45 protein-coding genes and 1 riboswitch (2 of these 46 running past the window's edge) are annotated in these 57,671 nt (G+C 66.4%); of the genes, 22 read left to right on the forward strand and 23 right to left on the reverse strand.

The window, feature by feature from the left end; translation table 11 throughout:
- A protein-coding gene (locus tag KF724_00655) for a hypothetical protein (protein ID MBX3354190.1) crosses the window boundary here: on the reverse strand, positions 1 to 80 show its 5' portion. 328 nt of this gene lie to the left of the window's left edge; 80 of the gene's 408 nt are visible here — the first part of the coding sequence; it begins with the start codon at positions 78 to 80; its stop codon lies off the left edge, out of view.
- Between the two features lie 50 nt (positions 81 to 130).
- Here KF724_00655 and KF724_00660 point away from each other — a divergent pair, with 50 nt between their 5' ends.
- Together KF724_00660 and KF724_00665 are read left to right on the forward strand one after the other, a co-directional pair.
- The gene (locus KF724_00660; protein ID MBX3354191.1) at positions 131 to 646 is read left to right on the forward strand and encodes a hypothetical protein; all 516 of its coding nucleotides are present in this window, start codon (positions 131 to 133) and stop codon (positions 644 to 646) included.
- Positions 643 to 891: a hypothetical protein gene (locus KF724_00665; GenBank protein ID MBX3354192.1), complete on the forward strand. Its 249-nt coding sequence runs from the start codon at positions 643 to 645 to the stop codon at positions 889 to 891. Before KF724_00660 ends, KF724_00665 begins: the two co-directional genes overlap by 4 nt.
- Here KF724_00665 and KF724_00670 read toward each other — a convergent pair.
- Entirely contained in the window at positions 838 to 1,443 is a 606-nt protein-coding gene (locus KF724_00670) for a hypothetical protein (GenBank protein MBX3354193.1), read from the reverse strand. The two genes, KF724_00665 and KF724_00670, sit on opposite strands and share 54 nt — an antisense overlap.
- A 28-nt stretch (positions 1,444 to 1,471) precedes the next feature.
- Positions 1,472 to 1,750: a flagellar biosynthesis anti-sigma factor FlgM gene (locus KF724_00675; protein MBX3354194.1), complete on the reverse strand. Its 279-nt coding sequence runs from the start codon at positions 1,748 to 1,750 to the stop codon at positions 1,472 to 1,474.
- A 392-nt stretch (positions 1,751 to 2,142) separates the two neighbouring features.
- On the opposite strand from KF724_00675, the gene KF724_00680 reads away from it, so the two are divergent.
- The 5 genes from KF724_00680 to scpB are packed head-to-tail and all read left to right on the forward strand — an operon-like array spanning position 2,143 to position 6,216.
- Positions 2,143 to 3,318, forward strand: coding sequence for a hypothetical protein (locus tag KF724_00680; GenBank protein MBX3354195.1), 1,176 nt, complete (start codon positions 2,143 to 2,145; stop codon positions 3,316 to 3,318).
- On the forward strand, positions 3,315 to 4,409 hold the full coding sequence (locus tag KF724_00685) for a hypothetical protein (GenBank protein MBX3354196.1): 1,095 nt from the start codon (positions 3,315 to 3,317) through the stop codon (positions 4,407 to 4,409). Before KF724_00680 ends, KF724_00685 begins: the two co-directional genes overlap by 4 nt.
- A gap of 10 nt (positions 4,410 to 4,419) precedes the next feature.
- Positions 4,420 to 4,962, forward strand: a complete 543-nt coding sequence (locus KF724_00690) for a hypothetical protein (protein ID MBX3354197.1) — start codon at positions 4,420 to 4,422, stop codon at positions 4,960 to 4,962.
- 5 nt (positions 4,963 to 4,967) lie between these two features.
- On the forward strand, positions 4,968 to 5,375 hold the full coding sequence (gene atpC / locus KF724_00695; GenBank protein ID MBX3354198.1) for an ATP synthase F1 subunit epsilon: 408 nt from the start codon (positions 4,968 to 4,970) through the stop codon (positions 5,373 to 5,375).
- A 49-nt stretch (positions 5,376 to 5,424) separates the two neighbouring features.
- Complete coding sequence (gene scpB / locus KF724_00700) at positions 5,425 to 6,216, forward strand: SMC-Scp complex subunit ScpB (protein ID MBX3354199.1); 792 nt, start codon at positions 5,425 to 5,427, stop codon at positions 6,214 to 6,216.
- Between the two features lie 154 nt (positions 6,217 to 6,370).
- On the opposite strand, the gene KF724_00705 is transcribed toward scpB, so the two are convergent.
- The 3 genes from KF724_00705 to dusB all read right to left on the reverse strand — a co-directional run bounded on the left by KF724_00705 (position 6,371) and on the right by dusB (position 9,174).
- Positions 6,371 to 7,093, reverse strand: a complete 723-nt coding sequence (locus KF724_00705; GenBank protein ID MBX3354200.1) for a hypothetical protein — start codon at positions 7,091 to 7,093, stop codon at positions 6,371 to 6,373.
- Between the two features lie 148 nt (positions 7,094 to 7,241).
- On the reverse strand, positions 7,242 to 7,784 hold the full coding sequence (locus tag KF724_00710; GenBank protein ID MBX3354201.1) for a hypothetical protein: 543 nt from the start codon (positions 7,782 to 7,784) through the stop codon (positions 7,242 to 7,244).
- Between the two features lie 190 nt (positions 7,785 to 7,974).
- Positions 7,975 to 9,174, reverse strand: coding sequence for a tRNA dihydrouridine synthase DusB (dusB, locus tag KF724_00715; GenBank protein ID MBX3354202.1), 1,200 nt, complete (start codon positions 9,172 to 9,174; stop codon positions 7,975 to 7,977).
- Here dusB and KF724_00720 point away from each other — a divergent pair.
- Positions 9,150 to 9,896: a PD40 domain-containing protein gene (locus tag KF724_00720; protein MBX3354203.1), complete on the forward strand. Its 747-nt coding sequence runs from the start codon at positions 9,150 to 9,152 to the stop codon at positions 9,894 to 9,896. The two genes, dusB and KF724_00720, sit on opposite strands and share 25 nt — an antisense overlap.
- 36 nt (positions 9,897 to 9,932) lie before the next feature.
- Positions 9,933 to 11,210, forward strand: a complete 1,278-nt coding sequence (locus KF724_00725; GenBank protein ID MBX3354204.1) for a S9 family peptidase — start codon at positions 9,933 to 9,935, stop codon at positions 11,208 to 11,210.
- Between the two features lie 121 nt (positions 11,211 to 11,331).
- Here the strand turns inward: KF724_00725 and KF724_00730 are convergent, their stop codons facing one another.
- The 6 genes from KF724_00730 to KF724_00755 are packed head-to-tail and all read right to left on the reverse strand — an operon-like array spanning position 11,332 to position 19,409.
- Complete coding sequence (locus KF724_00730) at positions 11,332 to 14,235, reverse strand: hypothetical protein (protein MBX3354205.1); 2,904 nt, start codon at positions 14,233 to 14,235, stop codon at positions 11,332 to 11,334.
- A 56-nt stretch (positions 14,236 to 14,291) separates the two neighbouring features.
- Complete coding sequence (locus KF724_00735) at positions 14,292 to 15,689, reverse strand: alkaline phosphatase family protein (GenBank protein ID MBX3354206.1); 1,398 nt, start codon at positions 15,687 to 15,689, stop codon at positions 14,292 to 14,294.
- A 29-nt stretch (positions 15,690 to 15,718) separates the two neighbouring features.
- Positions 15,719 to 16,672: a UbiA family prenyltransferase gene (locus tag KF724_00740; protein MBX3354207.1), complete on the reverse strand. Its 954-nt coding sequence runs from the start codon at positions 16,670 to 16,672 to the stop codon at positions 15,719 to 15,721.
- Positions 16,669 to 17,952 (reverse strand): metabolite traffic protein EboE, encoded by a 1,284-nt coding sequence (gene eboE / locus KF724_00745; protein MBX3354208.1) that lies wholly within the window; start codon positions 17,950 to 17,952, stop codon positions 16,669 to 16,671. The genes KF724_00740 and eboE overlap by 4 nt, the downstream gene beginning before the upstream one ends.
- 15 nt (positions 17,953 to 17,967) lie before the next feature.
- Positions 17,968 to 18,690, reverse strand: coding sequence for a redoxin family protein (locus KF724_00750; protein ID MBX3354209.1), 723 nt, complete (start codon positions 18,688 to 18,690; stop codon positions 17,968 to 17,970).
- Positions 18,687 to 19,409 (reverse strand): gamma-glutamyl-gamma-aminobutyrate hydrolase family protein, encoded by a 723-nt coding sequence (locus tag KF724_00755; protein ID MBX3354210.1) that lies wholly within the window; start codon positions 19,407 to 19,409, stop codon positions 18,687 to 18,689. The genes KF724_00750 and KF724_00755 overlap by 4 nt, the downstream gene beginning before the upstream one ends.
- 100 nt (positions 19,410 to 19,509) lie before the next feature.
- Between KF724_00755 and KF724_00760 the strand changes: the two genes are divergently transcribed.
- From KF724_00760 to recD, 4 genes are read left to right on the forward strand one after another with little or no spacing between them, the layout of a single operon-like run.
- Entirely contained in the window at positions 19,510 to 21,411 is a 1,902-nt protein-coding gene (locus KF724_00760; GenBank protein ID MBX3354211.1) for an STAS domain-containing protein, read from the forward strand.
- Positions 21,398 to 24,913 carry an exodeoxyribonuclease V subunit gamma gene (locus tag KF724_00765; protein ID MBX3354212.1) on the forward strand — a complete coding sequence of 1,172 codons (3,516 nt, stop codon included), beginning with the start codon at positions 21,398 to 21,400 and terminating at the stop codon, positions 24,911 to 24,913. Before KF724_00760 ends, KF724_00765 begins: the two co-directional genes overlap by 14 nt.
- On the forward strand, positions 24,910 to 28,065 hold the full coding sequence (locus KF724_00770; protein MBX3354213.1) for a UvrD-helicase domain-containing protein: 3,156 nt from the start codon (positions 24,910 to 24,912) through the stop codon (positions 28,063 to 28,065). Before KF724_00765 ends, KF724_00770 begins: the two co-directional genes overlap by 4 nt.
- Positions 28,062 to 29,918 carry an exodeoxyribonuclease V subunit alpha gene (gene recD, locus KF724_00775; protein ID MBX3354214.1) on the forward strand — a complete coding sequence of 619 codons (1,857 nt, stop codon included), beginning with the start codon at positions 28,062 to 28,064 and terminating at the stop codon, positions 29,916 to 29,918. The genes KF724_00770 and recD overlap by 4 nt, the downstream gene beginning before the upstream one ends.
- A gap of 211 nt (positions 29,919 to 30,129) precedes the next feature.
- Here recD and KF724_00780 read toward each other — a convergent pair whose 3' ends face one another.
- The 6 genes from KF724_00780 to KF724_00805 form a co-directional block, all read right to left on the reverse strand.
- On the reverse strand, positions 30,130 to 32,154 hold the full coding sequence (locus tag KF724_00780; GenBank protein ID MBX3354215.1) for a BatA domain-containing protein: 2,025 nt from the start codon (positions 32,152 to 32,154) through the stop codon (positions 30,130 to 30,132).
- Positions 32,155 to 32,221: 67 nt separating this feature from the next.
- Positions 32,222 to 33,220 (reverse strand): MoxR family ATPase, encoded by a 999-nt coding sequence (locus KF724_00785; protein MBX3354216.1) that lies wholly within the window; start codon positions 33,218 to 33,220, stop codon positions 32,222 to 32,224.
- Between the two features lie 118 nt (positions 33,221 to 33,338).
- Entirely contained in the window at positions 33,339 to 35,153 is a 1,815-nt protein-coding gene (gene argS / locus KF724_00790; GenBank protein ID MBX3354217.1) for an arginine--tRNA ligase, read from the reverse strand.
- Between the two features lie 212 nt (positions 35,154 to 35,365).
- Positions 35,366 to 37,156: a S8 family serine peptidase gene (locus KF724_00795; protein ID MBX3354218.1), complete on the reverse strand. Its 1,791-nt coding sequence runs from the start codon at positions 37,154 to 37,156 to the stop codon at positions 35,366 to 35,368.
- Between the two features lie 171 nt (positions 37,157 to 37,327).
- Entirely contained in the window at positions 37,328 to 38,581 is a 1,254-nt protein-coding gene (locus tag KF724_00800) for a hypothetical protein (GenBank protein MBX3354219.1), read from the reverse strand.
- 77 nt (positions 38,582 to 38,658) lie between these two features.
- Entirely contained in the window at positions 38,659 to 39,303 is a 645-nt protein-coding gene (locus tag KF724_00805) for a hypothetical protein (GenBank protein MBX3354220.1), read from the reverse strand.
- Between the two features lie 165 nt (positions 39,304 to 39,468).
- Between KF724_00805 and ribB the strand changes: the two genes are divergently transcribed.
- From ribB to KF724_00830, 5 genes are all read left to right on the forward strand, one after another.
- Entirely contained in the window at positions 39,469 to 40,668 is a 1,200-nt protein-coding gene (gene ribB, locus KF724_00810) for a 3,4-dihydroxy-2-butanone-4-phosphate synthase (GenBank protein MBX3354221.1), read from the forward strand.
- Positions 40,665 to 41,468 (forward strand): hypothetical protein, encoded by an 804-nt coding sequence (locus tag KF724_00815; GenBank protein ID MBX3354222.1) that lies wholly within the window; start codon positions 40,665 to 40,667, stop codon positions 41,466 to 41,468. The genes ribB and KF724_00815 overlap by 4 nt, the downstream gene beginning before the upstream one ends.
- Positions 41,432 to 44,392 (forward strand): tetratricopeptide repeat protein, encoded by a 2,961-nt coding sequence (locus tag KF724_00820; GenBank protein MBX3354223.1) that lies wholly within the window; start codon positions 41,432 to 41,434, stop codon positions 44,390 to 44,392. The genes KF724_00815 and KF724_00820 overlap by 37 nt, the downstream gene beginning before the upstream one ends.
- Before the next feature lie 19 nt (positions 44,393 to 44,411).
- A complete protein-coding gene (locus tag KF724_00825) occupies positions 44,412 to 46,979 on the forward strand; it encodes a VCBS repeat-containing protein (protein ID MBX3354224.1) in 2,568 nt (855 codons plus the stop codon).
- A 107-nt stretch (positions 46,980 to 47,086) separates the two neighbouring features.
- Positions 47,087 to 48,148 carry a hypothetical protein gene (locus tag KF724_00830; GenBank protein MBX3354225.1) on the forward strand — a complete coding sequence of 354 codons (1,062 nt, stop codon included), beginning with the start codon at positions 47,087 to 47,089 and terminating at the stop codon, positions 48,146 to 48,148.
- Positions 48,149 to 48,178: 30 nt separating this feature from the next.
- Here the strand turns inward: KF724_00830 and KF724_00835 are convergent, their stop codons facing one another.
- Entirely contained in the window at positions 48,179 to 49,192 is a 1,014-nt protein-coding gene (locus KF724_00835; GenBank protein MBX3354226.1) for a pyridoxal-phosphate dependent enzyme, read from the reverse strand.
- A gap of 27 nt (positions 49,193 to 49,219) precedes the next feature.
- On the opposite strand from KF724_00835, the gene KF724_00840 reads away from it, so the two are divergent.
- On the forward strand, positions 49,220 to 49,744 hold the full coding sequence (locus KF724_00840) for a DinB family protein (GenBank protein ID MBX3354227.1): 525 nt from the start codon (positions 49,220 to 49,222) through the stop codon (positions 49,742 to 49,744).
- Here the strand turns inward: KF724_00840 and KF724_00845 are convergent.
- Positions 49,701 to 50,873, reverse strand: a complete 1,173-nt coding sequence (locus KF724_00845) for an Lrp/AsnC family transcriptional regulator (protein MBX3354228.1) — start codon at positions 50,871 to 50,873, stop codon at positions 49,701 to 49,703. The genes KF724_00840 and KF724_00845 overlap by 44 nt on opposite strands.
- Positions 50,874 to 51,051: 178 nt before the next feature.
- Positions 51,052 to 51,162, forward strand: a riboswitch (TPP riboswitch).
- A 160-nt stretch (positions 51,163 to 51,322) separates the two neighbouring features.
- Here KF724_00845 and thiC point away from each other — a divergent pair.
- The gene (gene thiC / locus KF724_00850) at positions 51,323 to 53,095 is read left to right on the forward strand and encodes a phosphomethylpyrimidine synthase ThiC (protein ID MBX3354229.1); all 1,773 of its coding nucleotides are present in this window, start codon (positions 51,323 to 51,325) and stop codon (positions 53,093 to 53,095) included.
- A 19-nt stretch (positions 53,096 to 53,114) separates the two neighbouring features.
- Positions 53,115 to 53,540, forward strand: coding sequence for a hypothetical protein (locus tag KF724_00855; GenBank protein ID MBX3354230.1), 426 nt, complete (start codon positions 53,115 to 53,117; stop codon positions 53,538 to 53,540).
- Between the two features lie 93 nt (positions 53,541 to 53,633).
- Here the strand turns inward: KF724_00855 and KF724_00860 are convergent, their stop codons facing one another.
- Positions 53,634 to 54,929, reverse strand: coding sequence for an aminopeptidase P N-terminal domain-containing protein (locus tag KF724_00860; protein ID MBX3354231.1), 1,296 nt, complete (start codon positions 54,927 to 54,929; stop codon positions 53,634 to 53,636).
- Between the two features lie 257 nt (positions 54,930 to 55,186).
- On the opposite strand from KF724_00860, the gene KF724_00865 reads away from it, so the two are divergent.
- Positions 55,187 to 55,690, forward strand: a complete 504-nt coding sequence (locus tag KF724_00865; GenBank protein ID MBX3354232.1) for a hypothetical protein — start codon at positions 55,187 to 55,189, stop codon at positions 55,688 to 55,690.
- Positions 55,691 to 55,845: 155 nt separating this feature from the next.
- On the opposite strand, the gene KF724_00870 is transcribed toward KF724_00865, so the two are convergent.
- Positions 55,846 to 56,949, reverse strand: coding sequence for a hypothetical protein (locus tag KF724_00870; GenBank protein MBX3354233.1), 1,104 nt, complete (start codon positions 56,947 to 56,949; stop codon positions 55,846 to 55,848).
- A 482-nt stretch (positions 56,950 to 57,431) separates the two neighbouring features.
- Positions 57,432 to 57,671: the 3' portion of a hypothetical protein gene (locus tag KF724_00875; protein ID MBX3354234.1), read on the reverse strand. The gene runs 1,086 nt beyond the window's last position; 240 of the gene's 1,326 nt are visible here — the last part of the coding sequence; its start codon lies off the right edge, out of view; the stop codon is at positions 57,432 to 57,434.

Below are 57,671 nucleotides of genomic sequence, written 5' to 3' on the forward strand. Positions count from 1 at the left end.
AGACCCGACCGACGATCAACCACGCTCTTCCAGCGCTCCTGCTCCGATTGCGGATCCGGTTTCCCTTCGGCGTGACTCATGCGTGAAGCACACTGTAGCATCTGAATGGAAACCATCCGAAGAACGCGGCGTGCTCTGGTCCAAGACATTCATCCTGATTGCAGTCGGCGCTGGCGCGATTCTCCTTGGCCGAGGGGCGATCGCCTTCGTGCTGGGTTGGGCCTTTCCGGGTCTGGGTCACTGGTGGCTCGGTGAGCGGCGGCGCGGTCTTCTGGTGGGGGCTGGCGTGCTCGGGCTGTTTCTGGGCGGCCTCCTGATCGGCGGGATCGACGCGGTCGATCAACGGGAGGATGGACCGTGGTTTCTCGCGCAAGCCTGGAACGGTCCAATCGCCTTCGTCGCCGATTTTGCGAATGAGCGTCTGCTTCAGCAGGACCCGCCGCGCGTCGGCGAGTTGATCGCGAGTCCCGGACCGGCTCTGGCACCCGGCGGACCACCGAGCGAGGTGAAGATCAACATCTACAAGGGCGTGGGTGTCGTGAACGACATCGGCATGCTCTACATCGCCCTCGGCGGACTCATGAACCTGGTCGCCATGCTCGACGCCGCCTCTCGAGCGCGTCGCCTTGCCGAGGAGGAGGCATGAGCACCATCGCCTGGATTCCCTTCGTCTCCCCCATGCCGTCGGCTGGAGCGCTCTGGTACCTGCTTGCCGTTCCGCTCGTCTTCTGCGTTGCGATGGTCTGGAAGGCGGTCCGCCTTGGATCGATGGAGCGCTACTGGGCGGCCGTGGTCGTCATGTTCGTGCAGGTGATCGTCGGCATGATCGCCCTCGGTCTAGCGCTGCTCATCCTTGTTCGCCTCATCGTTCCGCTCCTGCCGGTGGAATAGCGCCGTCCAGAGCGCAGCCACGCTCCACCCGACAATGGCCCATGCGAGCGAGAAGATGCCCGTATTGACGAGGAACCCTCGCCAGAGGAAGACGCGCGGAGGTCCGCCGTCGGCGTCGATGAAGCGACCCGCGGCACGGCGAAGACTGTCGCGTCCATCATCCTGCTCCACCTGAAGAGGGAAGATCTGGCTGAGCGAAGTGGTCGTCCATTGACGCGCAGCAATCGGTGCAGGCCAGCCGACGGCCAGTGTCGCCACCCGCGGATTTCCGCCGGCGGGCCATGGGCCCTCCGGTGGAATCGACCATGAGGGAATGTCCATGAGCGTCGGCGCCGCATTCACGAGCGGCGGGCGAAGCCGCTCGCAGTTGATCCATATGAGCCCGAACCGGTCGAGCCTCCGCACGATCCATCCCTCGGTCCCGTTGCGAACGACGATGGAAGTGCTCATCCGCTCCGCCGGACCGGCAGAGATCAGCGCATACGCGGCGAAGGCGAAGGTCGTCGCCGCACCGAGCAGTACAGCCAGAAGCAGAACAATGATCCGGCGCATGATGAGGCGCCGACACCCCGCAGTCGGCTTACGCAGTCAGGTCATCCAGCAGGCGCTGGAGCGCGACCTTCATGCGCTCGGGAGTGTCGTAGGTTCCACGGGCGATCGAGTCACGAATGGCATCGACCTTCGCGGAGCGAACATCGGGAAGAGAACGCAGGCGCTCCAAGTGTCGCGCGTGATCGGAGATCTCCGCTCGATCGGCGGTTGGGCGCTGTTCGACCGGTGCGGGCGCGCCATAAGGACGAGGCGACGCCACCGGTGAGATGGGTCCAGTCGAGGGGCCGATGGAAGCAATGTCTGGCATCTGTAGCGAAGGCTCCTCGGCGGGCCGTCCATCCTTGAACGCCCGACGACTCTCGAAAGTGCCGCGTCCTTGGAACCCGAGTCGACACTCATCCGAAGCGCGACTCCGCAGCAGCTTCTTGTCTGAGTTGTATCGTCGGCATGTAAGATGCGGCTTGAAGGATTCGCAAATCGCCAGGATGGCGCAACCTTGGACGCCACTTGACTTTGTGTCGTTGTCACCTTCGCCTCTCGTCAGATGATGGTGCGCCGTGGAAGACGGCTGCCCGGGGTGTGGTGCGCGTGGCCGGTAATACCTTGTTTCTCAGGTCGGCACCGGGCCTCCTTCTCATCCTTCTATGTGGACTGTCGGCCTGCAACTCCACATCGAATGAGGCCAAGGCTCGCGAGGCGGTGGCGAGGCTCGCCGCACCGGCTCCCGTCGCCGAGGTCACACCGACTTCCCTGATGAATCAGGGCGATGAGATCGATGACAACATCTGGGTTCGCCGCCCGCGTAATCGCCTCCAGCCCGGTCAGAGTGAGGCGCCGGAGCCAATGGCGCGTGTGAATCGAGGCGCTGGTCCATCAACTCAGCCGACTGGCGCGGGCCCTGGCGCTGTCGCCACATCTGGTGCCGACTCGGACCTGCAAGGACTTGCGGCGCTCGAGCCAGCGTTGCCGGTATCGAGGGTCGGCGGCGCTGCTCGTCGGCAGGCGGGGGTCGACGATGACTCCGGCGTTGCCATCTCCCTTGAGGACGCTGGCGCTCGAGGCACTCCGCGCCCGGAAGCCTCTCGCAGTGGAAGCACCAGTGTGGAACAGGCTGCGACTGCTTCGGCCGCGCGCGGCGCGCGACGCTCTGACGCCGCCGACAGTTCCGCGGGGCGTGTCGCGGACGAGGGCCGTCCTGTCTGGAGCATTGCGCTCATGACCTTCGGAGGTGATGACCATCGTGCCGTCGCCGAGGCGGCATGCCGTCAGTTCCAGCAGCAGATCCCGCAGCTCCAGGGCGCGTTCGTGCGAAGCACCGCATCTGGCAGCGTGGTCATGTGGGGTCGATACGACGGTCCACGAGATCCGCGAGCTCGCCCGGCGCTCGATGAGCTGAAGCAGATCGTGATCGGCGATTCGAGGCCCTTCCAACGCGCCATGCTTGCGCGCCTCGAGCAGTCTGGAGATGAACGGATCGGTCCGTGGGATCTCCGCCAGATCCGACTCCAGAACCCCAATGTGCGGGTGATCTACACGCTCCAGGTCGCTGCATGGAGCGATCTTGGGAGTGGCACGATGACCTTCCCTCAGATTCGTCGTGCGGCCGAGTCCTACTGCCAGCAGTTACGGGCGCAGGGTGTGGACGCGTGGTACTACCACGATGCCGATCAGCTCACGAGTATCGTGACGGTGGGCGCGTTCAACTCGCGGGCGTATGACGCGCAAAGCACGCTCTACTCCGATGAAGTCGAGGCCTACCGCAAGCGCTTCCCAACCTCGCTGCTCAATGGCGAGGAGCTCATGATCAAGGGCGATCCTCGTCGACCCGATCTTGCCGTGCCGCAGCCGAGCCGACTGGTTGAGGTTCCGCGTTGAACGCCGCGCTTCTGGGGCAGGATCACGCGGTTCGCGCGATGGTCCGCGCGCTGAGGCGCGGCCGCCTGCACCATGCGTGGATCCTCCATGGTCCGCTGGGTGTCGGCAAGTTCACCGCGTCGATGCGACTGGCACGGCTCCTGCTCGACCCCGCGACGACCGGCGATCACATCGAGCGCTTCGAGCCGCCGCGGGACACCGAGGTCGCACGGCTGATCGACGCGGGGACCCATCCCGATCTCCATGTCATCCGCAAGGAGTTGGCTGCGGAGAGCGAGATGCGAGAACTGCGCGAGCGCAAGCAGACGAATCTGCCGCTCGACCTTCTCCGCGAGCGCATGCTCGGCGGGGGGGCTGCTTCCGCGAACACGCCGCCCGTCTTTCGCACGCCGCTGCTCGGCCACGGCAAAGTCTTCATCATCGACGAGGCGGAGTTGCTCGAGGTCGAGGCGCAGAACGCCATGCTCAAGACGCTCGAAGAGCCGCCGGAGCGGACATGGATCATCCTCTGCACTCAGCAGGAGGATCGCCTGCTCCCGACGATTCGGAGCCGTTGCCAGCGCATCGCGTTCGGCACGCTGCCTCCCGATGCGATGGCGCGCTGGTGGTCTCAGAGCAACCTTGCGCCGTCGGCCTCGGAGCGCGCGTGGGTCGACGGCTTCGCGTGCGGATCGCCGGGCATGGCGAAGCTGGCAGTTGACGCGGGCCTACCGGCTGCATGGGAGTCGCTGCGACCCGGAGTCGAAGCGCTGGCCAAGGGTGGCTACAGCGCCACGCTCGCCGAAGCGATGGCGGAGTTCGTCGACGACCATGCCAAGTCGATCGTGAAGGCGAATGAGCAGGCGAGCAAGGAGGCTGCCAACCGTGCCGGGGCGAGAGCCCTCCTCGCCATGCTCGGCGCCTTCGCGCAGTCGCGCCTGCGAGAGGCGGTGAAGGACCAGAACCCAGATCGGGCGGAGCGCTGGCTTGAGGCGATCGATCGACTCCATGGCGTCGATGCGGAGCTTCGGGCGAACCTCAACATGAAGCATGTGCTCGCGCATCTCGTCTCGGAGTGGTCGCGCCGACTTCATCCCGCGGGAGCGCGGTGAAGGGCGTGCCATGAATCGACCTTCATCCGGCAACGCGACTCCCGGCGATCTGGAAGTCGAGCGGACCTTCCTCCTGCGCGCCATGCCGACAATGCCGCCAGGTTCGGTCGAAGTCCTTCGCATCGAGCAGGGTTACCTTCCCGCGGGTGGCGAGTTTGAAGGCCGCTTTCGACGCACGGTCGATGAGAGCGGGCGAGAGGCCTTCGTTCACACCGTGAAGCGCGGGCTCGGCCTGGTGCGCGAGGAAGTCGAGCGCGAGATCGATGCGGCGACCTTTTTCCGCGAGTGGCCCCGCACGGTGGGGCGTCGACTGCGCAAGACGCGTCATCGAGTGCGCGGCGCCAACGGCCTGACCTGGGAGATCGATGAGTTCCATGGGTTGCCGCCTGTCGAAGGGCGGGCCCTGGTCATGGCCGAGGTCGAGATTCCCCACGGCGTCGATCCAGCCGCGGTCACCCCGCCGGAGTGGCTTCGGGATCTGATCGTCCGGGAGGTCACCGACGAGCCTCGATTCCGCAACTTTGCGCTGGCGGCTGCGTCCGCTACGATCTAGCCCCTATGGCCGACCGACTTCGATGCATGGTGGTCACGCCGACCGAGTCGCTCTTCGATGAGGCGGCGGACTATGTGAACCTTCCCGCTTGGGATGGCCAGTTGGGTGTCATGTCCGGCACCACACCGTTCCTGACGCGCCTCGGGGTTGGAGTTCTGACGGTGACCAACGGCTCCAATCGAAGGCAGTTCGCCATCGGTGGCGGCTTCGCACAGATGCAGGGGGGCACGGTGACGCTGCTGGCCGATGGAGCGACCGCTGCCGAGGCCATCGACCGACCGAAGGTCGAGGCGGAGCTTGCGGCGATCGATTCACAGCTCACCGACGGGTCTGTGCGCACCTCGCGTCAGCGGGAGCAACTTGACCGAGCCCGCAATCTTGCATTCACGAAGTTGACGCTCGCGCGTCGATAGCGAACACACGGTGACGAGGCGATCAGGACGATCGAAGTCAGCGTCCGACATGGAAGTCGGAGAGGCCGCGGAACCCGCGGTCGCGGTCGCTGCGCCTGGTGATGTCATCGCGGAGGACGAGACCATCACCGGTGACGCGGATATGCCTCCGAACGCTCAGGATGCAGTGAGTGGCGGCCACCCCGACCAGCCGGATGAGGCCGCGTCACCTCCTCGAACGCGTGGGCGAAAGGCGAGCGGAAGCGCCGAGCGATCAACCCCCGAGTTGTCCACGCCTGAAGAGCCCTGTGCTGAGCTGCCCCTCACGCAGCGCGTTGAGGCGATCCTCCTCTGCTCCGATCGCCCACTGCCCGATGCGAAGATTGCGTCGATTCTGGGCCTGGCCGCCTCGGTCCAGGGCGCAGGGCGTTCGAGTGATGCCGCCAGAATGGTGCACGCGGCCATCGAGGAACTCAATGCCAGCTACGAGTCGACTGGCCGGTGTTTCCGCATCGAGGCGGTGGCTGGCGGACGACAGATCCTCACGCGGCCGGCGCTCGGCCCATTGATGGTGCGGATCCGCTCCGCCCGTGCCGATGGGCGCCTCTCGCCAGCAGCACTCGAGACCCTCGCGATCATTGCCTATCGGCAGCCCATTCTCCGGGCAGATATTGAGAGCGTTCGGGGTGTCGCCTGCGGCGAGGTGCTCCGAACCCTTATGGAGCGGCGCATGGTGCGAATCGTGGGTCGAGCCGAGGAGCTCGGCCGTCCCATGCTCTACGGCACCACCCGCGAGTTCCTGCGGGTCTTCGGCTTGGCCCGAATCGACGAGCTTCCGAAGCCGGGCGAACTCGCTGGTTGACCACGGGCTGTTCGAGCGCTGACTCCATCGATGCGTCTGGCACCGGGATGGGAGAGGCCGTTCGAACGGGCACGCGCCGCCACTTGGTTCAAAAAACAAAGCGGGCCGACTCGTGTGAGCCGGCCCGCTTCAGAGTGCTATCGGATGGGGGGACTTAGTTCCGGCGGCGACGGCCAGCGAAGCCAGCAAGACCCAGGAGGGCCAGTCCGGCGGGAGCCGGAACGACCTCAGCCACGAAGACGCTGGTGAAGCTCGCCTGATCGCCCGCACCAAGGGTGAACCGGAAGCGGATCTGCATGGCATTGCCCAGAGCCGGGCCAACCATGTCGGGGATCGGATCGCCGAAGAAGTCAGCGCCGATGTTCACGCTGTCGAACGGATTCGCGGTCACCGGGCCAGCCAGGTTCAGCAGTGATGCCTGGAAGACGCCATCGATGTAGGAGGTCCAGATCGGTGCTCCGCCGGTGCTCGAGAAGAAGCCACCGTCGAAGTCAGCCGTCAGGCCGCCCGACACCGAGCCACCGATCAGGGTGAATGGACCCTGGGGCGAAGTGTCGAGGGTGATCAGCACATCGAAGTCAGCGAGACCGGCGCTCGTGTTGACAAAGGTGAAGTTTCCGCTGACGAACGCTGGCGAGGTCTCCAGATTGTTCGTGGCGTTGAAATTCCACGAAGTCAGGTGGCTGACCCCTGCGCCGCTGCCCACGAAGTTGTAGACGCCGGTGAAGGCGGTCGCGGTGCCCGCGGGCAGGTAGTTCGTGTTGTTCCCGTTGACATTGACATCGACATTGACAACCGGGGGGGTGCCCGCAGCCGCGAAGGCGGAGACGGACGCCGCAGTCAGAGCAGCGAGAGATGCGATTCGAACGGAACCCATATTTCCTCCGATGACCTTTCTTTGAGTCGGACCTCTGCCCGCGCTCATCATCTTTCTCATTCCATCCATGACTCTCTCGGCGACACACGCCGGGGAGCACTTCCCAATCCTGCCTCAGCCGAGCGGCTGGGCAAGAGAACCTTTTGAATCAATCTCGTCGTCGACGACGCAGAGCGACCAGACCGCCCATCACGGCGAAACCAGCCGGCGACGGGATCACCGTGAAGATGCTGGTGAAGCTCGCCGAGTCACCAGGCGTCAGGGTGAACTCGAGTCGGATCGAGATGAAGTTGTTCACCTGGATCGACGGCACATTGAAGAACGCCTCAGGAGTCGAGTTTCCGGAGAGGAACTGACCCGCCGAGAACGCTGCCGGTGCACCGGTGAGGAGCGACTGCACCGGGTTCACCAGATCGATGATCGCGGTGTAGATGCTGCCTCCGAAAACCGGGGCGACGGTCGCGCTGTTACCGTTGAGGTCCGTCACGGTGCCCGTCACTGATCCGGAGATCAGCGTGGGACCGGCAACGGAAGCCACCGCGGTCTCGGTGATCGAATAGGTCTGCACCGAGTTCGAGGTGTTCGTCACCACCGTGTTGAAAATGATGGTGGCCGCATCGGCGGACGCGGTCAGAGCAACTGCCGCGCCAACGACTGCCAACCCAGCTCGCCCAAACAGATTTGAAGCCATCGTCCTTCCTCCGAGAGCGGTTGCCACCGCGAATGCGGTGTTCCTTCTCTTTGCACTGCATGATGTCCACGGAAGGAGCACTCACCCCTCCCATCCAGCGACCAAGACTAGCAGAGATGGACGCCGATGCAAATGATTCGATCGGTATTCCCCCGAAGAAAGTGAAATCTGAACCCCTGCCGACGCTCAGTTACTGGTCCATTCCACCACGACCCGCATTGGCGCTGTCAGCGGGCCCGCGGACGGGGCATCGTCTGTTCAGGATATAGGACTTAACGGAGCCCCGCATGGTCTCAAGATCATGGGCGGTCCTGACCGCTTCCTTGAGCGGCTTGATGTGACCCATGGTCTTGCCATACCAGGAAATCCTCTTCCGCATGGTCTCAACGGCTGTCCTAGAGTCCTGATAACTCTCAAGAAGCTCGATGTGTCGAAGGATTACCTCGCACTTAGCTTCCAGGCTCGGCTCGGCGGGAAGTGTCCCGTGACGAATGAGCGACCAGCTCCGGTGGAAGATCCAAGGCGTTCTCAAGGCGCCACGGCCGATCATGACCCCCGAGCAGCCGAACTTCATCAGTGCCTCGGCGGCTTGGGCAGGCTCGGTGATGTCTCCGTTGCCGATGACCGGGATTCGGTCGACGGCGGCGGCAACCTCGGCGATCCGATCCCAGTCTGCTCTGCCGCTGAAGAGCTGGACGGTGTAGCGCCCGTGCACGGTAATCGCGGCGATGCCTACGCCTTCGAGGGCCCGTGCCAGCGCAGGGGCCACAAAGTGCTCTGGATCCCACCCGAGTCTGACCTTGGCCGTCACAGGAACCTGGCCGCGAGAGTGCCGCTCGACCGCCAGCACGATCCGTTCGGCCAGGCGCACGGTTGACCCAGGGTCGCAGAGCAGAAGAGAGCCGCCGTTCTTCTTCGCCACCTTGTCGACGGGGCACCCCATGTTGATGTCGATCAGCTTCGCGCCATGATCGACAGCCCAGCATGCGGCCTCTGCAAGCGGGTCCTCCCAGTTGCCGTAAAGCTGCATTCCGCAGGGGTCATCGAACTCGTTCGTGGCGGCCAGGGCTACGCTCTTGGGTGTCCCCCGGAGAATCGCCCGGGAGTTGAGAAGGTCGGTGCTGGCCAATCCGACGCCCCCCAGCTCACGGCAGAGCACCCTGAAGGCGAGGTCACAGTGGCCCGCGATGGGAGCGAGGAGCAGGGGCGTCTCGAGTTGGAGCGGGCCGATTCTGAGCACGGCGTCTGCATTGTGGCGGCCGAGATACCCAAGGTCGAGTGTCCGGGCGAGGATCGCCTCGTCCTGAAGGCCGCTGGGCCTGTAAAAATGCTCTTCCGCAACCTGCACAGAAAGTGACTTGACCCATGAACCAAGTTCAGTCGAACCCACTCTCCCGCACACTGTTCGTCGCGGCTGCGCTCGCCGCGACCTCGGCCTCGACCGCGACTTCTCTTGCCGCGTCGGACAAGCCCTTGATCCCGCGCGCCGTCATCTTCGGGAACCCGGAGCGCGCTTCGCCGAGCCTCTCCCCGGATGGCACCCAGGTCGCGTTCCTCGCTCCATACGAGGGTGTGCTGAATGTCTGGGTGACGCCGCTCGATGTGAGCACTGTCGGACCGGATGGTCTCCTTGCCGCCGCACAGCCGCGGCCCGTGACCAAGTCGACGGATCGTCCCATCGGCCGATTCAGTTGGGCCCAGAACGGCGAGCAGATCCTCTACCTGAAGGATCGTGGCGGCAATGAGAACTACCAGGTCTTCGCCGTCGACCTCGCCACCGGCGAGGAGCGCAACCTCACACCAGGAGAGAACACCCTCGCTCAGATCCTCGACACGGACAAGAAGTTCCCCGACGAGATCCTTGTCATGAGCAATGCGCGTGACCCGAGGATGCTCGATGCCCATCGGGTGAATACGCGCACCGGCGAGTCGACGATGATCTTCGAGAACACTGCCGGATGGATCGGCGTAGTTCCCGACCCAGAGTGGAACATCCGCGCCCGTGTGAAGATGGAGCCCGATGGCTCCACCACGACGGAGCTCCGCGATTCGGCGGACGGACCTTGGTACACCTTCCTGAAGGTGCCTTTCGAAGACGCGCAGACGACCTAGTTCGTCGGCTTCACGAAGGATGGCCGCGGCGCCTACATGATCGATTCGCGCAATCGGAACACTGCGGCACTTTTCCGGGTGACCCCGTCGCCCGATGACGGGAAGCAGGAACTCATCTACGCCAACGACAAGGCTGATGTCAGCGGTGCCATGGTGAACCCCGACTCGCGCGATGTTGAAGCCGTGGAGAGCGAGTACCTCCGAAGCGAGTGGACCATTCTCTCGGACGCCATTCGCAGGGACTTCGAGGCGCTGGCGAAGCTCGATCGCGGCGACTTCGAGGTCACAAGCCGCAGCCGCGATGACAGCAAGTGGGTGGTCATCTACCGCAGCGATCTCTCGCCCGCGCGGTGGTGGCTGTGGGATCGCAAGGCTGGCAAGGGCGTCTACCTCGGCGCCGCGCGGCCGGCGCTGGCGAGCAAGCCCCTGCAGCCGATGCTGACGGTCGAGATCCCTGCACGCGACGGGCTGACGCTGCCGTCGTATCTCACGCTGCCGAGCCCCGATGCGAAGAACGCACCGATGGTGCTGATGGTGCACGGTGGTCCATGGGCGCGGGACAGTTGGGGCTACAACCCCTATCACCAGTGGCTCGCCAATCGCGGCTACGCCGTCCTCGGCGTCAACTTCCGAGGGTCAACCGGCTTCGGCAAGGACTTCCTGAACGCGGGCAACCGAGAGTGGTTCGCCAAGATGCAGGATGACCTCAACGACGCAGTCGAGTGGGCGATCAAGAAGGGCTACGCCGATCCGAATAGGGTGGCCATCATGGGTGGCAGCTATGGCGGCTACGCGACTTTGGCGGGCTTGACTCGTGATCCGGAGCTCTTCGCCTGCGGTGTTGACATCGTGGGTCCGAGCCACATCAGGACGCTGCTTCAGAGCATTCCACCGTACTGGGAGCCGCTCATCGCGATGTTCGAGACTCGCGTCGGAGCACTCTCGGAGCCGGATTTCCTCGACACGATTTCACCGCTCACGCATGTCGAGCGCATTCAGCGCCCGCTGCTGATCGGTCAGGGCGCCAATGACCCTCGCGTGAAGGTGCACGAGAGCGACCAGATCGTTGAGGCGATGAAGCGCCACCAGCTTCCTGTGACCTATGTTGTCTTCCCCGATGAAGGTCACGGATTCGCTCGCCCCGACAACAACATGGCCTTCAATGCGATCACCGAGGCGTTCCTCGCCAAGCACATCGGCGGCCGCGCGGAGCCTGTCGGCGACGATGTGAAGAAGAGCACCGCGCAGGTGCGTGAACTCGGCGGCCTGAATCTGCCCAATGTGCCCGTGTGGACGCCTTCGGCCTCACCGTGAGTTGGTCGAGAGTCGTCGCGGAGCGATGATCCATGTCGGATCATCGATCCGACAGATGTGCTGAACGATGAAGGCGGTGCCAGGTCGAGGCCTGGCGCCGCCTTTCTTTGTTGGTTGAGGATCAGCGGTCGATGCGAGAGCGGGGTAGAGGCTCGGGAACTGGGTCTGGATCAGGCGCGGGATCGGGCGCGGGGTCAGGTGACGGGTCCGGAGCGGGATCTGGCGCTGGGTCCGGCGCGGGATCTGGCGCGGGGTCCGGCGCGGGATCTGGCGCTGGGTCCGGAGCGGGATCTGGCGCGGGCGGTGGCGCTGGATCCGGCATTGGTTCAGGCTCAGGTTGTGGGCCAGGCTCAGGCGCCGGGTCGCTCGGTGGTGTGGGCTCAGGAGGCGCTGGTGCCGCAGCTGGCTCTGGCACCGGTGCCGGCTCAGGCGCGCTCGCGGGCTCCGGTTCAGGCGCCACCGGCGGCGGGGCTTGTGCTGGCATCACGCCGAAGGTCCCTCGTTCCGTCGACCAGTCATTGCCGAAGTAGCCCGCCAAGCGAATGCCATCGAGACCTCGCTCGAGCATCTCGGCGCTGATCACCACGACATCGGGATAGCCCACTCCGCTCAGGAAGTAGGGCATGCGTTCGGCCAACCGGGTACCGACGAGGCCTGTGCCACTCACCGCGCCGACGCTGGCGATATTGCTCCCGGGCCGCGGTCGAATGAAGAGAGTGCACAGGTCATCGCCGAGAAGCGTGTGCGACCCGACCCGCACGCCGGCGCGCCCCACCTGCACGGGGCTCTCTCGCAGCAGCGCCTCCCACGCTCCATTGGTGTCAGCGTTCCCATAGAGCACCACATTGCGATCGGGATCGGCGGAGGGGTCGAACTGATGATCGGGAATCACCTCGATCGAGCCGTTGCCGCGATACCAGAAGATCTCCGCGTCAAAGCGAGCCTTCGCGAGAAGGGCGGCGTTCTCCTCCGGACTTCCGCGGGTGCCATAGACGAAGAGCACGCGACCCGTGAAGGCGCTCTTGAATGGTCCGCCGCGCCGATGGTTCTTCAGTTGGGGGCCGGGCGGGTCGATGCGGGCCCATGCGACATCACCCTTTCGCTCAAGCCAGAGCACGCCGTCACTCGGCCACGGCAGGTCGGCGAGCACCGCGCCATCGAGTTCAACTCGCAGCGGCGCCTCACCGTCAAAGCCCGCGGCGCTCAGATCGATCGCGAGTCGTTCAACATTCGAGGTGGAGCCATCGACGCGCCGATCGCCAAGGTTGCGCCTCAGATCGATGCGAGATCGAACAAACGGCTCCTGCTGCGCATCGATCAGCGCCCAATCGCAACGACCATTGACTGTGGGCGACGCGCAGACGAAGGTCACGCTCCCGCGCTTGGCGGTCGGGAGGAGCGAGCGGGCTCGCAGGAAGTCCATCAACGGAGGCCAGTCCATGCACTCCTGGCCCCACCAGTGACCGGCTCCGGGTTGCTCCCGATAGGCGAAATCAGTGTGAAACTGGCCGAGCTCGCCGCGCATGGTTCGCGCGTTTGAGACGGAGACATTGTCGTCGGCTTCACCATGCAGGATGTAGATGCCCAGTCGCGCAAGGTTCTCGCGCATCTCGAGCGTGCGACTCGGGAGCGCCGCGCGATGGAGGATGGCGCCAACCGGATGAGAGGGATCGAGATCGGCACCGCCCGGAGGAAAGGCGATCCAGCCGGCGCTCGGCGCCGCGGCGGCGAAGAGGTGGGTGTCGTGCACGGTCAGATGCCAAGTTCCGTGGCCGCCCATCGAATGGCCGGTGACCCATCGACGCAGCGGATCGGGAGTCAGTCGCGCCTCAGCGTCGGCGAGCGCTTCGAGGGCATCGAGTCGCCCCCAATCCTCCCAGTCGAAGCCGAAGGGCCGACGATTGGTCGGCGCGACGAGATGCGCCCACGACTTGCGCGAGTATGCCGCCGCTTGATCGCTGGCTTCAACGCTCGCGCCGTGCAGCGAGAGGATGAGGCCCGGCCTCTCATCGCCCTCGGGCGCCGCGGGCTGAATGGCGTAGTACTGCACACTTCCGTCGATGCCGCTCACGAAGGTCTCGCGGCGCATGGCGCTCCCATCGACCGCTCGGAGCGACACATCCAGTCGGCTCACTTTCTCCTGAGGAGCCTCCGCGCCTTCAGGGCGAGCTCGCAGTTCGAGATCGACCGTGAGGACGCCCATCTCGCGCGGCGCTGCGCCGATCAGCCGAACGGGCACCTTGAGCACTCCGAGGGGCGGAATCTCCGGCACGGCGGAGACAGTGACTTCGCCGCCGGCGAGGCGCGCGTGGATGGTGGCGCCGCGAAGCGGCTCGGTCCGCGGATTGATGACCAGCACACCGAGATGCGTGTCGACCGCGCGCCCCACCAAGAGGTCTGGCGCCGTCAGGTCGCGTCGCTCGAGAGTTGGTGTCGGCGGCTCCGGCAAAGGGCTGAGTGTTGCTCTCAGCACGCCGCGCGACGCCGAGAAGAGAAGTGTGTTCGTCCCCTCTCGCAGCTCGATGGGCAGCACGGTGATGCCATGCTGATAGAGGTCGCCCATGCGCGGCTCACCGTTCACATAGACCATGCCGTGGGCCGTGGCGTCGAGGAGCATGACCCGCGGCGCATCGCTCTCGATGCGCACGAATGCGTAGCCGCCTCGAAGCCCCTCGTTGCGAAGGAAGCCATCGTCTCCGGCCGTGACCCGGTTCCACTGCAAGGTGCGTCCATCGGGGAACTGGAGCGTGGATCCCTCGTCAGGAGCCGCGAAGGTCCCCTTGAGAAGTTGCGCTTCAATCGCGTCGATGCGAACGGGCGTGCGTCGACCCCGAGTGACGCCGCCAACGACGAGCGCCTCGGTGATTGCCACGGGCTCGACGCGCGACGAGACCGGCGCCATCTGCTCCGACACCGGCTCGGAGCGGACGAACGCCACGGCTGAGGCGCGAAGCAGCAGGAGCAGGAAGGCCGCGGCGCACGCGTCGCGCGAGGTCGGCCATTGGGGACGGCGGGGTCCGCGCATGGGCGAGATGTTCTCCGATCGGAGATCGACCGTCGAGTGGGGCAATCGAGCGGTCACTATGCGAAGAGGTGCTCGAGGATGACCGACTTGACCTCCCGGCATCCGATCCGCGCTTCCTGCGGCCCGAAGCGATTGTCAGCGATCAAGAGGGGCTCGAAGCCCGGGGCGACTCGATCGCGTCCATGGCTTCCGCGAACGAGCGACGGGTCGAGCGGGATCACTTCGAGCAGTGAGCGCAGGCCGAGGCGCCGCTTGGCGAGCGTCCACGCGACGCGCAACCCCGGCAGCGTGAGCTTCGGATCGATGAAGAGCTCGCACGGGTCGTAGCCGGGCTTGCGATGAATGTCCACGGTGCGCGCGTAGTCCGGCGCCTTCGCCGGGTCCTCCCACCAGCCGTAGGCAAACCATGCGCCGGGCGCGGCAATGCAGAGAAAGTCGCCCGAACGCGGGTGGTCGAGGAGTCGCTCGCGCTGGGCCTCGCGGTCGAGCACTTCGTCGACACCATCGGTGCGTCGAAGGAGTTCGGCGACGCGCTGGTGCAACGCGGCGTCTCCCGGATCGCGAAGATAGACATGCGCCACCTGGTGATCGACAACCGCGAAGGCGTCGCTGGCGCCGGCATCGAGGTGCTCGCGACCAAGCTCCTCGCGCAGTTGCAGCGTGCCGGCATGGCGCAAGATTCGATTGAGTTCGATCGCCTTCGAAACGGGCTCGATGCCGTACTCACTCACGATCATGACGCGAGTGGCCGTCTGCGCGAAGTGATCGAGCAGAATGCCGACCTGCCGGTCGATTTCGCGCAGCTCGCGCGCGGCGGCAAGGCTTCCCGGTCCGTCGCGCTGGAGCACATAGTCGAGGTGCGGCAGATAGACGAGCGTCAGGCCGGGTCGATGGTGGGTGGTGACCTGGACCGTCGCACCGACAATCCACTCCGTCGACCGGATGTCCGCGCGGGGCCCCCAGAAGTGAAAGAGCGGGAAGCGCCCGAAGCGCCGCTGAAGCGACTCGCGCAGCTCCGGCGGGTGAGTCCAGATGTCGGGAACTTTCCGGCCGTCGGCGGGGTACATCGGGCGTGGAGTGACCGCGAACTCCGCACTTGAGTACATGTCGAACCACCAGAAGAGATTGGCCGTGGTCACCGAAGCGTCGCGCGCGCGCGCCGCATCCCAGACGCGCTCCCCGTGCACCAGTCGATTTGACTGCTTCCAGAAGCGCACCTCGGCGCTCTCGCGGTCATACCAACCATTCGCGACGATCCCATGACCGCCCGGCCCTCCCGGAGGGAGTCCGGTCAACATGCTGCTCTGCACCGTGCAGGTGACGGCGGGCACATCGGGAACGAGCGTGCGCACGCCACCCATCTGTCGTGCGAACTGGCGGAGCCGAGGGGTCTGATCGCCGAGGAGATTCGGCGAGAGCCCGGCAACCAGGAGAACGGCGGTGGAGCGCGCCATGGGGGCCGTGAGGATACGACGCGCGCGCCTCAGGAGCCGGCGATTCGAGCGTGGCCCACCGTGGTCAGAAAGAAGAGGCCGATGGCGGCAACGGCGAGGCCCGGTTCGCCAAGGAGCAGGAGCCCCATCGCATCCATCAGCGCGATCGCGCCGATCCACGCCATGACCGCCCGCGGCATTCGAACGCCGCCCGGTTTCAAGCGACCCGGCAGAAGCGGCGCCACCATCCGACGCGGCAGCGGTGTGGCAAAGAGCTGCGCCCGGATCAGCCACGCGATGAGCGCGCCGGTGATGAACCCAAGTCCGAGGAGCCGACCTTCAGTGAGGCGCGGCAGGAGACCGCTGGCGATCGAGGCGAGGGGCGCGAGTGCCGCGATCGGCAGCAGCACGCCGAGCCAACGCCTGGCGCCGGGTGCGCCGACTTCGCGCCGCGCGATCAGCGTCACGAGCGCGATGAAGACTCCCAGCGGAATGATGAAACAACCGAGCAGAGGCCACGGCGGTTGATCGGCCGGTGTCAGGGCGAGCGCAGGGATGGTCACCGCAAGCATGCGGCAGAGGGCGAGCAGCGGAATGGCGAGGAAGGCCCACGCATGAAGCCGGTTGTAGGCAACCACAGCAGAGCCAAGCAGCAGCACCCACACCAACATGCGCGGCGCCACAGCACAGGGGAGGATCATGCCGAGGCCCATCAGGATGATCGCCACATTGAGCGCCGCGGTGCTCGAGATGCGGCCCGACGGCAGTGGTCGCCCCGGCCTCTCCACTCGATCGATGGCGAGATCGAACCAGTCGTTCATGATCATCCCCGCCGTGTAAGTCGAGACGAGGGCCGCCACGAGGATCGCGATGTCTCTGCCTGCGACGGGCGCTGCATCGATCGACGCGCACCATGCCATCGCGACGGCAGCTCCAAGCAGTGCGTTGGTGACGACCGTCGGCGCGTTCGTCAACCGGGCGAGTTCAAGCCATGCTTGAATCACCGTGCGCGCCTCCCGGCCGTCGGGTCGAGTGGCGCGGAAGTTGGACCCGCAGGCGCGGCGAGTGGCCGACATCGGCGCATCGCGTCCGTGGCCCAGAGGATCTCCGCGGCAATGCCCTCATCGAGCGGGGTGCGCCGGATCGACTCGGGGAGAACCGACCATGTGTAGGTCTCCACTTCGAGCGGGGGCAGGGCGACATCCGCCGGCCATGCGCGAAAGAAGGCTTCGACTTCCGATCGCGTCGTGCCGATGCCATCGACCTGATCGACGGCGAGCGGCACATGCAGGTGACATCGGATTGCACGCGAATCGGTGCCGTGTTGCGCGACGGACCCCTCGGCACGCAACGCCTCGACTGCCGGCGGCAGATCCTCGAAGAAGTGAAGTCGCTGCGACTCATCGCGCCACGCGGTCTGGTGCAGGTAGCGCGGCTCCACAATGCGCGTGAGCGCCTCGATCTCACTGGCTGAGCGCGCCTCAAGTGCACTTGAGAGCTGGACTCTTCCGACGGCAATCCGCGATGCACCGAGCGTGGTGATGACCTCGTCCTGCGTCTCGAACATCACTGCGGCGTGGCAGGTGTCGTGACAGACGCCGAGGTAGCGGCGCGGGTCGGGGTCGTTGGGGCGCATCCTCAGCAACTGGAAGAAGTCTGCGACCTGCGCTGCTCGATCAAGCCAGCATCCCGGCTCAGGCTCGAGGTCGACATGGACTCTGATGCCGTGTCGCTCCTCGACGGTCGCGAGGAACCGAACGAGCTGTTCGAGGTGAGTCGCGGCCATGCCGAGCGCCGCGCCATGCTTCGACTTCTCGATGTCGGCGCGCCATCCGATCGGAAGCGTGCTGATGCTGGCGTGATCAACGACACTGCGCCCGGCGCTCCGGTCGAGGGCGTGCAGTGTGGCCAGAATCTCTGCAAGGTCCTGCGTGTAGAGCAGGCGCGCGCCGTCGGCCCACGAGGGGTGATAGACCGCGTGCTTCACGCGCTCCGCGTGAAAGTGCCCGTAAGGGAAGCCGTTGAGCGAACGCACGCGGAGCCCATGCTCGGCGAATTGATCAGCCAGGCGCGGGAGCGCGTCAGGCGAGTCGAGAAGCGACCGCGCCGCAAGCGCGGAGAGCCAGAGGCCGAGTTCGAGCGGAGAGGTTCGAGCAAGGGCGCCGGCGGCAACGAGGCGCTGCCTCACGCGCGGTGCCGTGCGCAGGACCTCGGCGATCGCCTCGTCGAGCGTCCGGCCCGGATGCACATTGGTCGAATATCCGATGGCGACCGTGTCGGTCACGAGATGCGCCGGGGGTCAGGCGCCTTTGCCGTCCTTCGCGCCGTCCTTGGAGCCGTCCTTTGAGCCATCCTTCTTGGGATCGCCCTTCGGGTCGCTCTTGGAGTCCTTCGCGCCGTCCTTTGAGCCATCCTTCTTGGGATCGCCCTTCGGATCGCTCTTGGAGTCCTTCGCGCCATCCTTGGTGCCGTCCTTCTTGGCGTCGGGCTTCTTGATGGGCGCCTTCTTCATGACGGCTGCGAGCGGCTCGTCGATCGAAGCCGGGTGACCGATGTAAGCGATCTTGCCTTCGTGATCGACCAGAAAGCTGGATGGAATGCCGCGACGACCCGACGCGAGCATCCAGTGGTTGTATGAACCCTCGCCCGGATCAAAGACAACCCGGTAGTCCATGTCCTTGCCCTTGCCGTCGACGAAGGTCTTCAGCTTCTCGAAGCGATCATCCTTGCCACCGGCGGACTTCCGCTCGCTGCCGGCGACACCGATGACGACCAGACGATCGCCATACTCCTTCTGGAGCCTGGTCAGGTGGGGAATCTCCTTGATGCAAGGGCCGCACCAGGTAGCCCAGAACTCGACGAGGTACACGGTGCCGGGCTCGAAGCGGCGCACCGGCTCGCCCTTGACCCATCGGTTGGCGCTGAGTGTCGGTGCCTTGGAGCCCACTTTCAGCGCTTGGGCACTCGCACCGGCGGTGAGCAGCAGGGAAGCGAGTGCAGCGATCGCGAACATCTTCTTCATGGCAGGGGCTCCGAGATGAATGGCAACGGTTCGACGGAAAGTCTATCGGCGTGGCGCTTGGCGGCATCCACCAGATTGCGAAAGAGGCCGATGCCCAGTGTCTCATCGGCCGTTCGCTCGGGATGCCATTGCACGCCGATGGCGAAGGGACGACGAGGGTCCCGAATGGCCTCGATGACCCCGTCATCGGAGCGTCCGATCACTTCGAAAGGGCCCGGATCGCCCAGCGCCTGGTGATGGAAGCTGGCGACCAACCCACTGCCGAGCGCGCCGCTCACGGGATGAAGGTGGCCGTCCCGATGGCGCTCAGCGCCTTGCAACTCATCATCAAGGTGCTGGATGAAGCGGCATCCCGCCTTCACGCCCATGAGCTGCATCCCCATGCAGATCCCCAGCAGCGGAACCTCTGGAGCGTGGTCGAGAGCGCGAAGGAGTGCGAGTTCTCCATGCTGCCTGAGTGGCGGGGCGAGTTCCGCGCGAGGATGCACCTCTTCGCCGAAGGGTCGCATGTCGATGTCATCGCCGCCGCTGATGATGACTCCGTTGCAGCAGCGGAGCGCCAGCCCGGCCAACTCCGGTTCGTGGGGCAGAATGATCGGAGCGCCGCCCGCCTCGACCGTCATGCGAACATACTCGCGCCGAAGCGTGTAGAGGGTGTGAGCTCCCTCGATCCTGACATTGGCGGAGATTCCGATGATGGGCCGCAGGTCCTTGCTCATCGCCGAGGATTGTACGGAGAGCGTCGGCGAGTCCCGCGATCGTGCCGCTTGCGCTGACAGGAGACGGCGCGCCCGGTCATAATGTCCGTTTCGGACTCGCATGACGCGACGCGTCGACACTCCACTCCCGCGGACTTCGCGCTCTTCGCCGCTTTGGGCGGTGGCGCTGCGGACCTCGATCGCCGAGATGCGGGCCAGCGGCGAGACGGCTCGCTCGCTGCGCTCCGATCTGGTCGCTGGCTGCGTGGTTGGTGTCGTCGCCCTGCCGCTCTCGATGGCGCTGGCGATTGCGATCGGAATGCCGCCGAAGACGGGGCTGTTCACGGCCATTGTGGCGGGGTTCGTTGCGGCGCTGCTCGGCGGAAGTCGTGTGCAGGTCACTGGACCGACGGCGGCCTTCGTGGTCATTCTCGCGCCGATCGTCGGGCACTATGGACCCGCGGGCCTGATGGTCGCGTCATGCATGGCGGGCGCGCTGCTGCTCTTGCTCGGGCTCTTTCGCATGGGGCGCCTGGTGGAGTTCATTCCCAATCCGGTGACTGCCGGCTTCACCATGGGCATCGCCACGGTGATTGCCCTCATGCAGGTGAAGGACATGCTCGGAGTCACCCTTCCGGCGGCCGAGGGCCAGCACCTTCCGGCGTGGCGCGAGAGCACGGTGGCGCTTGTCGTTGAGACCTTCCGAGCGCTTCCGCAGACGAGACCCGGCGATGTCGTCGTCGGACTCATGACGCTCGCCATGCTGCTGATCTGGCCCCGCGTGAGTCGGCGCGTTCCGTCGGCGATCGTGGCGCTTCCAGTCGCGGCGCTTCTTGCTTGGTGGCTCTCGGGGTTCGGCGAGAGCTGGCGCGCGGCGACGATCGACTCACGCTTCGGCCAGGAGGTCGATGGTGTCTTCGTGGGCGGGGTCCCGCGCGATCTTCCCTCGTTTCTCGTGCCGTGGGATGCAGAGGGACCTGAGCATCGTCACCTCGAATTCAACTGGAGCACGGTGTCGACGCTGCTCCGATATGCGCTGGCGATCGCCCTCCTCGGCGCCATCGAGAGCCTGTTGAGCGCCGTCGTGGCCGACGGTCTCACCGGGCGCCGTCATGACCCCGATGGTGAACTCGTTGGGCAGGGGATGGCCAACATGGTCGCGCCGCTCTTCGGCGGGTTCGCGGCAACAGGTGCGCTCGCGCGAACGGCGGCGAATGTTCGTGCGGGCGGAAGGACGCCCATTGCGGCGGCGGCGCATGCGCTCTTCCTGCTCGCCGCGATCCTGCTGCTTGCGCCGTGGCTCGGCATGCTTCCGATGGCGGCGATGGGGGCGCTCCTGATCATGGTCGCCCGCAACATGAGCGACTTCCGCCACTGTCTCTTCGTGGTGCGCCGCGGGCCCCGGGGCGATGCCCTGACGCTCGTGGTCTGCTTCGCACTGACCGTGGCCTTCGACATGGTGATCGCCGTCGGAGTTGGTGTCGTGCTGGCCAGCCTCATCTTCATGCGACGCATGGCGGAACTGAGTGCTGTCGAAGTCGGCGGTAACGACGCCGACGCGGAGATCGCCAAGCAGCGGGGGGTGCTCTACTACCACATCCGCGGGCCGCTCTTCTTCGGCGCCGCGCAGCGCGCGATGAACGAGGTGCAAGTGACGGGCGGAGAGCGCATGGCGATTCTCGACCTCGAGGGCGTCCCCATGATCGATTCGACGGGCCTGCTGAACCTGGAGAGTGCGGTGCAGCGCTTGCATCAGGCGGGGCTCGAGGTCATCCTCTGCGGCGTGGGCCGACGACCAATGGAAGTGCTGCACCGGGCCGGTTTCACTGACGGCTCGCATGCTGCTGCCCTGGAGCCCGCAACAAGCATCGATCGACGCGTGCGATTCGTTGCGAGCCGCTCCGAGGCGCTCGCCCTCGCGGCGAGTGCTGCTGTTTCGCCACGGGGCGCGGCTGCAAGCAGCGCGGCCGCCACGCGAACGGAGGCACCGGACGCGGAGGATTCCGCAGGTGGGCGGCGGTGAGATGCTGAAGATCGTCCGAGGGGCGCGACTCGATCTTCTGCTCGACGCCATGCTGGGTGACATGGTGGCGCAGCCGCTGCCGCCGCCGGTGAGCGAGATCGTCGTCATTCAGGGGCGAGGATTGGATCGCTGGATGTCGCAGCAGGCCGCTCTTCGATTTGGGTGCTGGGGCTTTGTCGAAGCGCTCTTTCCCCGACAGTTCCTGCTTCGTGCGTTTGCGGCGGTGCTCGATGGCGATGCTCCTCCATGGTCCGTGGACGACGGCCTCCTCAGGCTCGAACTCGAGTTCCGCGTGGCGAAACTCTTGCCGGAGCGCCTCAATGATCCGCGCTTCGGGCGAGTGGCTGCGGCGCTCCTTGGCGACGGCGCTTCACCGTTGGAGGTGCGCGACGCGGCGCTGCGACTCGCGCCGAGGGTCACCGATGTGCTCGATCGAGCGGCGCAGCATCGCGTCGATCGCGTGCGGGGCTGGCATCAAGGTCGCCTCGAGGCCGATGCTGCGCCCGATGAACCGTGGCTCGCGGAACTCTCGCGGGAGATCGCCGCCGCGGCCCCTCCCTCGCGGCTGATCTCCGATCGCGCGCGCTTCCTGCAGGCGTGCGCCGCTGGTGGCGGCGTGCCGGCGGGATTGCCATCTCGTCTCGCCGTCTTCGGGGTGTCGACGATTGCGCCGGCCTTCTTCGAGCTGCTGTCGGCGCTGTCGAGGCGGGTGGAGATCACCGTGTACGCACTTGATCCGAGCCCGGCGTCACCACGGCATGCGTTGATCGAGGCGTGGGGCATCGAGTCGATCGAGTTCTCCCGCGCGGTCGAGGTAGCAGTTCGCGCCGGCGCGGCGGGCGTGAGGGAGATCGAACCCGTCGAGTGCGCCGAAGGCCGCTCCAGTCTTCTCGCGCGCGTGCAGGCGCTCCTGCGAAGCCCCGATGAGGTCGAGGGCGCAGCCGGCATGACGAAGTCAACAAGTGCCGTCGCCGGGAGCAAGCCCAGCGATCCCGGCGCGTCGGCGCCGACCGATGCCTCGCTTCGCCTCATCGCCTGTCATGGCGCGCTTCATGAAGTCGAAGTGGTGCACGACTCGATCATCGGGCTCCTTGCAAGCGATCCGGCACTCGAGCCGCAGGACATCGCGATTCTGACACCGAAGATCGGCGAGTACGGCCCGATGGTCGAGGCGGTCTTCAACGCCCGGCGCGGAGACGACGGGCGCGTGCAGCTTCCGTTCACCGTGGCCGATCGAGATCGCACGGGTGGATCCGCGATCGATGCGCTCGCACGCGCCCTTGAACTGGCGCTCTCGCGCTGTGAGCGATCGGCGGTGCTCGAGGTGATCGCACTCGAGCCGATTGCGGCTGCGTTGGGCCTGAGTCCAGGCGACCTTGATCTTCTCCGCGCATGGTCCGAAGCATCGGCGGTCCGCTGGGGAATCGACGCTTCACATCGGGCCCACCATGGGCGACCGGGCGAGGAGATCGGGACCTGGCGTTGGGGGCTCGATCGACTCCTGCTCGGCGCAGTGATGCCCGATGGAGCTGAAGGCGTCCTCGGCAGCGAGGAGCCCTGCGCCATTCAAGCCGCAGTTGAAGGAGGCGATGTGGAGGTGCTCTCGCGCCTCGATACCTTCCTCGCCGCGCTCCACCCGCTCGCCTGCGCTGGCGCACAGCAGCGTCCGCTTGTGGACGAAGTTGCGGGAGATCCCGAAGCGACGGCAACACCTTCTGTCACCGCGAGTGAAGGTTCCCCGGCGTCCGACGGCGATGAGCGCACCCTGTCGTGGCTCGATGAGGTTGAGCGCTTGGCGCAGGCCATTCTTCCCGCGCCGGGTGGCGGACCATTCGATGCGAGCGTGATGCAGCTCCGCTCGAAGCTCTCGGCGCTGCGCGACGCCGCTCGCCGCGCCGGATTCGCGGGACCTTCGCAGGCCATCGGGGTTCGAAGTGCGCTTCATTGCATGCTCGGAGTGCTGCGCGACGAGCACCCCGGTCGCGGTCTGCTCGCATCGGGTGTCACCGTCGCTGCGCTTCAGCCGATGCGGAGCATTCCCTTCCGGGTGATTGCCATCGTCGGCATGGCGGAAGGCGCGATTCCCCGCCGCCTTTCGCCGCCGAGCTTCGATATCGTCGCCGCGCGGAGGCAGCCCGGTGATCGTGATGCGCGCCTCGACGATCGCCAAGTGATGATTGAGACCGTGATGGCAGCATCGCAGGCTCTGCTTCTGACCTGGCCGGGAGTGGAACCGACGACGGGCGTTGCGCTTCCGCCGAGTGTGCTCATCTCCGAGCTGATCGACGCGATCCCGGAGTTGAGCGTCGAAAGGCCTGCGCTTCCGAACCGAGGAGTGGCGCCAGGGCGCAGAGGAAGTGCGCGACCCAACGCCGAGAGAGCGAGGTCCATCGGACCGAGCTCGGTCACGCCCGATCAGCCGCTGCCGTTGAACGAGTCACTCGACAACCTCGAGAACTTCTGGAAGTCGCCGACGAGAGCGTTTCTCCGAGGTCTCGGCGTGCGCTTCGACTTTGAAGCGGCGGAGCAGCCGGAAGAGGATCCGATCGGTGAAGAGCATGCACCGACGCTCCTCAACATGATGCTTCCGCTCGGGAGTGGCGGTGCCATCGTGACGGAGCGCGATCTGCCGCCGCTCCTCATGCAGGGCCATGGACTCTTGCCGCGCGGAGTGGCCGGCGTGCGAGTGATGGATCTCGTCCAGATCTTCCGGGCCGATTGGGTGATCGCCGCCGATCGGATCGTCGCTGATGCCGGTGCGCCGGGCTCGCTTGTGGCCTCACTCGACCGCGCGGCCGTTGAGGTTCAACTCGATTGGCCCGAGGAGTGCGAGGCCATCCGCGCGCTTGTAGGCGGTGACCCGCCACTGCGGGTGCGAGGCGCTGTTCCGGCGCTTCGTGGAGTGGGGCCCCTTCTGGTGACCGCTGACAAGCTGGACAAGCCGTGGGTCATGCTCCCCGCGTGGCTTCGTCTGCTGGCCATGGCGGCAAGCGGCACGACTCCTGAGGCCGATCGGCGCGGAGCTCTCATCATTCAGCGCAAGTTCGGCCAGGTGGCGGCGGGCGATCCGATGAAGCTCGAAGCGCGCTTCATCCACGCGCCCTCGCCTGCTGATGCGGAAATCCTGCTCGCCCGCTTTGCAGCGTGGAGCATCCTCGGAGCGCGAGTTCCGCTCCGTGCTCATCTCGCGCTGATGGACAGCTATGCGCATCACTGCGAGAAGAAGCCACCCGCCGATCCGCCCGATGTCGCGCTCCGAAGGTGCATCAGCGAGTTTGAGGAGACGCGTCGAGCGCCGCACGAGGCGCCCCTTCGCGCGCTCTTCAACCGAGAGGAGTTCTTCGCGTCGCGCGGGCTTCCGACTGAGCCGAGCTTTCAAGAACTTGCCGAGAGCCTCGTGCGTCCCATGGTCCGCGCATTCAAGGATGGCATGACTGCGGGTCGTCTTTCCAAGTTGGCCAAGCCCGCCCCCTCGACCCCACCTCGAAAGGCCCGAAAGTGAAGCGCACGATCGAAGCGAGCGCCGGCACCGGCAAGACCTTCGAGCTCACAACGATCGTGGCGGCGGCGCTCGCTGGCGAGCAGATCTTCGATGGAGCCGATGCAGGCAGCGGTCTCATTCATAGCGATGAGTTCAGGGCCATCGCAGCCGCCACGCGCGAGGGTGTGCTCGATTCCTCCGAGATCGTGCTGGTGACCTTCACCGAAACGGCGACACGCGAACTGCACCACCGTGTGCGAGGTCGTCTGGCGGAGCTTCTGCGCCGAACGGTGCCGCGACCCTGCTCGCCCAGGGAACGGGCACGGCTCGAGGAAGGACTTCGCCAGATCGACACCATGTCGATCAGCACGATTCACGGCTTCTGCGCTCGCGTGATTCGCGATCACGCCTTCGAGCTTGGAATCAGCGGTCTGTCGGACACGATCGTTGACGAGGAGACGCTTGCCGCCGAGCTCGTCATGCGCTGGTGGAGCCGCCGCGTGCGCGATGATGCTCAGGCGGCCCAGCTCTTCTCTGATCGAGGCATCGACCTCACGCACCTGCTTCAGGTGGCGAAAGGCGCTCTCGGCAGTCGGGGGATTCCGCTGGCCCGGATTGAAGGTCATGGCATCGACGCGCGCCTTTCAGATCTCATCGCCTCGGTGCAGATGGAGGCATCGAATCTGCTGCGAGAGCGGGGGGAGATGACCTTTCAGGATCAGCTCGTGATCGTGCTTGAGGCTGTTCGCTCGCGCCCCGCGCTCGCGGATGCTCTTCGTCAGCGCTATCGGCTTGCCGTGGTGGACGAGGCGCAGGACACCGACCCGGTGCAGTTGGAGATCTTCGAGACGCTCTTCAATCGGCCCGGCGACCGGGAGCGTCTGCTGGTGCTGGTCGGCGACCCGAAGCAGTCCATCTTCGCGTTTCGAGGGGCGGATCTTGACACCTATCTGCGACTGCGCGGCGCGGAAGCGCCACTGCGGCTCGACATCAACCGGCGCTCTTCGCCCGGCGTGGTCGAGGCAGTCAATCAACTCTTCAGCCAGCCCAATCCCTTCGTCAGGGAGGGAATCGAGCATCCTCCGGTGCGAGCGGACTCGGTGCAGCGCCATGGTGAGGCGAAGGACCTTGCGCCATTCGAAGTTCACTTCGGGAGCAACGCCGAGGACCCGGTCGCATGGACCATCAGGGTCTTGAAGCAGTTGGTTGGGAGCAATGCCACGATCAACACAGAGGGCCGGGTGCGCCGCCTTCGCTGGAGCGACTGCGCCGTCCTTGGTCGATCCAATGACGCTCTCGCTGAACTCGATGCGGCGCTTCGCACCGAGGGAGTGCCGACCGTGCTGCTCGGCGACCAGAGCGTCTTTCGGAGCGACCTCGTGGGTGAGCTTCGTGCGATCCTTCGGGCGTGTGCGGAACCGGGACGCGCCGCATCGGTGCGCCGCGCCATGGTCTCGCGAATCGTCGGTGTCGCGGCGCTTGATCTCGCCGCGCCCGATGCGGCGACTCGGGTTGCCCAGTGGAGCGACACCTTTGCGCGCTGGGCCGAGGAGTCGCGGCGCAGCGGCATTCTCGGCATCGTCGAGCGGGCGATCGAGCACGCCACGGGCACCATCACTTCGCGTGATGCCACGGACGCGCTGCACTTGGCGGAGCTGATCCACGCGGAGACGGGACCTGGCGTGTCGCCTTCGGCCATGATCACGGCGCTCGATGCCCTTCACCTGCGATCGCTTGAAGAGAGCACGCGACCCGGAGATCGACTGCGTCGTCGCATCGATCACGCCGATGCGGTGACGATCCAGACGATTCACGCCTCGAAGGGTCTCGAGTATGGGGTCGTGCTTGTTCCGTGGGCTGGCCAGGCGACCTCGTCGCGCAAGCCACCGATGACCGTGCGAGTGCCCTGCCGAGATCTCCCCCAGATTGCGCCCGAGCTTGTTCCGCCGCCGGGAGTTCCGCCCGAGGCGAGCGTGCTGGCACAAGTGCCCATGGGCTTGGAGCCGCAACTGCTGCGTGACCGTGCCGTCGAGGAAGCGATTCGGCTCTTCTATGTCGCGGTCACGAGGGCCCGATTCGCCGTCAGGATCTTCGCGCAGGAGAGGTCGAAACGCAGCGATTCGACGGTCCTCGATCTTCTCGGCGTGACGGATGCGGACAATCCCTGGCCGCCCGTCGCCGTTGAGTCGGCGCCCGCTCCGCCGCCCGCGCCGGTTGAAGGAACGAAGCCCATCACCGTGCGTCCGAGGCTGACGCGCCCGCTGCGCTCGATGATCGACACGAGCTTCACGCGTCTCACCGCAGGAGCGGAGGAGCACGAGCCCGAAGCCCTGGCCGCGACCGACGACTTCGCCGAACGGCTCGATGAACCGGCACCGATCGTCACGAGAGATGCGCTTTCCGGTGGCCGCTACCTCGGACGCGTGATGCACCGGATCTTCGAGTGGGCCGCGCAGCTGGGCGCGGCGGCGAACATGGATGAACTCGCCGAGCGAGCGGTGCAGGAAGCAGGCATGGCGGAGTCGATGTCGGCGCCGCTGCTCGCCGAACTGGCTCGGCGCACGCGCGCGGCGGACCTTGCCGTGGTGGGCGGACCAGCGACCACGCTCGCGGCCATTCCACCTGCTCGCGCGGCGACGGAACTTGCCTTCTGCCTGCCACTTGGACAGCGCGCGCGGGTCACGCCGGCCGCGCTCGCCGCCGCCTGTGCGCAAGCGAGTGCCGGCTCTGTCGTCGCGCGCTTCGCGCCGGTCGCGGAGCGATTGTCCTTCGGCGAGGTGGAGGGCTTCCTGCGCGGCACCATTGATCTGCTCGTCGAATGCGAAGGCCGCTGGTGGATCGTTGACTACAAGACGAACGATCTCGGCGAGCACGATGTCGACTATCGCGCCGCGCGGCTCGACGAAGAGATGATTCGCGATCGCTATGTGCTCCAGTACCTGCTCTATGCCGTGGCGGCCCGGCGATTGCTGCGCTGGCGCGGGCTGCCCGCCGCGGGCGAGTGGTTCGGCGGTGTCATCTACCCGTTCGTGCGTGGGATCGATCCGCGCGAGCCGGGTCGAGGGCTCTTTGTCGATCGTCCCGATGACGCGGTGCTCGAGGCGCTCGACGCGCTGGCCCAGGGTCGGCCGATGCAGTCTGCAGGGGAAGGCCGACAGGGAGGGCGCCGATGAAGCGTTCACTCCGCTCGCGTCGAGACACCCTGGGCCCGATGGGTGAAAGCGGTCGAGCGACGGCGAGCGGTCCGGCGGAGCGGCTTCTTCGAGTGGCGCAGCGAGGGCCTGACGGGCCCGCGATCGACTCGCTCGGTGCGCGCGGGGCGTCGGCGCTGCGGCGACTTCTCTCGGAGGTGCATGCGGCGCTTGGTCGGGGCGCGACGCTGCTCGCCGAGGAGGACTTCAAGCATGTCGCCGATGGTGACGGCGTCGATGGGCGTGAACCGCCCTCATGGTGGAGCGAAGGGTTTGCGGCCGCTGAAGCGCTCGCGAGGGCAGCCACCGATCGCGACAACGATCCGAGCGCAGCTCTGCGCCTGATTGTGCGGGCGGAAGCGGGTGAGCCGTGCGAGGCTCCCTATGTCCTGCGAGGAGATGCGGGTTCACGCCGCTTGGCCACCGGACGCTGCGCCGACGATGAACGGCGACTTGCAAGGGAGATCCTCGAGCGCGTCAACGGCACCCGAGTGGAGAGTGCGGTCGCGGCGTCGTCATCACAGGCGTCGTCATCGCAGGCGTCGTCGCAGGCGTCGTCATCGCCTCTTGCGGGGCTCGATGAGCGCCAGACGAAGGCCATCGAATGCGCCGCCCACGCGCGGCTGCTCCTGGTCACCGGCGGACCGGGAACAGGCAAGACGCGAACAATCGCCCGCATCGTGGCGCAGGTGCTTCAGCAGGCGCGCGGTGGCCACGCTCCGCGCATTCAGGTGATGGCGCCGACGGGGCGCGCCGCGGCGCGCTTGCGCGAGCAACTTGCTGTCGAAGTCGCCGCAGCCGGCACAGAGAGGGCGTCGCTCTCCGTGTCGACGATTCATGCGGCCCTTCGCTGGCGACCCCAGCCCGGCGCTCCATTCGAACACACCGCACTCAATCCCATGCCGATCGACATGGCGATCGTGGATGAGTGCTCGATGGTGGACCTCTCCCTCATGCGACGACTGGTCGAGGCGACACCGAAGGGGGCTTCGCTGATCCTCGTGGGAGACTCCGAGCAGCTTGCATCGGTCGAGGCTGGATCGGTCTTCGCCGACCTCTGCGCCGCACCGCGCCTCGCCGCCGCCACAGTGCACCTGACGCAGAACTACCGCACGAAGGGCGATCCCCGCGCCGCCTGGCTTGCCTCGGTCGTGAGCGCAGTACGAGACGGCGACGCCGATCGGGCCATCGAAGCGCTTCGATCGGGGGGCGCGCTGATTGAACCTGGCGCAGGCGAAGGTCATCGACCGCGCACGCTCACGGATCTGGTCGTCGAGCGAGCCGGCCCGCTGTACGCGAAGCTCTGCGAGCAGGGCGAACGCGGCGCCGCGGAGGCCCTCGCCTCGCTTCGTCGCTTCAGGGTGCTTGCCGCCACGCGACGCGGCGACGGCGGGGTGAACGCCATCGCCGCCAGACTTGATGCGAAGCTCTGTGACGATCGAGTCGGGACCGGTCGGCACATCATTGTGCTCGAGAACGATCGCGAAGCGAGTCTCTCCAACGGCGACATGGGCGTGGTGACGCGCGAGGGCGTGGTGGTCGGGCTCGACGACCGCGGAGCACCGCGCATGGTGCCGCCCGCATCGCTGCCGGCCCATGAACCGGCGTGGGCGATCTCCATTCACAAGAGCCAGGGTTCGGAGTTCGATCGTGTGATGGTCGTCCTTCCCGCGGATGCGACATCGCCGATTCTCTCACGGCAGCTCTTCTACACGGCGCTCACGCGAAGCCGCGGCGAAGTTGAGGTTGTCGCGACCGAGGCGTCGCTTCGCCGAGCCGTGGAAGTGCCCATCCGCCGACAGAGCGGGCTCTCCGATGTCCTCGCGAAGGGTTGAGACAAGCGTGGGGTTGATCGAACGGCCGCGCAGCAGCCGTCTCGATGATGCCACGAATCAGTCGCCAGCAAGCCTGACCTGATGGTGAGCCATCGGCATGAAGCCTGTGGCGGCGGTGAGCGAGGCGGTGACTCTCCTCTCACGGCAAAGCGCGATCATCGGGCGGAGTTCGTCATCGCCCCCTCTGGGGCCACTCGAGCGTGGGCGCTCCTCACGCAACGCGGCGCGACCGATTGATCGCGGCGAAGTAGGCGCTCCACTCGGTGAGGAGAAGGACCAGAGCGGCCATCGCAAACCAGGGCCAGAGCGGGCGCGCCGCGGTGTCGTCACGATCGGCGATGCGGTCGCCATCCCGTGTTCGATCTCTCGCAAGACTGGCGCGCTCCTCGAAGCCACGCGGATCGGTGGGTGCGGCTCTGGCGCGCAGGTCGCTCTGCGCCTCATCGAGCAGCGACACGGGATGCTCCGTCTCGGCGCCATCGGGTGATCGCAGCGTGATCGTCCCGATCCGTGACATGGCCGGCGCCGCAGCCCACGCGCGCTGGCCATCGCGCCCCTCGACGAGCACCCGCGCCGGCACTCCGGTGCGAAGCGCCACGCCCGCGCTCTCGCCATCATCGCCGACCAGCCAGAGCAGGGCATTCTGCATCAGCATCACCCACGAGGGATCGGCCGGCCAATCGGAAGCGCGCAGCGGGAAGAGAAAGCGAACGCCAGGTCCGCGCGGATCGATGAAGGCGAGCAATCGATCTCCATCGGCCAGGAGAGGAATCGCGCCCGCGGGAAGCGACACCGCGCGAGCGGGCGGCTCACCTGGTCCCGTCGGCGCAGGCGTCGATGAAGGCGTCGACGCGGGGGGCGGCGCAGGCGTCGGCGCACGGGACGATGCCGGCGCTGATACAGGCGCCGAAACAGGCGACGAGACAGGCGCAACATCAACCAGAAAGGGTGGAACGCCCTGGGTCACCGGATGAGCCCGCGCGGCGCCGGGAATCGAGCCTTGGGCTGCACGATCAAGCGGTGCCGCACCGGGCGCGGGCGAGGCGAAGATGAGCCACGGAATCTCGGCGCTGTCGCTCTGAAGGGCGGGCGGATCGCAACCATCGGCGACCGCGAGATCGAAGCCCGCCAGTGACGCCAACGGCGCCGTGCACGGCAGCGACACAGGCTGAACCTCGTCCATGACGGCCAGTAGCGCGCGAAGCGGCGAAGCTGGCGCGTCGGACTCTGGCGCCATGAACGCCACTCGGATCGGTGCCGCAGGCGAGATGCGAAGGGACGCGCGGTCGTCGGTCGGGAGCGCATCGCTCGTTTCAAGCCGCGCGGTGAGAAGCGCACCGGGCCGAAACGGCACTTTCAGGAGCAGAGTCGCGCGACCCGGCTCCTCGGCCGAGTCATCGGGAGCAGCGGGAACGCGCACCCGGCGAGCGGCCATGGTCGCGTCATCGAGTGAAACCACCAGCGGAAGTTCGACACTCTCACGACCCGAGTTGACGACGGCGACGAGCACTTCGACGGTGCCCGGTTCACTCACACTGCGCTGCGCGGAGAGGACCGAGATGCCGACATTGTCACTCCGCGCCAGTGCCGGGTCGCCAACCCAGACGATCTCGCCGTCACCCGCAAGCTGCGCCGCGAGTTCCATCGCGTCGCGCGCGCTTCCCGGTTCGTCGGTTGCCGTGAGGCGATCGAGGGCATCGAGCGCCGCGCGGACACCACCCGACATGATGAGCGCAGGATTGGCGCGCGCGACCACCAGGTGCACCTCTGTGTCAGGTCCGCTGCGATTGCGAATGACCTCCCCCGCGCGGGCCCGCGCCAGATCGAAGCGCGTGCGAGGCGCCGCGCTGCGTGGGGTCGATCCCCTCGCGGGTTCGCTCGCCGACGACTCATCCCGGTCAGGTGTCAGTGGCGCTCGATCAGTCATCGCTTGCATGCGCGCTCGCGCATCGAGGACGACCACGAGCGTGCCCGGCGCATCGTTCGAACTCCACATGGGTGTTCCGGCGGCGAGCGCCGCCGCGCTGACGGCCAGCAGTTGCAGCATGAACAGCAGCGACGGCCGAAGCCGCTGGAATGGCGTGTTCGCTTCGAGATCCTCGACACTTCGGCGCCAGAGGAGCGTGGTCGGCACGCGCTGCGGCAGGCGCCTCAGGCGCAGCACATGCAGCAGGATGATCACTGGCACGCCGATGCCCGCCGTCAGGAGCGCGAGTCCAGGTGTCAGGAAGGTCATGGCGCAACGAGGCGATGACCATGGCGCACAGTGCGCCGCTCACATCGGGCGCGTGCAGCAGGGCGCTTCACACCGCCACCCGCGCGTCGGCCGGCATCGTCTCCACGATGTTGGTGAGGATCTCGTCGGTCGATTTGCCTTCCGCCTCGCCCTCGAAGTTGAGAAGGCAGCGGTGTCGCATGGCCGCGAGCACGCAGCCTCGAATGTCCTCGGCGGCGACGGAGGTTCGACCATCGAGCAGGGCGCGCACCTTCCCGCCGAGGATCAAGGTCTGCGCCGCTCGCGGACTGGCGCCGAAGCGAAGGAACTGGTTCACCATCGGCGTGGCGAACTGGCCTCGCGGATGCGTCGCCAGCACCAGTCGCACGGCGTAATCCTGTACATGCGGCGCCACGGCGACTTGTCGCACCACCTTCTGATACGCGAGGATCGTTTCGGCATCCATGACCTTCTGGATCGTCGGCGTCTCGTTGGTGGTGGTGCGGTCGAGGATCTCCGAGAGCTCCTCGCGCGTGCTGTAGCCGACCTCGAGCTTGAAGAAGAAGCGGTCGAGCTGCGCCTCGGGCAGGGGATAGGTGCCCTCCTGCTCGATGGGGTTCTGCGTGGCCATGACGAAGAAGGGCTTCTCGAGCTGATAGGTCGTGCCGCCCACGGTGACGCTCTTCTCCTGCATGGCTTCGAGCAGCGACGATTGCGTCTTCGGCGTGGCGCGATTGATTTCGTCGGCCAGCACGATCTGGGCGAAGATGGGACCCTTGCGGAACTTGAAGTCGCGCCCGCCCTCGCTCTCGACGACGATCGTGGTGCCCGTCACATCGGCGGGCATCAGGTCGGGCGTGAACTGGATGCGGCTGAAGTGAAGCGAAAGCGCTTCGCTGAGCGAGCGGATGAGCAGCGTCTTGCCGAGGCCCGGCACGCCCTCAAGAAGCGCGTGTCCGCCGGCGAAGAGGCAGATGAGCACGCCGTCGACGACTTCCTTGTGGCCGACGACCATCTTGCCGATTTCGGCGCGGACCTTCTCGTATTCGGCGGGGAAGCGTGCAGCGAGTTCCTTGGCGTCAGCCATGATGCGGTCTCCGGAACGCAGGGCGTTGACCGGAAGGCAGCGCGGCGCGCGACCGTCCGGTGGTGAACTGTGATGGTACTCGCCGAAGCGTCGAACCTCACGGCGAGTGAGTTTCCGCCTACATCCGCTCCGGCGCGGCAATGCCGAGCAGGCCCATGCCGTCGGCGAGCGCGCGGCGAGTGAGGTCGCAGAGGCGCAGGCGAGAGGCACGCACGGCGGCATCCTCGACCTTGAGCACGGGGCATGCCTGATAGAAGCCGTTGAAGAGCTCGCCTAGGGAGTGCAGCCAGTTGCAGAGGCGATTCGGCTCGAGGGTCCGCGCGACATCCTGGAGCACGCGAGGGTACTGGAGCAGGTGCAGCGCCAGGCGCCGCTCCGCAGGTTCATGAATGAGAAGCGGTGCACGCCCGTCGAGCGATGGTTCCGACCCGCCGCTCCCCAGCGCAGAGGACGCACCCGCCGCACCACCGTCACTCTCTTCCGCGCCCTTGCGCAGGATGCCCGCGATGCGCGCATGGGCGTATTGGATGTACGGCCCCGTGTCGCCGTCAAAGCGCACCATGCGGTCGAGGTCGAACACATAGTCGCGAGTGACATCGCTGCCGAGGTCGGCGTACTTCACCGCCGCGATGCCGACGGCGCGCCCGATCTCGGCGAGCTCGTCGCGGCTCATGCCGTGGGTGGGTGCGGCGGGGTCACTGGCGCGCGACACGACTTCGCGCACACCTCGCTCCACCGCTTCGCCCAGCAGTCCCATGAGCGTGAAGTTCTCACCGGAACGGGTCTTGAGCGGCTTCTTGTCGCTGCCGAGCACCGCGCCGAAGCCGATGTGCACCAGCCGCGCATGCGTGCCGTCGGGGAGCGTCTCCCACCCGATCAACCGCGCCGCGTCGAAGACATCCTTGAAGTGATCGCGTTGCCGGGCGTCGACGACATAGACGACGAGATCGGCATTCAACTCCTGCACGCGCAGTCGAACCGCCGCGAGGTCGGTCGTTGCGTAGAGGAACCCGCCGTCGGCCTTGCGAATGAGGAGCGGACGCTCGCGATCGGCAAAGCGCACCACGATCGCACCGGCGTCCTTGCTGGCCAATCCGCTCGAAGTGAACGCATCGACGACACCCGCGAGCCGATCGCGGAAGAAGCTCTCTCCGCGACTGTGCTCCGGCCCCAGTGTGACACCGAGGAGTTCCGCCGCGCGGAAGACCTCGGCCATGGTCACCTCGATGATCCGCTCCCAGTCGCGCACGACCTCGGGGTCACCCGACTGGAGGCGAAGCAGAGTCTGCTTCGCCTCGTCCTCGGGGTCCTGCTGGGCGGCGCGATACGCGGTGTTCAAGTCATCGAGCGTGATGCGCGCGAGATCGGTTCCCTCGCGCCGCAGCCGGGCGAGGGTCATCGCGATCGGCAGCCCCCAGTCGCCAAGGTGATTCTCGCGCCAGACCTTACGACCCAAGCGCTCGAACACCCGCGCCAGCGTGTCACCGATGATCGTCGCCCTCAGGTGCCCCACATGCATCTGCTTCGCGACATTCACGCCGCAGAGGTCGATGACCACCGCATGGGGATGCGCCTGGATCTCCACGCCGAGCGCCGGTGAATCGAAGGCACTCACCATCTGGGCAAGCGCCGCGACGGAGAGCCTGATGTTGATGAACCCAGGCCCCGCGGCCTCGGCCCTTTCGAGCAGGGGCGCCGCAAGCGGGTCGGCCATGAGCGCCGCCGCCACCGCGGTCGCCATGTCGCGCGGGTTTGCACCGCGGCGCTTGGCAAGCGGCAGCACGCCGTTGGCCTGAAAGTCACCGAAGTCGGGGTTCGTGTTCGGCCGCAGTTGCGGGTCGATGTCGGCCGCGCTCGCGCCGCCACCGTCGGCGCTCGAGAGGGGAGCGGTCGCCGCCATTGCGCGGCGAAGCGCCTCGTCGATCACGCGCATCGGATCGGTCGATGCGCCATGGGGCGACGAATCAAGCGAGCGCGATGTGGGCGAGTGGGGCAATTTCGACGACTTCGGCGACAGGGACGACATGAACGACCTGCACGGCTGGGGCAACGGATGCGTCGCACGCACCTTCAGCGTGCAGCCACCCCGGGCGTGGCCTGTTCGCACGCCCGAGGAGGATTGAAGCGGTAGTGTCGCAGATTCTCTTACGGGCACGCGCCCCAGTTGCCCAGCAGCACGGCAATGTCGGCGCCATCGACCACGCCGTTGCCGTCGGTATCTCCGGGAATGCCCGGGTCGCCGCTGGTGCCCCACGCGCCGAGGACCGTCGCAAGATCGACGCCATCGACGACGCCATCGCCGTTGAGATCGCCCGTGCACGATGGCTCGAGTGTCGTCTGCGCCAACAGGACGGCCGCGTGCGCATCGGCCAGCCCCCAGCCGAAGAAGGTGTCGTACCCCGGCGCGCCGCGATCCTTCGCCGAGGCGGCCATGATGTTCGCCACTTGCGCGGGAGTGAGCGCCGGATTGATCGAAAGCACCAGCGCGGCAACGCCCGCCGCATAGGGCGACGCAAATGAGGTTCCGTCAATGGTGGTGTAGTTGCCCGCGCTGTAGCCCGCCGAACCCATGCGATCGGTGGTGAGGATCGCCGCGCCGGGCGCGCTGATGAAGAGCCCCGGTCCGTACTGGCTGAAGCTCGCCTTCTCACCGTTGCTGGCGATGGCCGCGACCGCGTGCACCGATGCGAGACTCGCGGGATAGGAGATCGAGCCATTCCCGCCGTTGCCGGCTGCGCCGAAGTGGATGACGCCCTGTTCGGTCGCGGCGTTGTATGCCGTCGTGATCACCGCGGAGGCTGTTCCGCCGCCCCATGAGGAGTTGGTCACGCGCGCCCCGCTGGAGGCGGACCACGCGATGCCGCTGGCCGACCACGAATCCTGCGACTGAAGGAAGGGGGTGCAGAAGAAGAGGAAGAAGACCTCGTTGAAGATCTTGCCGGAGCGCACGGTCACGCCCGGAGCGATGCCGACCACCCCGACTTCATTGTCCCTGATCGCTGCGACACAGCCGGCGACCGCGGTGCCGTGATTGTCACATTGCCCGGCCGGACCACCGTTGGCTCCGCTGCCCGTGAAGCTCTGACCGGGAACCTGGTTCAGATCCTCGTGCGCCTGGTCCATGCCGCTGTCGAGGACGATGACCACGATCGAAGGATCGCCCTCGGAAATCGCCCACGCCTCGGGACCGTTCATGTCGTGATCATTCGGCTGGTCGAGCGCCCACTGCTGCGGAAACAGCGGATCATTCGGCAGTTCGGCGTACCGCTCCGCCCAGTAGATCGTGTCGCTCTGCGCGAAGAGAACATCATCGTGCAGCGCGAGTCCGTTCACGAGCGACAGCACCTCGTGCGCTGCTCGAAGCGGCGTCCGGACATGGAAGACGCCATCGAGCCCCGCGAAGTTCTGCGCAAGGACCTCGCCCGGCACGCGCTCGGTCACGAACGCCACTCGCTCGGCCGCGGTCATGTCGCGCCGCAGTCCAATGAGCACATCGCGCGTGATGATGACGGGAAGTCCGCCCGTGCCGATGAACACCGGCGAGACAAAGTCATACGCACCGCCTTCGACGAGCGTGGCGGCAAGCGCCTCGACGGCCTCAACCGAGCGAAGATGCGGCGGCACTTCGGCGTACTGCCAACCCGGAACCGAGGTCGCCTCGACTCGATCGGCGGCGACACCGAGGTCGATGAGCGGAGTCGTGGCCAGCGCGGCGTCACCGCGGGCATCGGGGGCGTTGAAGACCGCCAGCAGGCTCGCTTCAAGTCCGAGCGGGATGCGCTCCTTGAAGTAGTGGTACTCGTACTCGCCCCTGCGGGGGTCCTGCTTGGGTGCCGCTGCGGCGCCGCCCGGCGCGGCCAGGGCTGCACCGGAGAGGACGAACAACGCGACCGCGCTCGCGATCACACCACGATGAGCGACAGCTCGGATCTTCATGCAGGTTCTCCTTGCGAATTGGGGGGAAGGCCACACTATACGGGCAATGCTCGCGGGAACGATGCGCCGATGCGATGAAATCGAGCCGTGATGGGCGGTCGACGCCGCGCGAGTACGCCTCATGGCCGTGATCGCGCGCCGCGAGCGTCCGCTCGGTTCGTCACCGTGAACCTAGGAGTTCTTCAGCACACCTTTCGCGCGCTCGCTCCAGATCTTCTCAATGAGAGGCTTGTAACTGCCGAGCGCGGGATCGCTCTCTTGCGAGGCCAGCGATCGAGCCGCAAGGATCAGCATGTCGACCAGACTCTCGATGTCGCGCAGCGCCACGAACTCGCGGCCGATCGAGGCGGGCGTCCGACCGGCAAGAACTTCATCGATGTCGGCCATGTTGTGGTAGTTCCCCAGCGGCAGGCAGAGGCAGGTGCTGCGGTGTCCCAGTGCCGCGAACGCCGTCGCTTCACAGGCGCCGCCGGGCATCAGCTTGCGCTGCCATCGGAAGCGGGGGTTCGCCGTGGCGTGGCGCTGATAGAGCTGCGTGAGCGCGTTGGTGACTTCGGGTGAGAAGACGCTCAGTCGATCGCCCACGCGCAGAATCGCGCCGCTGCCGATCGGCGAGTCATGGGCGAAGGAACGACTGTTCTCAAGACACAGCAGCGTCGCGCCGCGCGGAATGAGACCAGAGCGTGTCGCACGGATCGCCCCGAGGAAACCGACCTCCTCAGCCACGGTGAAGAGAAGCCCGGATCCCTCCGCGTGTCCGCTGCGCACGAGACGCTCGAAGGCGATCATCGCCGTGCCCATTGCCGCGAGGTCGTCACATGCGTGGGTCCGCAGAAGCCCGCCCGAGATCTCCGCGCGCGGCAGCTTCCAGCGAGCGATCGACCCCTCGGCAATCTCTCGGGCATCGATGGCCCGATCGTGGAGTTCAGCGCGCACCAGCTTGAAGGGCTTGGCCTTGGCGTCGAGTCGGCGAATCGTGGCGCTGCACGGCACCTGTTCGGCGCCGCGTGGAAAGATCTCAAGCTCGGCGTTTGAGAAGTACGGGTTGTGCACTCCCCCGCGAAACTCCAGTTCCACGCTGTGGCGGTTGAGCGCGCGGCGCACGATGAACGCAGGGTGATCCATGTGCGCCGTGATCAGCATGCGGAGCCCGGTCGACGCCCTTGACTTCGCGTTCGCTTTGGTTTTCGAGCTCGCCGTTCGTCGTCCCGCACCGGCCGTCGAGTGCACGAGAGCGTTGCCGACATCATCGCGGCGGATCTGCACCGCGCCGTTGAACGAGTGAACCCAGAGGTCGAGCGCTTCCTGCACGGCGTCCTCCCGCCCTGCCGCGGTTGGCAGCGAGGTCAGCGAGAGCAGGAGCTGGCGCTCCTCGCGGGTCAGGGTGGTGGGGGCGGTTGATGGAGATGTTCGGGGGCGCTTCATCCCCCAAAAATACCGCCGCGACGCAAGTCGAACGAAGACCCGCGCCGCGGACGGCAATCACCGCTGGACAGGCACGCTCAGCGGCGACGGCGGACGGCACAGGCCACGGCACCAAGGAGGAGAACGGCCGGGCCTGGTGAGGGGATGGCGGAAGGCGCCGCGATGCTCATGTCGGCGCGACTTCCATCAGAGAAGCCGAGTGAGAGCCGCGAGATGCCGGGGGTGAAGTTCACGGCATTGGTGAGCACCTGAACCCACGACGAGCTCTTGCCATCGCTCAGCGACTGGTCGAAGTTCGCCCAGGTCACCATGACTCCGTTGGCGGTGCGCCAAGCGTCACCCGGGGCGGGGTTGCCCGAGCCGAGCAGGAAGTCGGTGTCCACCTGGAAGCCGCCCCAGCGCGTCATTGACATGGTGCTCACGAAGACACCAGGATCGGCGTTGAGTTGGATGATGCGAAGGCCGAAGAGCAATTCGCCAGAGGTCATCGTCTCGATCGTCTGGCGAACCACGCCGGTCGCGGCATTGGCGCCGTTGGGCACATCAATGGCCGTGAAGGAGAAGTCCTGAGAGTAGATCTGCGATCCGCCTGCGGCCGGCGTCCATCCGTTCAGGGAGACACTGTCTCCCGGGAGGAGCACGGCACCCGCGGCTCCCGATGAGAGACCAAGCGTGAGGCCAAGGGAGCCGAGGACGGTCAGCGATGCGAGGGGTCGGAACATGAGGGGTTTTCTCCTGCCGGGCGGGTGGCTCCGCCAAGGCGACTCATAGGTCGAATACGCCTTCCACTCTGTCCAGTCCCATTTGTCGGAGGTCCCATTACATCGCCGCTGGGCCATCGTTATAGGAACATTGGCCGCGGCGCTGCGCTACGATGTGGGCTCTTCATGCCCCTGTCACCGATCCCGGACATCTTGGAAGACCTTCGCGCCGGTCGCGTCATTGTGCTTGTGGACGACGAAGATCGAGAGAACGAAGGTGACTTCGTCTGCGCGGCCGAGAAGCTCGACATCGCGACGCTCAACTTCATGACGCGCATCGGCGGTGGCTACCTGTGCGTGTCGCTCGATGGCGAGACCTGCGATCGACTCGATCTCGGCCCGCAGACGGCGCAGAACACTTCGCTGCGGGGCACGCCTTTCACGGTGAGCGTCGATGGTCACCCGCGCCATGGCGTGGGCACCGGCATCTCCGCCGCCGATCGGGTGAAGACGATCCGCATGCTCGTCGACGCGTCATCGCGACCCGATGACTTCGTGCGTCCCGGGCATATCAATCCGCTGCGCGCCCGGGATGGCGGCGTGCTGGTGCGAACCGGGCAGACGGAGGGCAGCGTCGATCTCTGCCGACTCGCGGGTCTCTCGCCCGCGGCGGTCATCATCGAGGTGGTGCGCGAAGACGGCGAGATGGCGCGCGTTCCCGACCTCGAGCGCCTCTGCACTCAGCATGGACTTCGGATGTGCTCCGTGGAGCAGATCATCGAGTGGCGCCTGGCGCGCGAGGCGCTCATCGAGCGCATGGAGCCGCTCGATGGCAGCGAGATCGCCACGCCAGAGGGGCCATTCCGGCTCTTCGCATGGCAGAGTTCCATCGACGCGCTGCCGCATCTGGCGCTGACGCTCGGCGGAATCGGCGTTCCCGTGGAGAATGGCCGCATCCCCGAGGTCGATGAGCCGGTTCTCGTTCGCATGCATCGGCGCGAAATCCTCGGCGATGTCTTCGGGGTCAGCTTCAACGGCGGCGACCCTGGCCAGGAGACGATCCGGCGGAGTCTCCGCGCCATTCGCCGCGAGGGGCGCGGGGCGCTCGTCTACCTGCGCAGCGAGGGCAGCGGCTTCGATCTTCCCGATCGAATCCAGCGGATCCGCCGACGAGCAGGGCGCGATGTCAACGCGCCGGACCTTCTCTCGCCCGATGGAATCGGCGCCAAGGCCCAGCCGATGGATCTGCGTCACTTTGGCATAGGCGGGCAGATCCTGCGGGATCTCGGCTTGCGGCGCCTGCGTCTTCTCTCGAATCACCCGCGTTCACTCCCGGGCCTTCATGGCTTCGGCCTGGAAGTCAGCGGGTTTGAGGCCCTCGCATGAGCGTACTTGCATCACTGGTGCTGGTGTCATTCCTTGCCGCGCAGCGCGCCGAAGCTGAGGCGCTGCTGCGCGAAGTCGAAGAGACCACCGAGGGGCTTCGCGACTTCAGCGCCGAGGTTGTGATTGACCGAGTCGATGCGCTCACGGAAGAGAGCGAGCGGCGCATGGGGCGCGTGGTGCTCGAAGGGCGCCGCGCCGCCGACAGCAGCCGCGCGAGCGAGGATGGCACGCGCATCGTGCTGCTGCTCGATCGCTTCATCGGGCCCGATGGACGGGCCGATGAGAGTCGGCGCCACTTCATTTACGACTCGGGGTGGTTCGCGGAGGTCGATCACGATCGGCGCCAGTTCGTGAATCGCCAGGTCGTTCCCCCGGGTGAGACCTTCGATCCGCTGCGCGTGGGCGAAGGGCCGCTGCCGATTCCCATCGGCCAGCGCGCCGATGACGCCCTTGCCTACTTCGACGCCATGCCCGCGCAGGTGCCCTCGTCTGGCTTGCTCCAGCGCCTCGAGGGAGTGCGCGGTGTGCGCCTTACGCCGAAGGCGGGCACGCCCGATGCGCGGGAGACCATCTCCGTGGACCTCTTCTACGACGCGTCATCGCATCTGCCGCGCGGCGTGATTCAGCGTCGCGTGAATGGCAATCGCGTTGAAGTGCTCCTGCGGAACCCCGCCATGAACTCTGGTGTCTCGGAGGGCGACCGGGCCATCATGCGAATCCGCACGCCTGATCCGCGCGAAGGTTGGAGTGTCGATGTTCGCCCATGGCGGCGCTCCGCCGAGCCGATGGACAGGGAGTGATCATGTTCGCCCGGCAGGTTCATCACGCCGTGACCAATGGCACGCGCGCGACCGCGAGGCTCACGCGGACCGTGGTCAACTTCTTGATGAACTGGAATGCGGAGACACGGTGGTCCACTGCGATCGCAGCGACCACACCACTCACGACGATGGTCGGGGTCGCTGTGCTCAGCGCGTCGAGCGCGGCGGTCTCGCAGGGGCCGCCGCAACTTGTGCCCGAGGCTGCGGTGCTGCTCCCCGCCATCGAGCGCGATCTCGACGCGGCGTACCTCACTCCGGATGAGCGGCGCGACCGGCGCGTCTTTCACGGAGTCTGGGATGAACGCGACCTCGATCGACCTTCGCGGCGCGCGCGGGCGGCGATCGAGTCATGGCGACTCGATGATCCGTCGATCATCGATCCGGCGACACCCCTCGTCCTTCGCGCGGAAGCGCTGCTTCGGCGCGGCCGAGCCGAAGAGGCGCTGCACCTGCTGGCCGAGGTCGAGCGGCCGCCGGCTGCTGATGCTGCCGAGGCGCCAGCCGCCGACGCGGGCGCCGCACCGCCCCTCGCTGACGCCACTTCGATCGAGGAGCGCACGGTGCGCGCCGCGCTCCGGGCGCGCGCGCTCGAGCTCCTTGGTCGACGCGACGAGGCCCTCGCCGCCGCCATCATCGCCGCCTCGGCCATCGACGATCGCGAAGCCACCGCGCCAGCCCTCGTGGCTGCGGTCGAAGCGCTCTCCATCCGCGCGAGATTGGAAGATCAGCCCGCTCGCGACTGGCACCGCATGATGGAAGCGCTTGGCCGGGCCCGCGATCTCGATCGCGCCTACTGGCCCGCGGTCCTTGCCGAGGGTCTTCTTCTCGAAGAGAAGGACAACCCGGTCGAGGCGGCCACGGCGCTTCTTCAGGCGCTCTCGATGAATCCTCGTTCAAGCGACGCCTGGTATGCGCTCGGTCGCTTTGCGCTTGCGCGCTTCGACTTTGACGGCGCCCGTCGCGCGTCGGCGGCGCTGCGGCGACTGTCACCGCGGCATGCGTGGGCGGATCTTCTTGATGCTCGGTCGGAGATCGTCCAGAACGACCCCGATTCCGCGGCCGAACGGCTCGATGCGCTCCTTCGGCGCGAGCCCGACCTGCGCGACGCTTTGGCGCTCCGCGCCGCGGCCGATGCGATGCGCTACGACGAAGCGGGCACCGTCCAGTGGCTCGAGAAGCTCGAGGCGCTCTCGCCTGGGAGTGCGCTCGGCTTCTACACGGTCGGGCGCTTTCTCTCTCTTGACCGGCAGTATGGCGAGGCCGCGGACATGCTCGAGGAGGCGATCCGCCGCCGTCCTTCATGGGCGGCGCCCCGCATCGAGCTGGGGCTCCTCGAGATGCAGTCCGGCCGAGATGATCGCGCTCGAGCCGCGCTCCGCGAGGCCGCGCGCCTCGATCCCTTCAACAAGCGGAGTGCCTTCAGCCTGACCCTTCTCGATGAAATGGCCAACTGGGCCACGCTCGAGAGCGAACACTTCATCATTCGCTACAAGCCTGGCGTCGATGAGGTCGTTGCCGCCATGATGCCCGAAGCACTCGACGCGATGCACCGCGATGTCGCCGGGCGCTTCGGTCACGAGCCTGCCGTGCGCACGGTGATCGAACTCATGCCCGACCACCGCCTCTTCGCGGTGCGGATCACCGGCATGCCGTGGATTCACACGATTGCCGCGTGCACCGGCCCGGTGATCGCCCTTGAAGTGCCGCGAGAAGGGGCACCCGAGAAGCACCTCGGTCTCTTCGACTGGCTCGAAGTGCTCCGCCATGAGTACACGCACACGATCACGCTCTCGCAGACGCGCAATCGCATTCCACACTGGCTGACCGAGGCCGCCGCCGTCAGCATGGAGACGAAGCCGCGCTCGTGGGAGACCTGCCAGATGCTCGCTGGCGCGCTCGCGGCGGGCGAGCTCTTCGATCTCGACGCGATCAACTGGGCCTTCGTGCGCCCGCGACGACCCACCGATCGCAGCCTCGCCTATGCGCAGGGTCACTGGATGGTGGAGTTCATGAACGAGCGCTTCGGCATGGAGGCCCTGCCTCGCCTGCTCGAGCGCTACTTTGACGGCGAGCCCGAGCGCGTGGCCATTCGCAACGCGCTCGGCATCGATCGCGGAGAGTTCCACCAGCAGTTCCTCGAGTGGGCGCGCGCCGATGTCGCGCGATGGGGCCTGGCACCCACGCCCTCGCTCGATGAACTCACCGATCGTCTGCGTCTCACCGATGCAGCGCAGCGGGAGGCGCTCGAGGAAGCCAAGGCGGCGCGGCTTCGACGCGTGGCCTTCGCCATTGCCGACGAGGTCGGTGCCCCGCGGCGCGGCGGACGGGGTGCGATTCGAGCCGAGGAGTGGCCACCCATCCGGCGACGCCCGATCTCCATTCCCGACGATGTCCTTGATCAGTGGTTGAGCGAGTTTCCCGACCACCCCGACCTTCTCGAGATCAAGATCCGCCGGCGCATGCGCGAGGTCGATCATGTCGACGCCACCAGCGCTGCCCTGCTTGAGGCCTATCAGCACGCTCGGCCGGTCGATCCCCACCCGCATCGCTTGCTCGCTCGCGCGGCCCTTGCCGCCGGCGATGACGCCGCCGCGATTCCCCACCTCGAGGCGCTCGATCGACTTGAAGAGCGGAGCAACAGCTTCGCGATTGAACTCGCCACGCTGAAGCGGCGCCTCGGCGACCCGGCCGGCGCTTTGACGCATGCCACCAAGGCGGTCCGCATCGACCCTTACAACGCGACGCTCCGAGAACTTGCCGCCGCGACGGCGATCGAGGCGGGTTCGCTTCGAGAGGCGCGGGAGCACATTCGGGCCCTGACGCTCCTTGAGCCCGATCGCCCGCAGCATCGGGCGCGCATGGAGCGCATCGATCAAATGCTAGGAACCCCGGCGAGACCGTGAGCCGCGCTACGCTTGTCGCGTGCCACACCGCCCCGATGCTCGTTCCCGCCCCGCGCTGCACCCCGCTCGCATGCACATCACCCCGATGAACGCCTCGCGCGTCCGAACTCACGGCCTTCGCACTGCGCTCCTCGCCGGAACCGTCGGCGCGTCGATTGCGCTGACGGCGCACGACGCCACGGCCCGCCCCGATGATGGACCGCAGTTCACGCTCGCGTGGAGCTTCACCTTTCCCGCGCCGCTCGGACCCACTCGGCCCGATCTTGTCGACCTCGATGGTGACGGCATCCTCGATGCGGTCTTTCCCGGTCGAAATGCGGCAGGTCGCATCTATCTCATGAAGGGCACGGGCAACGGGTCATTCACCAATCTGACCGAGGTGATTGTCGGTGCGCCGACCGATTGGGTCGAAGCCGTGGACATGAACGGAGATGGAATCGTCGATCTCGTTCTGGCCGTGCGCAGCTCGAACGGGCGCACGGCGGTCATGCATGGCCTTGGCGGCTTCGCCTTCGCGGAGCCGATCTTCACGGATGTGGGCCGCGAGTGCCGCGTGGTCACCGTGGGCGAGGCGAACGACTCGGGGGAGCGACCGATCTTCTCGCTCCAGTACCTCAACTCCGCGCTGCGAGCCCTTCAGCCCACCGGCATCGGAGGTCATGCCGCGCGACCGCAGGAACCGATCATGCCGTGGTCTGCGGGGCCCTCCTTTCCGCAGTGGCTCGGCCGCGCGGAGGTCGATGGTGCCGGGGCGCCGGACCTCCTCTCGATTGCGACGGGCGCGGGAGCGCTGACGATGCATCCTGGTCTGGGCGGGGCATCGCTCGGTGATCCGCGCTCATGGCGCGTGCCGCTGATCGGGTCGGAGCGTCCCGGAGTCTCGTTGGGTGCCATCGGTGACTTCACCGGCAACGGGGCGCTCGATGTCGCGACGGCGGGACTCAACCTCCTGTCGGCGCAGGCGCTGGTGATGTTCCGCAACGACGGCAGTGGTGACTTCGCCGATCGAACCTGGACGCCCGTCACCTTCGAGGGCTATGCGTGGGCCGTTGAAGCGGGGGATCTCGACCTCGACGGCGATGTCGATCTCGTGATGACGACAGCGCTGCCAGGTGGCATCTTCGTGCTGCGAAACAACGGAAGCGGCGGCTTCAATGTGGCGCAGGAGATCAGCACCGGCTCCTTCGTGCGGCATGTGCGCATCGCCGATCTGACTGGCGACTGCCTGCCCGATCTCCTCTCGGTCGACATCGCCTTCAACAGGGTGCAGGTCTATCGCAACATCACGCCGGGCGCGCCAGGTTGTGGCGGCGTCGCGGAGTCCGCTTCGGGCGGACTTCCCGAAGAGGCAGCCGCTTGGCCGGTGAAGTCCGGCGCTTCACGCGTGGTCGAAGAGCCCGATGCCCGGGCGCAGGCCAACACGACGGCCCTCGCCGCACGAGTCGCACACGCCCGCGATGAGGGGGCCGCCGCGGTCGCCCGTGTGCTCGGTGACTTCGGAATCGGTGGCGCCTCTGATGCGCCCGCGCCGCCGCCGCCGTCGCGACGGCTGAGCGACGGTGGAATTGCCGACATTCCGCCGACTTGCGGCCCGCCCAACGGCCTCTGCAGCGAGCCGCACGGCGCGCCGGGCTGTTTCACCACGCCCTGCTGCGCCGAAGTGTGCCTCTTCGACCCCTCATGCTGCACCGATGGCTGGGATGAGATCTGCGTCGACTATGCGCAGCAGCTCTGTGTGAATCTCTTCTGTCCGAGCCCCGGTTCATGCTTCGAGGTGCACTCAACGCGCGGGTGCGATGACGCGACCTGCTGCGCGATCATCTCGCGACTCGACAGCTTCTGTGGGAGCGCGTCGTGGGATGAACTCTGCGTCACACAGGCGCTGCTCTTCTGCACCACGGCACCATGCCAGCTTCCTCCGCCCGCCGCAGATTCAGTCAACGAGGAGGAGCCCTGCTACCAGCGACTCAACCAGGGCTGCACCGGCAATTCGCCGTTCTCGGCGAACTGGCTTGAGCTCACCTGCGGCGCGAAGTTCGACGGGAAGTCGACGACCGGCGCCCCGCGCGATGGGGACTGGTTCCTCATGGAAGTCGACGCGCCAGTGAGAGTCCGCTTCCATGTCGTGGCGGAGTTCCCGGTGCGCGTGCTCCATGTGCGCGGCGTGTGCGAAGGACCTCTTGAGCTTCTCGCTGACACAAGCGCCATGCACTGTGCGCCGCTGGTCGTCGACGCCTGCCTTGAACCCGGTCAGCATCACTTCGTGCTTGCCCCCGGCATCCCGGAGCGGAACTTTGTTTCGGGCCAGCCCTGCGATGAGCAGAACCCCGACCTCCCTCCGCCCGGCCCCGACGATCCGCCATTCAATCCCGGCTTCTTCGGACTTCACTGGCAGGTCGAGGTCGAGTGCCTCGCCTGCGGTGGCGTGACGGGCGACCTCAACGGCGATGGCCTGGTGAATGGCATCGATCTCGCGATCGTGCTCGGGAATTGGGGAGCCTGCGGAGGCTGCCCCGCCGACCTGAACGGCGATGGCGTGGTGAATGGTGCGGACATCGCAATCCTGCTCGGGAACTGGACGGGCTGAGGCCGTTTTCAAGGCCGATTCACACTTCGCGCGATCCTGGACTTCGCATTTGGGTGGCCGTGTGTTAGGTTGAGTCGTCTCACCAGCCACCCCCCGGAGTTGTGTCCATGCCGCGCCGTTCAGCTCTCTCGTTGGCCCTCCTGACTTCAGTCGCCTTCTCGTCCGGCGCCATCGCTGGCGTGGAGTGCACCACCCGCTTCGAGCTCTTCGCATCGCCGGGCGATAGCCTCAACTTCTCGCTGGCGCTGCCGCTCGCGGGCACCTTCATCGGCGATTGGGACCCCGTCGACAATCCGGGCGGCACGCGCACTCGGCCGGGTCTCTTCGGTGGAAGCGGCAACAACCCCATCGCGTACACCTCCACGGTGAAGCCCGAGCTGAACCTGAACCTGCCGACGGCCGTTCCGGTCTTCACCTTCTGCGTGAAGGATCTCGGGGGCGGCGTGGCGGAAGTCACCTGCACCGAGTTCGACCTCGTTCGCGGGAGCCCGGCGCCACTGACCATCAACCTCACGATCAGCTACCCGAACTTCAACACGGTTCAGCCGACTGCTGTCTTCCCCGGAGTGTCGAATGTCACGCTTCCGATCCCCGCGGGTTCGATCACCGAGGCGCTGGTGGTCCAGACGAAGCCCGCGCAGGGTGCGCTGGTGCCGGGCGTCGGCGAGTCGCTCATCCTGACGGCCGTCGTCCCGGCGGAGCTCTCATTCGTCGCGTCGCTCCTCGGACAGCCGATCGAGGTGCCGCCGTCACCGATCGCGCTTCCGATCGTCGCCGAGCTCTTTCCCACGCTGACGGGTGACTACATCGCCGTGGTCGCGATCGAGATTCCCGCCACCGAGACGGATGTGCCCACCGGCGGACAGACCATCGAGAATGTGCCCTTCGATCTGCCGACCCTGCTGCCGCCAGGCGCCTTCGCGCACCTGCTCTTCTCGGGCACTTTCAGCGATGGCACGCTCAGCTTCGCCCTGAGCGCGGATCTGAGTGGCGAGGGCAGCACGAGCGGTCCGCTTGGCGATCTCAACGGCGACTGCATCGTGAACGGCGCCGATCTCGCGATCCTGCTGGGCCAGTGGGGCACCTGCACGGGCTGTGCCGCAGACCTGAACAATGACGGCGCGGTCAACGGCGCCGACATCGCGATCCTGCTCGGCAACTGGGGCTGATCGAGTCCATGTTCGAGGCGGTCGGCCGTCTCACCACGGTAGCGCATCGAGATCGACATTTCCGCCGCAGAGAATGATGCCGATGCGGCGCTCCGGCGGTGGCGCGCCAAGCACGGCGGCCACGCCGACCGCGGCGCTCGGCTCGATGAGCAGCTTCATGCGCTCCCAGACGAGTCGCATCGCGCGGACAATCGACGCCTCATCGACGGTGATGATCTCATCGACCAGCGTCTGCACCACGGGGAAGGTGAGCTCGCCAAGCGCGGTCTTCAAGCCATCGGCCATGGTGGGTGCATTCGTCGCGGGTTCCAATCGGCCGGTGCGCTTGCCAAGCGCGGCATCGCCGACCGCTTCGGGTTCAGCGCCGATGATGCGGATGCTGGGCTTCAGCGCCTTGGCGGCAATGGCCACGCCCGAGATCATGCCGCCACCGCCGACGGGCACGACGATCGCCTCAAGCTCGGGTGCCTGCTCAAGGAGCTCGAGCGCCATTGTGCCCTGTCCCGCAATGACACTCGGGTGGTCATAGGGCGGAATCAGCGTTCCCCCGGTGCGGGCCACCACTTCCGCCGCGGTGCGCTCGCGCGCTTCCAGCGTCGGTTCGCAGGGAATGACTTCGGCGCCGTACTCCTCGACCGCCTGGCGCTTCACGCGCGGCGCGTTGGAGGGCATGACGACGAAGGCGGGAATGCCTCGCAACCGTGCCGCGAGCGCGAGCGCCTGCGCGTGGTTGCCCGAGGAGTGCGTGACCACGCCTCGCGCCGCTTCGGCGTCGCTCAACTTCATGACGGCGTTGCAGGCACCGCGGAACTTGAACGCACCCACGCGCTGGAAGAGCTCACACTTGAAGAAGAGCTCTCGGCCGCAGAGCGCATCGAGCGTTCGGCTCGTGTGCACCGGAGTGCGGTGAGCAAAGGGGCGGATTCGCTCCGCAGCCTCTCGCACATCGTCGAGGGTGGCCGCCAGCGGAACGCGGCGCGGGGCGGGCGAGGTGGCGAGTGCGGGCCGGGGGGCTGGCGTTGGTGCTGGCGAGGAGTCCTTCATGGGAGCCAGCCGCATAGCCTACGCATCATGAGAACAGCCATCGACGCCATCCGTCGCCTGCATGACCACCGCGTGTGGGTTCGCCACAAGGTCCTCGGGTTTGTGCGTCCGCTCGATGGTGCCACGCTCCGGCGCCCATTCCCGATGGGACCGGGCAGCATCATGGGCGTGCTCGTGCACTGTCACGGCGCCGAGGTGGTCTGGCTGAATGTGCTCGAGCACATCGATCCGAACACGAACATCCCCGGCGCGGATGCCTTTCCATCGCTGGCAGCACTCGAAGAGGCGTGGGCGTCAACCGACGCTCGGTGGGAGCGCGTCCTCTCCGGCTTGACGCAGGAGAAGCTCGATGAAGCGGCGGTTCGGCGGCGCGGCGACAAGGACTTGACCACCTCCATGGGCGAGGTGCTCATTCATGTCGCCACGCACCAGCACTACCACATGGCGCAGCTCATGAACATGCTGCGGCAGATCGGCGCACTCCCCGAGCCGGTGCCCTCGATCGATTTCATCTCGATGGCACGCGAGCAGTGGACTGCGGCGCGGTCGTGAAGGCCGTGGTTCGTCCCTGCGCAGCGGGCGGAGTGGCCCGTGGAGCGCTCCGCATCGCCGGGTGAGCCGACCCGTTGCCGTTCGACGAGGTGGCTGGCTTAGGCGCCTTGCTTGCCGCGGCCGGAGTCGCCGCCGTCGCGGGCGTGCTGCGCTCCGACTCGGACCCGGTGGCGCGGCCCCACTCCACGCTCTCGTGATAGAGCTTCGAGAAGATGAGGGGCTGCACATCGCGGACGCCCTCGACGGCGAGCACGCGCGAACGCAGGTCTTCGTAGTGCGCCTCGTCGCGGCAGTTGAAGGCGACATACCCCTGGAAGTCACCGGCATGCGCGGTGAAGAGCGTGAGCTCGGGATTCGAGCCGAGCTGCTTCATCAGCGGTCGAAGCGGAGCCGATGCCGCAATCAGGAACGACCCCGAGAGATGCAATCCCATGCGCGGCGGATCGACGAAGGTCACGATGTCGACCACGCCATCCGCGGTCAAGCGTCGGAAGCGATCAGCCGCACTCGTCGCCGAGATGCCAATGCGCTGCGCGAGGTCGGCGTAGCTGAGGCGCCCGTCCCGTTGAAGCTCACGGATCATCGCGAGATCAGTCTCATCGAGCGGCCGTTGCGCGTCGGGCCGGGCGCCATGTTGATTGGCTTCGCCTGGCGCGATCTTGAAGACGGGTGTGTAGAACTCGAGGATCGGCGCGAGCGTCGCCGCTCGTACGCCGGGTGCGCCAAGAACATGCTCGTCGATGATCGAGAGCATGGTGCTTGCGGAGTCGACGCAGCAGTAGGCGACCATGTCGTACTGGCCGAGCGTGCCGGTGATCCACGCCATGCTGCCCGTCTTTCGCAGGCGGTCGGCAAGTTGGGCATGGTCCCGAGCCACCCGCATAAAGAGAGTGGCCTGGAAATGCAGCCCGAGGTACTGGGGGGGCACCCAGCAACGCACGCGGATGGTCTGCTCCTCGGTCAGGCGGGCCAGACGACGACTGACATTGGCTTCGCTCAAGCCGGTCTCTTGCGCGAGGCGGCGGCCGCTGGCACGACCATCCTGAAGCAGCACCCCGATGAGGCGACGATCGGCGTCATCCAGAGGGGGAAGGTCAGGCTTGGTGTATCTCGGAGGGCTGGTCAGCATGGCAAGGAATCTCCATCCAGAGTCGACTTCATGCAGGGATCGTTCCCACGCACGCCGCCGGAATCCCCGGGTGCACACCCCGTACACGAGTTTCCTTTCGAGCCCGCGAGTATAGGCGATTCACCCCACGGGGACGATCGGGGCGAATCGCTATAACCCGCAGGGGTGCTACGATCGGAGCGTTCGCTCGGGGCGCGGCGGTCCGGAACGGTCCGGGTCCGCCGCTGAGACGCACCCGTGGAACCTGATCCGGTTCGCACCGGCGTAGGGAAAGCGAGATTCACATGGTTCACGACAGCAATGGCATGCGCCGTGAGGGCGAGGTCGCCCTTCCACTTCGCGGGGCTTTCAATCCATCGACGGGATCGCAGGGGACCACCCCGGGCAGCTTCGCCAATCGGGCCGATCTGGGCGGGGCGCTGGCATTCAGTTCGCCTGACACGCCGGGCATGCCCGCACCGAGCTCGAAGACCGCCTGGGACTTCCTGCCGGAGGGGTGGCGCCTGGAAGCCGTTCCCGGAGGGGCGACGGCAGCTTCGAGCGGTCGCGGTGGCGCGACGGTGAACCACGATCGAGCCGCGCACGCAATCGCCTGCGCGGGCCACAACCAGGCGCAGGTCGGCGCGTACATCCGCGCTGTTCCACCGCCGGGCTTCGAGCCGGTCACCCAACTGGAGTTCGCGCGCCTTGGTGTCGTCACGCCGCAGATGCGCCGCGTGGCGGAGCGCGAAGGTCATCTTTCGCCCGAGCAGGTGCGCGACGAAGTGGCCGCAGGCCGCATGGTGATCCCCGCGAATCGCACCCACCTCGGCTACCGGCTCGACCCGATGGCCATCGGCCGTGCGAGTCGCACCAAGATCAACGCGAACATGGGCGCCTCGCCGATCTCGAGCGGCACCGAAGAAGAAGTCGAGAAGCTGCGCTGGGCCGAGCGCTGGGGTGCCGACACCGTGATGGACCTCTCGACTGGCGGTGATCTCGACGCCTGCCGCGACGCGATCATCCGCGCCTCGACGGTGCCAATCGGCACGGTGCCGATCTACTCGATGATCATCGGACGCAAGCTCGAGGACCTCACCATGGAGGTCATTCTCGAGACGCTCGAACACCAGGCGCGGCAGGGGGTGGATTACTTCACCATTCATGCGGGCGTGCTGCGCGAGCATTTGCCGCTCATCAAGGACCGACTGATCGGCATCGTGAGCCGCGGCGGAAGCCTCTTGGCCAAGTGGATGCTGGTGCATGGTCGGCAGAACCCCATGTACGACGGCTGGGAGCTGATCTGTGAAGTGATGCGCCGCCATGATGTGACTTTCTCGATCGGCGACGGCCTGCGTCCGGGTGGCTTGGCCGACGCGACTGATCGGGCGCAGCTCGCCGAACTCACAACGCTGGGCGAGCTCACCGAGCGGGCATGGCGCATGGGCGTGCAGGTGATGATCGAGGGACCGGGTCATGTGCCCTTCGACCAGATCGAGTTCAACATGAAGCTTGAGCGCCGGCTCTGCCACGGCGCGCCCTTCTATGTGCTCGGGCCGCTCGTCACGGACATCTTCCCGGGCTACGACCACATCACGAGCTGCATCGGCGCCACGGCGGCGGCCTATCACGGCGCGAGCATGCTCTGCTATGTGACCCCCAAGGAGCATCTCGGCCTGCCCAAGAAGGACGATGTGAAGCAGGGGTGCATCGCCTACAAGATCGCCGCCCACGCCGCGGATGTTGCGCTTGGCATTCCGGGCGCGCGAGATCGCGACGATGAGCTCACCAAGGCCCGCGCGGCGCTCAACTGGGAGAAGCACTTCGAGCTGAGCTTCGATCCAGATACGGCGCGGGCGTATCACGATGAAGACCTCGATGTCGACACCGACTTCTGCGCCATGTGCGGCCACGACTGGTGCAGCGTGCGGATCTCGAAGGAGATCGTCGAGTTCGCCAGCGGCAAGAGCGAGGAGTACCGGCGTGACAAGCCGGTGCGTTCCGCCGCGCTCACGCCGGAGCAGCAGGAGATCCTCGCCAGGCGTGGGGTGCTTTCGCCCGAGGAGATCCACAAGCTGGCAAGCAAGACTCGCAAGGCCGTCGGCGCCGATCAGGGCGGCAAGGCGTCATGCCACAGCGACTTCGTCGACCCCGAGGAGGCGAAGCGCGTGCAGTTGCAGAAGCTGGTACCGCTGAACACGGCGCCCGCGCACAACCTTCCCACGCACGATCCGATCCTGTAGGGTCACGCCGGGGCGATGCATGGCGGATCAACACGAACCACTTCGCGATCCAGGAACGCCGGCGCTGCTTGAGGGCGCGGAGGATGCGCCGACGAACTGGAGAAGTCTCCCGCCCATGCGCTACCAGACGCCGTATGTCTGGTTCCTGCTCTTCTCCACGCTCGATGTTGTCCTGACATGGCACATCCTTGAGCGACACGGCGGATCGGAAGTGAATCCCGTCGCCGATCTCATCATCTGGCACTGGGGCTTCCTTGGCGCCGTGGCGTTCAAGTATGCGCTCGTGCTGGTGGTGGTCATCGCCTGCGAGTGGATTGCGCGAAGGCGCGAGCGCACCGGACGGAGGCTCGCGTGGCTCGCGGTTGCGATCAGTCTGGTGCCGCCGGTCTGGTCATTCACTCTGCTTGCCACGCACGCGGCGCAAGGCTCCATCAGAATCTGGTGAGACGGGGTCCGCGAGGATGCCGTGAGGACCGCGGCCCCGGCCCCGGACGCTCAGTGCCGGCGGAACTGTGTGGGAGCGGAGGGCTGCGCCGCACTAGAGTCGGCGCGACATCGCGCGCTCGACCTCGTCCGGATCCTTGGGAATGTTCGGCGTAAGCACCACCGGTCCCCTTGCCGAGACCAGCACATCGTCCTCAATGCGTACACCGAGGCGCTCCGCAGGAAGGTAGATGCCGGGCTCGATCGTGACGACGGCGTTGGCCGGAAGCGGCGCGTCAGGAGAGACATCGTGCGTCTCGAGCCCAAGGTGGTGACCGATGCCGTGAATGAAGGCATCGCCGAAACCCGCCTTGGTGATGACCGCACGCGCCACCGCGTCGATCTCGAGCAGCGAGCGGCCGGGCCGGCACGCCTTGATCGCCGCGAGCTGCGCCTGGAGCACCACCTCGTAGACCTCGCGCTGGCGCTTGGTGAATCGTCCATTCACCGGGAAGGTCCGCGTGACATCGGCGGAGTAGCCATTCCAGCGCGCGGCGGAGTCGATGACGATGCAATCACTGTCGGCGAGTGCTTGGTTGTTCGCGTGATAGTGGAGGACGGTGGCGTTGAAACCGCCGCCGGCGATGGTGCGGAACGCGAGGTCGCGTGCGCCGTGATCGCGATACGCCTGCTCGATCGTGCGTTGCACATCGAACTCGTTCTGCCCGGGGCGAAGCGAGCGCAGAACCGCGTTGAACCCTGCGGCCGTGATCTCACCCGCATGACGGATGCACTCGACCTCGGCGCTGCTCTTTGACGCCCGCATGAGGGCGATGACCTGCGTGCGATCTTCGATCGAACAGCCGGGAATGCGCTCCGTACTGCGGCGGAACACATCCAAGTCCTGCGACACAGGTGCGGTGTGCGGCGAGAGCGGCATGAGGCACCCCAGTCGCTTGGTGCGGCGCGCCGCTTCGAGCAGCATGCGTGAAAGCATCGTGGTGCGCACCACGGTCTCAAAGCCCGTGCGCGCCCGAAGCGATGAACCGAGCTCATGGCGGAATCCATCCCACTTCTCGACTTCGGGGTTGAGTGGCCGAAGCAGCAGCGAGATGCGCTTGCTCGGCTGCGGATGAGATGGATCGAAGAGGATCATCGCGCCCGGCTCATCGGTCACGCCGCTGAGGTACTCAAAATGTGCGTGCGGTCGATAGCCATGATCGAGGTGGGGGTCGGCATCGCCTGCAAAGACGAGGCCAACGGCGCCCTTCAGCGCCTCGAGGACGCGACAGCGTCGCGCCGCAAACTCGTCAAGTGAGATTGTTGGCGGCGATGCACTCGGACCGCGTGATGAGGAAGTCTTGTGAAGGGCGGAACGAGTGCGCGGGCGAGGGGACGGCGTGCGGGGCATGGAATGGGAGCCTACGCGCTCGAGTTCGTGCAGTGCGACACAGGCTCAAAGAGGAATCCCCCCCGAAGGCATGGAGATTGTTTTGGTCGATCTCTTGTCATCGTCTGGCGCGGAGGTACTGTCATCCGCGTTGGCTGGTCCGCCGCCGCGTTGGCGTGGGTGGAAACCTGCTTGATCGATTGGCGCCGAGGAAGGGTGAGTCAGGCCACGGGCCGTCAATTGCCGGCGCCAGTCAGAGACAGACGGAGGGAATGGTCATGAGAGGCAAGAGCTGTCTTGGCGCGGTCATGACGACCGCAGCGGTGACTGTTGGCTTCGCAACTTCAGCGAACGCCGATCAGGAGTTCGGATGGTCCCACACATGGACCTACATCCAGGGGCCCATCTTCGATGACTTCCACGCCACCTACTCGGGGACTGGCGGCACCATCGATCGTGTTGTGCTGACGCTCGATACGGCGGGCGGTGGCATCATCAGCCCGAACTTCAACACGATCGATATCGAGTGGCCCGACACATGGGTCATGCCCGGTGACTCCTTCACCTACACCTTCAACACTGCGTTCAGCCCGGTGCAGTTCGAAGGCGGGACGATTACCAAGCAGGGGCAGGTCATCGGCTTTGTCGAGATCGACGGGACGGTGCGTGCTGCGACGGGCGCACCGATCGGATTCTTCGAGCACTCCTTCGTGCCCGCACCTGGTGCCGCGATCCTGCTCCTCGCCGCAGGAGTCACGGCTCGTCGCCGCCGTTCGGTCTGACCTGTTGCGAGCGAGGCGACAGGCTGTCCAACGCGTCCAGCGCTCGTGAACGGGTCACGAGCGCTGGATGCTCTATCTCGACGAGTGGCGGGCGAACGACGACGAAGCTCGGATCGACTGCCGTGAGGGACGCGCCAGGGGCTCTCGCTTCGGTATCAGGGCGCTGAGCGTCCAGCACCTTCGTCAGGCGCGCCCGCCACTGGAGCGGTCCGGAGCTCGGCGAGCTCCGCGTCGCTGGGAAGCGTGCGAAATGGTGCCGGAGCGATCCGCCGCACGCCGTCGAGGGTGAAGCGCCGATCTCCGCACTGATAGGTCAGCTTTCGTGCGATGTCGATCACCACTCGGCCAGTTTCCGGCTGAGTCGCTTCGACGATCACCGACCGCGCCTCGATCGCATCCATCGGAGCCGCAGTGAGCATCGTTCCGGTCACGGTCATGACCGAGGTCGCTTCACCCATGGTCGTGTCAACCCGCTGCTCGATTGCCTTGGGGAATCGAAGGGGGCCGGCATCGAGGGCGCCGCGGGTACGAATCACGGTCAGACTGCGGAACGCAGGCCGACCCTCGCTGCCGGGTCTCTGCACCGTGACGGTGTGTTCCCGAAGGTGCGGAATGGGGTTGCTCTCAAACCGATAGGTGAAGCGGTCGAACTCGACGCCTTCGCGGAGCCAGCTCGCGCTGACCAGCCAACCATCGTCAGTCTCCGTTCGAGTGATCGAGGGATCGCCGGAAAGCGAAGACCAGAGCGTGCCGCGAGCATCGGGCTCCCCATCGATTCGATCTCCGATCTGCAGAAGCATCGGGAGATACCAGAGCAGCACGGGGAGAACCGTGCTTCGTGACGGTGCCACCATGAGAGGCTGGCCCTCCGTGCAGATCCACCCTCGTGTTCCGTCATAGACGACTCGCTCCCGGGACGCTGGAGCGGAGGTGGTCTCGCCCTCGTCCATCGGCTGTCGCGTGATGTCGAACGCCCACGCGCCCGCGACGAAGACCCCTTTGACGCGAGTCACTTCACGCAGGGGTTCGTGGGCAGCCCTCTCCACGACCATCTCGAACTCCGCGGTGAACCTGAAAGAGGTGGAGGCGTTGGGCATCTCGGGTCGCAGGTCCGTGCACTCGCCGTGACCAGAGGCGATCTTGGGCGGCGCGATGATGCAGCATGCGGCCACCACGGCAAGGGCATGGTTCGGGCGAGATCGTCGAGCGAGGTGGTGAAGCAAGCGAAGCACAATGGCTGGCCAGCTCAATAGTGACATGTCGGCCTCTGGCACACCAGACCGGTGAACACGGGCGAGCCGAGTGTCCCGTTGCACAGGCAAGGAGCAGTGACTTCTCGGCCGCAGTCAGGCGTGCCGGAGATGGTGTCGAAGCACTCCACTCCCCAGGCCCAACAGCCGGAGCACTCCTCGACGACCAAGGCAGGGCCGTCGCACCAGAACGCGAACAAGCCGAGATTCGCGCCACACCCGCCGCCGAGGACACAGGGGAGCACTCCGATGGTCCGGCAGTTTGCAATCGGCGTGCAGACATCCTTGCCCCAGTAGCTCTGCGTCGGCACGAGTGGTGCAGGGCCGGGCCCGGGGGCCGGTGCCTGGGGCTGGAGCGGCGTCCAGCCGGGCTGATGAGGCGTCCAGGTTGGAACCTGTGCGGTCGTCAAAGAGGAAAGGGTGAGCACCAATGGACCAACAACGAAGAGCATGCAACGCACCATGTTCGGTCTCCGGAAGAGGATCGACCCTTACGGGTCTGGAAGAAGATCACCGCCTCGCGCCGACAAGGCGGAAGCGACCCAGGACGCGTGTGATTCGCGCAATGCAGGGGGCAGCGCGTCGAGCATCTGCGTGATGGCAGCCTCAGATGCAGCGTGTCGGCGAGCGTGCTGCTTCTGAATGGTGCCGTCGGGTTGATGAATGACTGACATCAGATCTCGGGAGGGGTCCAGTCGAACCAGTTGCGAGGTCATTGTTCGCTCTGCATC

The organism is Phycisphaeraceae bacterium, assembly GCA_019636735.1.
Lineage (GTDB): Bacteria > Planctomycetota > Phycisphaerae > Phycisphaerales > SM1A02 > VGXK01.

Bases quoted from the DNA above. Each gene is read 5' to 3' on its own strand.
- KF724_00665 (MBX3354192.1), top strand. From the start codon at position 643: ATGAGCACCATCGCCTGGATTCCCTTCGTCTCCCCCATGCCGTCGGCT.
- KF724_00670 (MBX3354193.1), bottom strand. From the start codon at position 1,443: ATGCGCCGGATCATTGTTCTGCTTCTGGCTGTACTGCTCGGTGCGGCG.
- KF724_00675 (MBX3354194.1), bottom strand. From the start codon at position 1,750: ATGCCAGACATTGCTTCCATCGGCCCCTCGACTGGACCCATCTCACCG.
- KF724_00690 (MBX3354197.1), top strand. From the start codon at position 4,420: ATGAATCGACCTTCATCCGGCAACGCGACTCCCGGCGATCTGGAAGTC.
- atpC (MBX3354198.1), top strand. From the start codon at position 4,968: ATGGCCGACCGACTTCGATGCATGGTGGTCACGCCGACCGAGTCGCTC.
- scpB (MBX3354199.1), top strand. From the start codon at position 5,425: ATGGAAGTCGGAGAGGCCGCGGAACCCGCGGTCGCGGTCGCTGCGCCT.
- KF724_00705 (MBX3354200.1), bottom strand. From the start codon at position 7,093: ATGGGTTCCGTTCGAATCGCATCTCTCGCTGCTCTGACTGCGGCGTCC.
- KF724_00710 (MBX3354201.1), bottom strand. From the start codon at position 7,784: ATGGCTTCAAATCTGTTTGGGCGAGCTGGGTTGGCAGTCGTTGGCGCG.
- KF724_00720 (MBX3354203.1), top strand. From the start codon at position 9,150: ATGAACCAAGTTCAGTCGAACCCACTCTCCCGCACACTGTTCGTCGCG.
- KF724_00725 (MBX3354204.1), top strand. From the start codon at position 9,933: ATGATCGATTCGCGCAATCGGAACACTGCGGCACTTTTCCGGGTGACC.
- KF724_00730 (MBX3354205.1), bottom strand. From the start codon at position 14,235: ATGCGCGGACCCCGCCGTCCCCAATGGCCGACCTCGCGCGACGCGTGC.
- KF724_00735 (MBX3354206.1), bottom strand. From the start codon at position 15,689: ATGGCGCGCTCCACCGCCGTTCTCCTGGTTGCCGGGCTCTCGCCGAAT.
- KF724_00750 (MBX3354209.1), bottom strand. From the start codon at position 18,690: ATGAAGAAGATGTTCGCGATCGCTGCACTCGCTTCCCTGCTGCTCACC.
- KF724_00755 (MBX3354210.1), bottom strand. From the start codon at position 19,409: ATGAGCAAGGACCTGCGGCCCATCATCGGAATCTCCGCCAATGTCAGG.
- KF724_00760 (MBX3354211.1), top strand. From the start codon at position 19,510: ATGACGCGACGCGTCGACACTCCACTCCCGCGGACTTCGCGCTCTTCG.
- recD (MBX3354214.1), top strand. From the start codon at position 28,062: ATGAAGCGTTCACTCCGCTCGCGTCGAGACACCCTGGGCCCGATGGGT.
- KF724_00780 (MBX3354215.1), bottom strand. From the start codon at position 32,154: ATGACCTTCCTGACACCTGGACTCGCGCTCCTGACGGCGGGCATCGGC.
- KF724_00785 (MBX3354216.1), bottom strand. From the start codon at position 33,220: ATGGCTGACGCCAAGGAACTCGCTGCACGCTTCCCCGCCGAATACGAG.
- argS (MBX3354217.1), bottom strand. From the start codon at position 35,153: ATGCGCGTGATCGACGAGGCGCTTCGCCGCGCAATGGCGGCGACCGCT.
- KF724_00795 (MBX3354218.1), bottom strand. From the start codon at position 37,156: ATGAAGATCCGAGCTGTCGCTCATCGTGGTGTGATCGCGAGCGCGGTC.
- KF724_00800 (MBX3354219.1), bottom strand. From the start codon at position 38,581: ATGAAGCGCCCCCGAACATCTCCATCAACCGCCCCCACCACCCTGACC.
- KF724_00805 (MBX3354220.1), bottom strand. From the start codon at position 39,303: ATGTTCCGACCCCTCGCATCGCTGACCGTCCTCGGCTCCCTTGGCCTC.
- ribB (MBX3354221.1), top strand. From the start codon at position 39,469: ATGCCCCTGTCACCGATCCCGGACATCTTGGAAGACCTTCGCGCCGGT.
- KF724_00815 (MBX3354222.1), top strand. From the start codon at position 40,665: ATGAGCGTACTTGCATCACTGGTGCTGGTGTCATTCCTTGCCGCGCAG.
- KF724_00820 (MBX3354223.1), top strand. From the start codon at position 41,432: ATGGCGGCGCTCCGCCGAGCCGATGGACAGGGAGTGATCATGTTCGCC.
- KF724_00830 (MBX3354225.1), top strand. From the start codon at position 47,087: ATGCCGCGCCGTTCAGCTCTCTCGTTGGCCCTCCTGACTTCAGTCGCC.
- KF724_00835 (MBX3354226.1), bottom strand. From the start codon at position 49,192: ATGAAGGACTCCTCGCCAGCACCAACGCCAGCCCCCCGGCCCGCACTC.
- KF724_00840 (MBX3354227.1), top strand. From the start codon at position 49,220: ATGAGAACAGCCATCGACGCCATCCGTCGCCTGCATGACCACCGCGTG.
- KF724_00845 (MBX3354228.1), bottom strand. From the start codon at position 50,873: ATGCTGACCAGCCCTCCGAGATACACCAAGCCTGACCTTCCCCCTCTG.
- thiC (MBX3354229.1), top strand. From the start codon at position 51,323: ATGCCCGCACCGAGCTCGAAGACCGCCTGGGACTTCCTGCCGGAGGGG.
- KF724_00855 (MBX3354230.1), top strand. From the start codon at position 53,115: ATGGCGGATCAACACGAACCACTTCGCGATCCAGGAACGCCGGCGCTG.
- KF724_00860 (MBX3354231.1), bottom strand. From the start codon at position 54,929: ATGCCCCGCACGCCGTCCCCTCGCCCGCGCACTCGTTCCGCCCTTCAC.
- KF724_00865 (MBX3354232.1), top strand. From the start codon at position 55,187: ATGAGAGGCAAGAGCTGTCTTGGCGCGGTCATGACGACCGCAGCGGTG.
- KF724_00870 (MBX3354233.1), bottom strand. From the start codon at position 56,949: ATGTCACTATTGAGCTGGCCAGCCATTGTGCTTCGCTTGCTTCACCAC.